Here is a 46,463-nt window from a genome sequence, read left to right as displayed (position 1 = left end):
TCGAAAAGGCACTTTCATGTCCCTCAAGGAAATCCTTCCCGGCCGTCTCGGCTTCGGTACCGCCCCGCTCGGCAACATGTTCCGCGCGATCCCCGACGACGAGGCCACTGCCACCGTCGAGGCCGCCTGGGACCAGGGCGTCCGCTACTACGACACCGCCCCCTTCTACGGCGCCGGCCTCTCCGAGGAGCGCCTCGGCAAGGTCATCTCCACCAAGCCCCGCGACGCCTACGTCCTGTCCACCAAGGTCGGCCGCGTCATCCTCGACGAACTGGAGGAAGGCGCCCGCGACCTCGGCGAGAAGGGCGGGATCTTCGAGCACGGCAACCCGAACAAGATCGTGCACGAGTGGACCGCCGAGGCCACCGAGCGCTCCATCGAGGACAGCCTCAGGCGCCTCGGTGTCGACCGGCTCGACATCGTCTGGGTCCACGACATCGCCCAGGACTTCCACGGCGATGCATGGCTGCAGAAGTTCGAGGAGGCCCGCACCGGCGCCTTCCGCGTTCTGTCCCGCCTCCGGGACGAGGGCGTCATCAAGGCCTGGGGTCTCGGCGTCAACCGCACCGAACCCATCGAGCTGACCCTCGCCCTCGACGAGCCGCAGCCCGACGGCTTCCTCCTCGCCGGCCGCTACACCCTCCTCGACCACGACCACGCCCTCCAGCGCCTGCTGCCCATGGCCCAGGAGCAGAACGTCGACATGGTCGTCGGCGGACCCTACAGCTCCGGCATCCTCGCCGGCGGCACCCACTTCGAGTACCAGCAGGCGCCGCCGGAGATCATCGACCGGGTCGGCAAGCTCAAGGCGCTCGCCGAGAAGCACGGCGTGAGCATCAAGGCCGCCGCCCTGCAGTTCTCCCTCGCCCATCCGGCCGCCGCCGCGGTCATCCCCGGCGCCACCCGGCCGAGCCGCATCGCGGAGGACGTCGCCGCGCTGAACGAGGACATCCCGGCCGCGTTCTGGACCGAGCTCCGTGCAAGCGGCCTGGTCAGCGCTGCCGCCCCGCTCCCGAACGGCGCCTGACCTCCCACTTCCCCACCCCCCACACAGCACGACCTTCAGGAGAAGGATCATGGCTTCCACCTCCGTCAGCCGCATAGTCCCGGCCCCGCCGCAGCAGGTCTGGAACCTCATCGGCGGATTCGACGCCCTGCCCGACTGGCTCCCCTACATCCCCGAGAGCACCGCCCTCGAAGGCGGCCGCGTCCGCCGGCTGACCAATCCCGACGGCGACACGATCATCGAGCGGCTGGTCGACTTCAACGAAGCCGAACGCCACTACAGCTACGCCATCCTCCAGGCTCCGTTCCCCGTCAACGGCTACGTCTCCACCCTCCGGGTCCACAGCGTCCCGGGCCGCGACGACGTCGCCGAGGTCCAGTGGTCCGGACGCTTCAACCCCGACAACGCCACCGAGGACGAGGTCGTCGACCTCTTCACCGGCATCTACCGCGACGGCCTCGACGCCCTCCACAAGGCCCTCTCCGCCTGACACCACGGCCGTCGCTCCACAGAACCGCCAGTCCGGGCACGCATCGCGTGTGCCCGGACTGGCGGTTCGCGGTGACGCGGCTCGGCGGCGGCCCTGCGGCGGCCCGGGCGGGAAAATAATTGCATTAGCCCTATATGACCTCTAGCAGGTATTTTGCTCGATGCCGTATCCTGGGTGCAGTCACTCAGAAGGAGACACGGACCCCATGACCGCCACGGACCCCGCGCTCACGGCTCTCGCCAGTGGATGGGGCGCCCTCTCCCTCTTGCACAGCCGGATCGAGACGCACATCGAGCGCGCCCTGCAGTCCCGGCACGACCTGAGCGTCCGCGAGTACTCACTGCTCGACGTGCTCAGCCGCCAGCACGAGGGCGAAGGCGGCCACCTGCAGATGAAGCAGGTGGCCGACGCGGTCGTGCTCAGCCAGAGTGCCACCACCCGTCTCGTCACCCGCCTGGAGGACCGCGGCCTGCTGTCCCGGTACCTGTGCCCGACCGACCGCCGCGGCATCTACACCGACGTCACCGAAGCCGGCCTGAAACTCCTCGAAGAGGCCCGCCCGACCAACGACGCCGCTCTCCGTGAGGCGCTCGACGAAGCCGCGAAGAACCCGGAGCTGGCTTCCCTGGTCGCGGCAGTGGAAGCGGTGGACGCTCCGGCGCCCCGCCCGTAGCAACGAGTCGCCCGGCGGAAGCGGCCGACGAAGCTGCAGCTGACGGCCGGCGGGTGTACGCCGGGCTTCCGGGCAGGAGGGTGTGGTTCAGACACCCAGGCGCAGCAGCGTCTCCCGGAAGGAGACGGCGTTCTCGGCGGGCCGGTTGTGGGGGAGCTTCGACAGGACGGCGGCCATGCCGCAGGTGTTCGTCACGCCGGAGAACACCAGGCCGGCGCCGATGGCTCCGGACAGCCAGTGCGCCGGCTGCCAGGCCAGGCCCGCGAGGAAGCCCGCAAGGACCAGGGAGCCGGCGGCGAGGCGGACCTGGCGGTCCATCGGCCAGGTGGTACGGGCCCCGGCCGGACGGTCGACGTCGTATCCGGCGGCGGTCCAGGCGCTGGTGCCGCCGCCCAGGGTGGCTGCCTCGATGCCCCTGCCGGCCAGCTGGACGCAGCTTTTGGCCGAGCGGGCCCCGGAGGCGCACACCATCAGCAGCGGTGCGCGGGTCGCGGCGGCCTTCAGCGCATCGGCGGCCTCGCCCAGGCGGTCCAGGGGGATGTTGTGGGCACCGGGCAGGTGGCCGGTGGCGTACTCGCCGGGCGTGCGTACGTCGACGACGATGAACTCGCCGAGACGGGCGGCAGCCTGGTCCGGGGTCAGGACGGTGGGGGTGGTCACGGAACAATGCCTTTCGATGGATGGTCCCCCTCCACGGTAGGATACCCGTAGGGGTATATGGAGGAGGGCGTGTGGAACTCGACATGAGCGCCGAGGAACTGAAGTCGGCGCTGAACCGGCTGCGGCGGGCGCAGGGCCAGCTCGCCGGAGTGATCAAGATGATCGAGGAGGGCCGGGACTGCGAGGACGTGATCACGCAGCTGGCCGCCGTCTCCCGCGCCCTGGACAGGGCGGGTTTCTCGATCATCGCGACCGGCCTGCAGCAGTGCATGACCAGCGAGGACCCGCAGGTGCGGGACTCGACGCAGATGCGGGCCCGGCTGGAGAAGCTCTTCCTGTCGCTGGCCTGAACCGCCTACGGGGCCCGCCCTGACCCGCTCCAGGGATGCGGGAGCGGGTGCCCGCGGCAGCGTCCGCGGGCGTTTCACAGCAGCGCGCCGATCGCCATGGCCGCGGCGACGGCCAGCAGCAGGCCGCCGAAGAGGCGTTGCAACGTGGCTGGTTGGATCTTCGCGCTCATCCTCTTGCCGTCCCAGGCACCCAGGACCGCGGTCGCGATGAACGGCAGCAGCAAGGTCATGTCCACGGTGGTGGCGGTGGCCGCCCGGGCGATCAGGGCGACCAGCGCGTTGGCGATGATGACCAGCAGGCTGGTGCCCACGGCCGCGCTCATCGGCACCGCGAGCACGGCCACCAGGGCAGGGACGGCGAGGAATCCGCCACCGACCCCGAGCAGCCCGGTCACCGCCCCCAGCCCCGCCCCGGCCGCCGCAGCACGCGGCGCCGACACCGTGGTGTTCTCCGGCGGCGTGCGGCGGCGCAGCATGCGCAGGCCCGCCAGTGCGGCGAGCACCGCGAAGGCCATGGTCAGCCCGGTGGCGGGGAGGTGCGCCGACAGGACGCCCGCCGCGGCGGCGGGCAGGAGCCCGGCCGCGGCGAACAGCAGCCCGGCGCGCCAGCGCACCGCACCGGCGCGCGCGTGCGCCAGCAGCGCGGTGGCCGAGGTGACGATCACGATGATCAGGCCGGCGGTGGTCGCCTCGGCCGGCGAGAAGCCGAGCAGGTAGATCAGGGCGGGAACGGTGATGATGCTGCCGCCCGCACCCAGCGAACCCAGGGCCAGGCCGACCAGCGCCCCGGCCAGCAGGGCAAGGACGAACGCGGTCATATGACGGCGCCCGCCACCCCGAGCGGGGCCTCGGCGGGCAGTCCCTGCGCAGCCCGGCTGCGCATGGCGCCGGTGGGCTCGGCCGAGGCCACGCCCCGGTCGGCCGGCGGGCGTGCGGCGTGCTGAGCGCGGTTGCCCGTGCGCTCGAACAGCACGGCCGTATCGGTCTGGAGCATGTGGTGGGCCAGTACAGGGGGGATGCGGCCGGGGCCGCCTGGAGACAAGGGCATGACGTGTGTTTCCTCAAGGTGCTCCTGGTCTGCCGGACTGATGGCTGCCCGGCCGGCCAGGTCGTGCGGGTCAGTGCTGGCCGGGCGTCACGAGCGTGAGGCCGGCGTGGGCGGCGGCCGCGTAGCCGTCGTCGACGGCCACCACGTCACGGCCTGCGGCCTTGAGGACGGAGGCGGCGATCGCAGCGCGCATGCCACCCGCGCAGTGCACCCACACCGTCCCGGCGGGCACCTCGTGCACCCGCGCGTGGACCTGGTGGACGGGGATGTGCACGCTTCCCTCGATCCAGCCGCCGGCACGCTCGCCGGCGCGGCGTACGTCCATCACCACCGGGTCCTGACCCTGCTCGCGGACCGCGGCCAGATCGGCGAACGTCGCCCGGCGGAACGAGGCCGGCGGCGCCTGCTCGCTGGTCCAGTCGGCCGGGGAGCCGACGGCGGCCGCGGCCGGGCGGTCGATGCCGACCCGGGCGAGTTCGCGCTGGGCGCGGGCGATGTCCTCGGCGCTCTCCGCCAGCAGGGTCACCGGCTTGCCCCACGGGATCATCCACGCCAGATAGGTCGCGAGCTGCCCCTCGACCTCGAAATTGAAGGAGCCGGCCACGTGCCCCTCGGCGAACGCGACCCGGTTGCGCAGGTCGACGACCCACTCGCCCGCCGCCAGACGGTCCGCGATCTCTGCGGCGTCGGCGCGCCGCGGCGCGGTCAGGTCCACCGGCGCCGGGCCCGCGGCATTGGCCGGGCCCATGTGCGCGTAGTAGGCCGGCACATCGTCCAGCCCGGCCAGCAGTTCCCTGACGAACGTCTCCACGTCCTGGGCCAGCACCGGATTGGCCGCCTTCTCCGCCCCGATGGTGCTGCGCTCGCCGTCGGCCTGCGCGGAGGAGCAGAAACTGCCGAACCCGTGCGTGGGCATCACCGCCACTTCGTCGTCCAGCTCCGCAGCGAGCCGGTGCGCGGAGGCGTGCTGGGCCCGGGCCAGGTCCTCGGTCAGCCGCGGCTCCACCAGGTCCGGCCGCCCCACGCTGCCGATCAGCAGCGACCCGCCCGTGAACGCGGCCACCGCACGCCCGTCCTCCTCCAGCACGTAGGCGGTGTGGTGCGGCGTGTGCCCCGGGGTGGACACGGCCCGGAGCGTCAGCCCCTCGTCGATGTCCTCGACGTCCCCGTCCGCCACGGGAACCCGCTCGTACGCCACGGAGGCTCCGGCGGGCACCAGGTAGCGGGCGCCGGTGAGCCGGGCCAGCTCAAGACCGCCGGTGACGTAGTCGTTGTGCACGTGCGTCTCGACGACCGCCGCGATCCGCACCCCACGCCGAGCCGCCGCAGCGATCACCTGATCGATGTCCCGCGGTGGGTCCACCGCGACCGCCGCCCGGCCACCACCGGCCAGATAGCTGCGGTTGCCCAGACCTTCGACTTCCAGGATGTCGGCAAAGAACACAGCACTCGCTCCCTCGTCGGACTTTTACCCCCCGGGGTATCTGGGAGCCACCGTAACAGAAATACCTGGGGGGGTATCCAGGAGGACGTGTGACGCCCTTCTAGACTCCGTACGGTCGTGCGCGCGCTCGGCGCGCAGCGGGAAGGTGGCTTGCGGATGATCGGCTCAACAGGACCAGGCACCGGTGCCGGGCGTCGCCCGGGGCTGCTGGGCCGGGAGGCGGAGTGCGAGCAGTTCGAACGGCTGCTGGCGGCGGTCCGGGCCGGTGAGAGCCGGTCGTTGGTGGTCCGTGGGGAGGCGGGAGTGGGCAAGTCCGCGCTGCTGGAGCACTTGACGAAGGCCGCTTCCGACTGCCGTGTGGTGGGCGCCGCGGGAGTGCAGTCGGAGATGGAACTGGCGTTCGCGGCGGTGCACCAGCTGTGCGTACCGTTACTGAACCGGCTGAACGATCTGCCCGCACCACAGCGCGACGCGCTCGGCACGGCGTTCGGCATGCATGCCGGCTCGGCGCCGGACCACTTTCTCGTCGGCCTGGGCGTGCTGAGCCTGCTGGCGGCGGCCGCCGAGGATCGTCCGCTGGTGTGCGTGATCGACGACGCCCAATGGCTGGACCGCGCCTCCGCGCAGGTGCTTGCCTTCGTCGCGCGCCGCCTGTTCGCCGAGTCCGTGGCCTGCGTGTTCGCCGTCCGTGATCTCGGTGAGCAGGACGAGCTGGCGGGCCTGCCGGTGATGGACGTCGCGGGTCTGCGCGACGACGACGCGCGGGCGCTGCTGGGCACGGTGGTCCTGGGCCGACTCGACGAACAGCTTCGCGACCAGATCCTCGGCGAGGCTCGTGGAAACCCCTTGGCGTTGCTGGAACTGCCGCGCGAACTGCCCTCTCTCAAGCTCGCGGGCGGATTCGTCGCGCCGGCCGCGCGCACGCTCTCGGGCCGTATCGAGAAGACCTTCCAGCGACGGCTCGAGCGCCTGCCCGCACCCACCCGACGGCTCTTGCTGCTGGCGGCCGCCGAGCCGCTCGGCGACCCGGTGCTGCTGTGGCGTGCGGCCGATGTGCTCGGGGACGGCGTCGGCATCGCGGCGGCGGACGCGGCCGAAGACATGATCGACGTCGGTGACCGGGTGCGTTTCCGGCATCCGCTGGTGCGTTCGGCGGTCTATCGGGCCGCGTCGCCGGAGCAGCGCAGGAAGGTCCACCTCGCTCTGGCGGAGGCGACCGACACAGGCACCGATCCGGACCGGCACGCCTGGCACCGCGCCCACGGCACCGCGCAGCCGGACGAGCCGACCGCCGCCGAACTCGAACGCTCGGCCGAGCGTGCCCAGGCTCGCGGCGGCCTGGCCGCCGCGGCCGCCTTCCTGGAGCGGGCGGCGGCGCTCACCCCCGATCCCGGCCGACGGGCGGAGCGCGCACTGGCCGCGTCCCGGATGACTCACCAGGCCGGATCGCCCGACACCGCGCTGAAGCTGCTGTCCATCGCCGCGGCCGGCCCACTCGATGATCATAGACACGGTGAGCTGGAGGTACTGCGCGCCCAGATCGCGTTCACCGTGGGCCGGGGCAGCGAAGGCGCCGGCCTGCTGCTCAAGGCGGCCCGCCGGCTGGAGTCCTCCGATGTGCCACTGGCGCGCGAGACCTACCTGGAAGCGATCAACGCGGCGATTCTCGCCGGGTCGCTGGCACCCGGGGGCGGCCAGCTCGAAGCAGCCCTGGCCGCCCGGGCCGTATCGCCCCTGCCGCATGCGAGCCGTGCGGCCGACCTGCTTCTCGACGGCACGGTGCTGCGCATCACCGAAGGACAGGCCGCCTGTGTGAGTACGTTGAAGGCGGCGATGGACGCCTTCAGGGCCCCGGATCTCAGCAATGACGAGGGGCTGCCCTGGCTGTGGCTGGCGAGCATCACCGCCGTGGGCCTGTGGGACTACGAGACCTGGTCGCTGCTGTCGGCCCGGCACCTGAGGATCGCCCGGGAGACCGGCCGGATCACCAACCTCCCCCTGGCACTGAGTTCGCGTATCGCCGACCGCGTTCTGGGCGGTGAGCTGGCCGAGGCCGCCGCGCTCGGCGAGGAACTGACGGCGATCTCGGAGGCGATCGGCATCAGCGCCCCGACCTATGGGGGCCTGGTCCTGGCCGCCTGGCAGGGCCGCGAGGACGACTACGCCGAACTGGCCGGGCGCGCCGCCGCCGACGCCGCCCGCCACGGCGAGGGTATTTCGCCGGTGATCAGCTCCCTGGCGGCCACTCTGCTGGCCATCGGCCACGGCCGGTACGAGCAGGCCCTGACGGCGGCACTCGAATGCAGACGGGGCGCCGGCCCCGCCGAGCTCGGCACACAGACCTGGGTGCTCACCGAAATCGTCGAAGCCGGCCTGCGGAGCGACAACCACAAGGCCGCGGCCGAAGCCTTCGAACAGCTCTCCGAGGTGACGACCCCGAGCGGCACGGACTGGGCGCTGGGCATCGAGGCCCGCGCCCGTGCCCTCCTGAGCCGGGGCACGACGGCGGAAGGCTGCTACCGGGAAGCGATCGACCGGCTCGGCCGCACCAGCGTCCGCGGGGAACTCGCCCGCGCCCATCTTCTGTACGGCGAATGGCTGCGCCGCGAGCGGCGCCGGACCCAGGCGCGCGCACAGTTGCGCACCGCCCATGAGATGTTCAGGGTCATGGGGATGGAGGCGTTCGCCGACCGGGCGGCGCGCGAACTGCGGGCGACCGGCGAGACCGCCCGCAGACGGACCGTCGAGACCGTGGGCCGGCTCACGCCGCAGGAAACGCAGATCGCGACGCTGGCCCGCGACGGACTGACGAACAAGGAGATCGCCGGCCGGCTGTACCTGAGCACCCGCACCGTCGAGTACCACCTGCACAAGGTCTTCGCCAAGCTGGGAATCACCTCACGGAACCAGCTGGGACGGGTTCTGTGACTGGGGACATCACGGATGCGAGTGCGCCCGGGCCACAGGACGCTGTGACGCATGCCGACCGCACTCGCGTCCTCCCCCTGTCCGGACCTGCCGATCATTGCCGTGGCCGCAGACCTCCCGGTACGGCCGGACCGTATGCACCCGGGCCGCCACCTGGGTCTCTTCGGCCGCCCCCGTATCACTCCTCGCGATGGTGACCGGGCACGCCGCCTCGCCGGAGCACTGACCGCCACCGCCACGAGCGGTTCGGGGGTACGCCAGAGGGCGTGCGTCGGGCAGGGCGCCCGGTGACGCCGGTGAGCGTTCCGGGGCGCGGTTGGGAGTGCGGGCAGCTCGATGATCTGGTCGGCGCCGTGCGCGGGGGTGCGAGCCGGGCGCTGGTACTGCGGGGCGAGCCGGGGGCGGGCAAGACGACGCTGCTCGACTACTTGGTTGGGCGCGCCCGGGGCTTTCGTGTCGTCCGGGTCACCGGTGTTCAGTCCGAGATGGAGTTGGTGTTCGCGGGTCTGCACCAGTTGTGCAGGCCCATGATGCACGGGATCGCCGGCCTTCCGGCCGTTCAACGTGACGCGGTGAAGGGAGCATTGGGGCTGGGGTCCGAGCGGGCACCTGACGGCACTCTTGTCGCTCTGGGTGTCCTCGGCCTGTTCTCCGAAGTCGCCCGGGACCAGCCGTTGCTGTGCGTCGTGGATGACGCGCAGTGGCTCGACCGGGCGTCCATGCAGGTGCTGGCGTTCACCGCGCGACGCCTGCTCGCCGAATCGGTGGCTGTCGTCTTCGCGACCCGAGTGACGGGCGATGGGCTGCCCGGCACCTCCGAGCCTGCCGGACTGCCCGAGCTGCCGGTCGAAGGACTGCCGGATCACGATGCGCAGGTGCTGCTGCGTTCCGTGCTCCCCGGGCCCTGGGACACACGGGTGCTCGATCGTATCGTCGCCGAGGCCCGGGGCAATCCGCTGGCGTTGCTGGAACTGGCGAAGACCTCGACTCCGCTGGAACTGGCCGGCGGCTACGGCCTGCCGAGCGTGCGACCGGTCACGGACCGGATCAAGGCAACGTATGTGGCGAGGGTCGCGGGACTTCCACCACAGACGCGGCGGCTCCTGCTGGCGGCGGCAGCGGATCCGACCGGCGCGCCGGCTCTGCTGTGGCTGGTGGCGGAGCAGCTCGGGATCGGCATCGACGCCTCTGCCCCCGCCGTGGCGGCAGGCCTGCTCACGATCGACGATCGAGTCCGGTTCTTCCATCCGATGGTGCGGTCGGCGGTCTACTGGGCGGCGTCCGACGAAGAACGGCGCAGCACGCACCGTGCGCTCGCGAGAGCGACGGATGCGGCGGTGGATCCCGACCGCCGTGCCTGGCACGCGGCGCACGGTGCATCCAGCCCCAATGAGGTCGTCGCAGCCGAACTCGAACGTTCGGCCGAACGAGCCCGGAGGCGCGGCGGATGTGCCGCGGCAGCGGCTTTCATGGCACGGGCCGTGGAACTGACACCACAATCGGCCCACCGTCAGATGCGCGCGCTGGCCGCAGCACGAGCGGCACACGAAGCGGGACATCCCGAAACCACCTCGAAGCTGCTGTCCATCGCCGAAGCGGGGCCCCTCGACGAGCGCCTGCGCGGTGAGATCGATCTGATGCGCGCCCGGATCGCGTTCGCCAGGAACCGGGGCAGAGAGGCTCCCGTTCTGCTGCTCCGGGCCGCCGACCGGCTCGCTCGGCACGACGTGGCACTCGCCCGGGACACGTATCTGGAAGTCATCGACGCGACGATCTTCGCCGGCCCCCACGCCTACGGCCGCGAGCAATGTGAAGCGGCCAGGGCAGCACGCTGCACACCGACCCCGCCCACCCCCCGTCCGACCGATCTCCTGCTCGACGGGATGGCGCTGCGCATCACCGAAGGCCATGCTGCCGCCGTGCCCGGTCTGCGCCTGGCCCTGCGCGCCTTCCACGAGCCGAGCCACTGCCCGGAGGAAGGACTTCGCCGGCTGTGGCTGATCTGTCTGACCGCTGTTGGGCTGTGGGACCAGGAAACGCTGTCCCACCTGGCGGCACGGTACCTTCACTTCGTCAGGGAGGCCGGTCGGATCGCAACGCTTCCCTGGGCACTGACCATGCGCTGCGTGGTCCACGTACTCGACGGGGAATTGGCAGAGGCAGCCTCGCTGGCGGCGGAGGTGCAGACGGTCTCCGACGCGGTCGGAACGGCGGCTCCGCTCTACGCCGCGCTCTTCGTCGCTGCCTGGCGAGGCCACGAAGCCGAATGCGTGGATCTGAGCAAGCGCGCCGACGAGGGGGCCGCCCGTCGGGGCGAGGGACTCGGGCCCGTGGTCGGCGGGTGGGCGAGGGCCATGCTGTACAACAGCCTCGGCCGGTACGAGGAGGCCGCCGAGGCGGCGAGCACAGCCGGCAGGGAGTACCACCAACCGGAAATGGGCGTCCCCACCTGGTCTCTCGTCGAGTACATCGAGGCCACCGCCCGGGGCGGCGCACCCGGGCGTGCTCTTGACGCCCTGGAACGCCTCACCGAGGTGACTGGGCCGAGCGGCTCGGACTGGGCCTTGGGCATCGAGGCCCGCTGCCGTGCTCTCCTCGACGAAGGGGCAGAGGCCGAAAGCCAGTACCTGAAGGCGATCGACTGGCTCGGCCGTACCGGAATCCGCGGAGAGCTGGCCCGCGCCCACCTCCTCTACGGTGAGTGGCTGCGCCGCAAGCGACGCCGCCAGGCTGCCCGCGAACACCTGACCACCGCACATGAACTCTTCGTCCGCATGAGCATGGAGGGCTTCTCCCAGCGAGCCGCCCGCGAACTCGCCGCCACCGGTGAGAACGTTCGAAAACACGCGGACCAGACCGGGAACGAACTCACGGCCCAGGAGGCCCAGGTTGTCAGACTCGTTCGCGAAGGCCTGACCAACGCGGAAATCGCATCCCGGCTCTTCATCAGCCCGCGCACGGTCGAGTGGCATGTCAGCAAGGTCTTCGTGAAGCTCGGCGTCACTTCGCGCAAGCAGCTTCGCGCAAGGACCGGCCGCGGGACGGGGTGAGAGAGCGGATGCGGATGAAGTCGGTGATGCATACGGAGACTCCAGCAGTGGACGACGCGTCGGTGGCGCGGCGCTCAAGCGGATCGGCGTGCGGTTGCGACCTCCGCCGGCTGAGGAGCGAACGGGGCAGCGGTCACCGTGTCCCGATGGATGGGGGTACGCGTGCCCGTCAGTGGCCGGCCGGTGCCGCCGTACCGAGCGGCGACGAACTCCGCCGCGATCGACAGCGCGGTCTCTTCGGGCGTCCGCGCCCCCAGATCCAGACCGATCGGCGAGCGCAGCCGGTCCAGCTTGCGCTGCGGCACACCGGCCTCGCGCAGCCGTGTGACACGGTCCTCGTGAGTGCGGCGGGACCCCATCGCTCCGACGTAGGCGACCGGGAGCGTCAGCGCGTGTGCGAGCAGGGGTACGTCGAACTTGGCATCGTGCGTGAGCACGCACAGCACCGTTCGCTCGTCGACCTGGGTCGTCTCCAAGTAGCGGTGCGGCCAGTCAGTGATCACTTCGTCCGCCTCCGGGAAACGGGCCCTGGTGGCGAACACCGGCCGCGCGTCACACACGGTGACGTGGTAGCCGAGGAACCTGCCCAGCCGTACCAGCGCCGACGCGAAGTCGATCGCGCCGAAGACGATCAGGCGCGGTGGCGGGGCACTGGACTCGACCAGCAGGGTGATCGGCTCACCGCAGTAGGCTCCGTCTCCGTCTCCCCCCACCACGAGCATGCCGGTACGCCCCGCTTCGAGCATGGCCCGCACTTCCGCGGCCGCGATGCGGGTGAGCCGCACCTGGCTGCCCAGCGCCCCCTCGTACGTTCCGTCGGGTCGGACGACCAACGGCCGGCCCATCAGTTCGGCGGGGCCGCCGACGGTTCGGGCCAGCGCGATCGTCTCGCCCGAGCACACGGCGGACAGGGCGGAAGCGAGCACGTCCCGCGCCGGCTCGCCGCCACGCACCGGCGTGACCAGGACGTTGATGGTTCCGCCACAGGTCAGGCCTGCGGCGAATGCGGTCTCATCGCTGTATCCGAAGCGTTCCAGGACGCTGCGGCCGTCTTCCAGCGCCTGTCGGCAGAGCTCGTACACCGCCCCTTCGACACAGCCCCCGGAGACCGAGCCGACGGCCGTTCCCTCGTCGTTCACGGCCAGGGCCGCTCCGGGTTCGCGGGGTGCGCTGCCGCTGACCGAGACGATCGTGGCCACCGCGAAGTCGTGCCCTTGCCGGACCCAGCGGTCGAGGTCTCCGGCGATGTCCAACATCTGTTTCTCCTGTGGGCCGTCGGCGAAGCTGATCGGCACGTCGCCCTCCCCGCCGCGTGCTGCACCGGCGAGAAGGCGACGGCCAAGAGTTGCCCGGAGGGTCGCCGTTGCTCAGAGCATGAGCTGGTCGATGGTGAAGGGCAGGGAGCGGATGCGGCGTCCGGTGGCGTGGAAGACGGCGTTGCCGATGGCCGCGGCCATTCCGACGAGCCCGATCTCGCCGACTCCCTTGGTGCCGACGGCGGTGGCCCGGTCAGGGCCTCCGAGGAAGAGCACCTCCATGTCGGGCACGTCCGCGTTGACCGGCATCAGGTAGTCGCCGAAGGTGGCGTTGGCAATGCGCCCGGTGCCGGCGTCGGTGGCGGTCTCCTCGAACATCGCCTGGCTGATCCCGCCGACGGTGCCGCCGATGATCTGGCTGGCGGCCGTCTTCTCGTTGAGGATCCGCCCGCCGTCGATCGCCGAGACCACCCGGGCCACCCGCAACAGGCCCAGCTCAGGGTCGATGCGCACCTCGACGAACTTCGCTCCGAAGGCACCCGCGGGGGCCATCCCCAAGTCCTCGGACCGAGGGGGCGTGCTCCTGCCGTCCGCGCTCAGTTCCTCCAGGCCGTGGCGGGCCAGGATGTCCGCGTAGGACTCCCCCTGTGCCGGGTCGTCGACGCGGTGGATACGCCCGTCGCCGACCGTCACGTCGTCGAGCAGGCATCCGCGCAGCGGTGACCCGGCGTCGCCCGCCACCACGTCGAGGAACTCCTGCACCAGGCGACGGCAGGCGGTGTGCACGGCGTTGCCGAGGGCGCCGGTGAGTCCGGAGCCGCCGGCCTGCGGCGAGTAGGGCATGTCGGAGTCGCCGAGGTCGAAGCGCACCTGGCTGACGTCGAGGCCGAGCAGCTCGGCCGCGAGCTGGGTCATGACCGTGTAGGTACCGGTACCGATGTCGGTGGCGGCACTGCGCACATGCGCCGAGCCGTCGCGGCGCACGGAGGCGCGTGCCTGGCAGGGGACCTGGTAGAAGGGGTAGGAGACGCCGGCCAGTCCGTAGCCGATGAGCAGGCGACCGTCCCGCATCGAACCGGGTTCGGGGTTGCGCCGTGACCAGCCGAACCGCTCGGCGCCCTCGGTGTAGCACTCCCTCAGGGCCTTGCTGGACCAGGGAAGACCCGACAGCGGGTGCTCCTCCGCGTAGTTGCGCAGGCGGAATTCGAGGGGGTCCATGCCGACGGCGTGGGCCACGTCGTCGATGGCGCACTCCAGTGCGAAGTTGCCCTGGCCCTCGGCGGGCGCGCGCATGGAGCCCGGGCAGGGGATGTTCAGCCGCGCCTGCCGGTCCCGCGTCAGCACGTTGGGGCAGGCGTAAGCGACGGCCGAGCCGAACGACACCGGTTCGTAGTCGTCGTCCTCCATGGCCACCGACGAGATGCCGTGGTGCTCGATGGCCACGAGGTCGCCGGCGCGGGTGGCACCGATCTTGATCTGCTGGACGCTGTTGGGCCGGTGTCCCACCGAGGTGAACATCTCGGGCCGGGTGAGAACGAGCTTGACCGGGCGCTTGACCTGCCGGGCCGCCAGCACGGTGAGGATGACGTGGGACCACACCCTCAGACCGGCTCCGAAGCCGCCTCCGACGAACGGAGCCAGCACCCTGACGCCGCTCTCGGGCACCTTGAAGATGGCGGCCAGCGAGGTACGCACGTTGTGCGGCCACTGGGTGGAGTCGTGCACCGTGAGCGCGTCACCGTGCCACGCGGCGAGGGTGGCCATCAGGCCGAGCGGGTTGTTGGTGTTGTCGGGGGTGGTGTAGGTGTCCTCGACGATGACGTCCGCCTGGCCGAAGCCGGCGTCGATGTCGCCCCGGTCGGTGTCCAGCCCCCACGGGTTCTCGACGATCTGCGCGCGGGGGTCGTCGATGCCGAGCACGGCCTTCTCCGTCTCGTACTCGACACGGACCAGCCGTGCCGCGTGCCTGGCCTGCTCGGCGCTCTCGGCCACGACGACGGCGATGTGCTGTCCGTAGTGGAGGATCCGGTCGTCCTGCAGCGGGGCCGGAGGCGATCCGCCCAGGAGCGTCATCGGGCCCCGCTCCAGCTGGGGCGCGGTCAGATGCGTGATGACGGTCAGTACGCCCGGTGCCGCCTGCGCCTGGGACAGGTCGAAGCCGCGGATGCGTCCGGCGGCGACGGTGCTTCCCACCAGGGCGGCGTGGGCCATGCCGGGAATGGAGAAGTCGTTGGGGTAGTGAGCCGCGCCGGTCACTTTCAGCGGGGCGTCGACGCGGTCGATGCCCGCACCGACGGTCCTGCCGGTTTCGAGGGTCGTCATGACTGCGCTCCTGCAACGGTCTCAAGGGTGCGTACGAGGGTGCGCTTGGCCAGTTCCACCTTGAACGCCGTCCCCGGCAGGGGCCGGGCGCCTTGGAGGGCGGCCTCTGCCGCCGAGCGGAACGCCTCCGTATCCGCCCGGGAACCGCGCAGCACGTCCTCGGCGTCCCAGGCGCGCCAGGGCAGCGTGCCCACGCCGCCCAGCGCGACGCGTGCTTCTTGGATGAGGCCGTCCTCGGTCACGAGCGCCACGCCGGCCGAGACCAGGGCGAACTCGTAGGAGACGCGGTCACGGACCTTGATGTAGTGCGACCGCGCCGCTGCCGGCAGCAGGGGGATCTCGACCGCCGTGATCAGCTCGCCGTGCTCCAGGACGTTCTCGACGTTCGGTGTGTCGTCGGGCGGCAGGTAGAACTGCGTCAGCGGGATCGAGCGCCGGCCGTTCCCTCCCTGGGTGTGCACGACGGCGTCGAGGGCCGCGAACGGGACCGCGACGTCCGAGGCGTGCAGGGCGATGCAGTGGTCGCTGGTGCCCAGGATGGCGTGCATGCGGTGGATGCCGGTGATGGCGGCGCAACCGGATCCGGGGTTGCGCTTGTTGCAGGCCGGGACGGTGGGGTCGCGGAAGTAGCGGCACCGCGCTCGCTGGAGCAGGTTGCCGCCGATGGTGGCCATGTTCCGCAGCTGGGTCGACGCCCCCAGCAGCAGGGCCTCCCGTACGAACGGCAGGCGCTCGCGGACCACGGGATCCGCCGCGAGTTCCTCCATCGTCGTCAGCGCGCCCACTGTGATCGCCGTGTCGGTGTGGGTGATCCCCTTGAGCGGCAGACGCGTGATGTCGACGAGCCGCTCGGGGCTGAGCACGCCGTCCTTCATGAGGTCCAGCTGGGTCGTGCCCCCGGCGAGGAACGACGTGTGCGGGTCGGCGGTGACCACGGCCACCGCCTGGTCGGCGTCGTCGGCGAGGGTGTACTCGAAGGGGTGCATGATCAGCCCTCCCCGGCGACTTCGCGGATCGCCGCGCGGATGTTCGGATAGGCGCCGCAGCGGCAGATGTTGCCGCTCATGAACTCGCGGATGTCCTCGTCGGTCTCCGCTCGCCTCTCCTTGATCAAGCAGACGGCCGACATGATCTGGCCCGGTGTGCAGTAGCCGCACTGGAAGGCGTCGTGCTTCGCGAAGGCCGCCTGCATGGGGTGGAGCTCGCCGTCGGCGGACAGCCCCTCGATCGTGGTGATCTCCCGTCCCTGGTACTGGGCGGCCAGGCCCAGACACGACACCACTCGTTTGCCGTCGACCATGACCGTGCAGGCACCGCACGCACCCTGGTCGCACCCCTTCTTCGCGCCGGTGAGGCCCAGATGGTCCCGCAGCGCGTCGAGAAGGGTGACGCGCGCGTCGACCCGGAGGGAATAGGAGGTGCCGTTCACGTTGAGCGTGATGTCGACTCGCGGCGGCTCGGGGGGCGACTGGCCGGACAGGCGTGTCTCAGTCTCTGCGTGCTTCATGGCGCCTCGATTCTGAGTCCAGGAGACATCGTCCACGACGAGAAGAAGGCTTGGTTCTGGGACCGGCCGGGCTCTGAGCCGCCGTGCGCTGCTCGCGCCGTGCCGTTGCGGGCCGTGTGATCACAGTGCTCCGCAAGCAGGTGAAGGCGGCTGCCGGGGTCTCTTCCGTCGGCTGTGAGCATCGACGACAACCTTCGCTGGGAGCCAGTCGGACCCTGTGTCGTGGGGCGTGCACGACTATTCCCCAAGGTGAACCCGGTCGCACCCGGGGGAAACACTGGTGGAGTCCCTGGGGCACGTGAGCAGGCCGCGCCCAACGAACTGGCCACTTAGGAGAGCGAGACCAGACGGCTCGCCCGCAAGGGCACTCACCCCTAGCACTTACTAAATATTAGTGCCTTACCTGTCTTTTGCTCAGTGAGGCAGCGTGCCGGAGTGTGGACGCATGACCGACTACGGACGCCCCCTCTCCTTCGGACTGAGCCTGGATCCTGCGGCCGGGTCACTGGACCGAACCCGGCGCCTCGCGCGCCTGGCCGAGGCCCACGGCCTGGAACATCTCGCCGTCCAGGACCACCCCTACCAGCCCGGACATCTCGACAGCTGGACGCTGATCAGCCATCTGGCTGCCGCCACAGAGCGCATCTCGTTCTTCACCGACGTGGCGGACCTGCAGCTTCGTCCGCCCACGATGCTCGCCAAGGCCGCGGCATCGCTGAGCGTGCTCACCGACGGCCGGATTCATCTCGGTGTCGGAGGCGGTGCCTTCCCGGAGGCCATCGCCTCGATGGGCGGCCTGCCGCGGCGCGGCGAGCAGATGGTCGCCTTCACCGAGGAGTCCCTCGGAATCATGCGCCGGGCTCTGGCCGGAGGAACGGTACGGCTGCAGAGCCCTCATCACTCGGTGACCGGATACCGCGCCGGTCCCGTACCGCCCAAGCCCGTGGAACTCTGGCTCGGCGCCCAGAAGCGCAAAATGCTGACGGTGACGGGCCGGTCGGCCGACGGGTGGATCTCCCCGCTGAACATCTACGTCCCACCGCACGAGGTGCCTTCCCGCCAGGAGATCATCGACGCGGCGGCCACGGCCGCGGGACGCACCCCGGAGTCGATCCGCCGCATCTACAACGTGATCGGGGTCATCGGGTCCGCCCAGGGGGGCCAGGGCCTCGTCGGTGACGTGCGGCGCTGGGTGGACGCCCTGACCGAGTGGAGTGTGCTCCTCGGCTTCGACACCTTCGTGTTCTGGCCCGTCACGGACCCCGAGAACCAGCTCGCCCTGTTCGCCTCCGAAGTCGTCCCGGCTGTCCGGGAGGCCGTCGATGCCGCAAGGAACGGACGATGACCACGAGCCTCGGTGCAGCACCGGCCGCCCTCGCGGGCAAGATCGTCACGCCGGGCGATCGCCGCTACGCCCTGCTGCGCTCCACGTACACCACCACCGGCCGCCCGGCGGCAGTCGTCCTCGCCGAGTCCGCCGACGACGTCGTCGCGGCGCTGCGACTGGCCCGCGAGCAGCACCTCCCGCTCGCGGTCCGCAGCGGCGGACACGGCCTGTCCGGCAGTGCCACCAACAACGGCGGGCTCGTCATCGACCTGTCCGCGATGCGCCGTGTCGACGTCCTCGACCGTGCTGCGCGCCTGGTCCGGGTGGAGGCGGGCGCCCGCTGGGCCCAAGTGGCCCGGGCGCTCGCCCCGCACGGGCTGGCCATCAGCTCCGGTGACCACGGCAACGTGGGAGTCGGCGGCCTCGCCACGGCCGGCGGCATCGGCTGGCTCGTGCGGCACTACGGGCTCACCGTCGACCACGTCCGCGCGGTCGAGGTGGTCCTGCCGGACGGCACCCAGGTCCGCGCCGACCCGGCCACCGAACCCGATCTGCTGTGGGTGATGCGCGGCGCGGGGGCCGGCGCCGGCATCGCGGTGGCCTTCGAGATCGAGGCTGTCGAACTCTCCGACGTCGGCTTCGCACAGCTCGTCGCGCGCGTGGATCCGGCGGGCGAGACCCTGCGGCGCTGGGAGGCGGTCGTGGCCGAGGCACCACGCGAACTGTCGACGGCAGTCATGCTGTCGTCCAACGGTGCGGAGCCGCTCGCCTTCATCACCGCGGTCGTGGCCTCGGGCAACCCGTCCACCATCCAACGAGCCGTCCAGCCGCTCCTCGGCATCGGCGACGTGACCCTCCAGCAGGCCCACATCCTCTCCTACCCGGACCTGGTCTCCCCCGCCCACCTGCATCCCAACGTCGGACAGATGCCATCGCAGACGACGAACGGACTCATCACGGAAATGACCCCCGACGTCGCCCGTGCCCTGGTAGCAGCCTCGACCGGCTCCGCACCGGCCCTGGTCCAGATGCGCTCCCTCGGCGGCGCGGCGAACGACCCGGACCCGGCAGCCACCGCCTACGCCCATCGCCACCAGCAGACGCTGATCGTCGCCTCGACCTTCCCGCCGCACGGCCGACAGGCTCTCTCGGCCGCTTGGGAGGCCGTGGCTCCGTACACGGACGGGGCGTACGTGAACTTCGAGAGCAGACCCGACGAGTCCACCTTCGCGCGCGCCTACCCCGGACCCACCGGGGCCCGGGTCAGCGAGTTGTGGAAGCACTACGACCCCGACGGCCTCCTGCGCCATCCAGCAGGAGGCTGACCGGCTCCGGTCCGTCTGTCCGACAGGCCCGCTGCCGAAGCCGGCCACGGGCAGACGGCGAGCAGGCGGCTGCTCGGCTCCCCGTCCGAGACCGCGGGCCCCATGGCCACTTTTGGTATGGTGCTAACCTTTTACAAGTGACTACTCTCCAGTCCATACCGCTCGAGCGTCGCTCCATCCAAGACGACACCTGCCCGTCCTTCGAAGAGACCCTCGAACTGGTGGGACGCCGCTGGACGGGGTCGATCCTGACGGCCGCCCATCAGGGCGCGACACGGTTCGGCGAGTTCCGGGCCTCCATCGACGGCATCTCCGACCGGCTGCTCTCCCAGCGCCTGAAGGAACTCGAGACCGCCGGTCTCCTGGAGCGCAGCGTCATTCCCAGCACTCCCGTGCAGATCCGGTACCGGCTGTCCCCGGACGGTCTGGCCCTCGTGGAAGCGCTGCAGCCTCTGGCGCAGTGGACCCTGCGCCGCTCGGCACGAAGGAACGTGCAGCAGGATTCGCCGGCACGCACGCCGTGAGCCGGTGACGGTTCAGACGGTCGTCCGATCGGCCGGCCGGTCGGGGCGGCGGTAGCGGGTCAGCGCCCGGCGGCCGAGGATCACGGCGCCCAGGCCCAGCGGGATGGCCACGATGGCGCCGACGAGCCCGTTGCCGGTGCCGGGACCGCCGCTGGAGGTGGCCACGTGCAGCACCGCGAGGACCGTGCCGGCCATCCCCGCCGCGATGGCCGCCATCCCGCCGGTGCGCGCTTTGGCGATGCCTGTCCGGCGGCCGACGCGGGCCAGGGCCGACCAGCCGATGGCCAGCCCGAGCACCCCCACCCCGAGGGCGAGGTTGGCCCCGGTCCGCCCGTCGCCGATGATTCCGCCCTCGGCGGCCGCCATCAACGCTGCTGAAGCACTCATACCGCTCTCCTCCTTCTCCGTCGCCGATTTCGGGGTTCGATGTGCCTCCAGAGCATGCGCGCCGGTCCCCCCGCCGGTCGTCCAGCAGATGCGGGCACTTCCCGCTGCCGCCGCTGCGGCATCCGGATACTCCGGATGCCGCAGACCGCGCGTTGGTACCGCAGACGCGGTAGCCGGCCGCTCGTCCTCGAGCCGGATCCGCCCACGACCGCATCCCGCTACGGTGCACCCATGATCAAAGGACGGTTCGCTGTCCCGGCCGGAGTCACCGACTGGGTGATCGCCGTCGGCGTGGCGGCGCTGCTGCTGGGCACCGGGCTGTCCGGGCCCCATCCGGCCGGGGGCCGCGAACTGCTCGGCGCCACGCTGCTGGCGGCCGGCGGACTGGCACTGGCCGCCGGCCGCCGGGCACCGCTCGTGGTCCTGGCCGTCACCGGGCTGTTCGCAGCGGGCCATCAGGCGGCCGGATTCGAGGTGCTCGCCGTCTCCTACCTGGTCGCGGTCTACGGCGCGGTACGCGCCGGGCACCGCACCGTCGCGGTGGCGGCGTCCGTGGGCCTGCTGGTCGTGCTCCACCTCACCGCCCTGGTCTCCCAGGACGGACCCGCGCGCGAGGTCGTGGGGCAGGCCCGCAACACCCTGGAGATCGCCTGGCTGATCGCCGCGTTCGCCGCCGGGGAGGCGGTGCGGCAGGCCGAACGGCGGGCGGACGAGGCCGAGCGCACCCGCGAGGAGACCGCGCGGCACCGGGCCGACGAGGAGCGGCTGCGCATCGCGCGGGAGCTGCACGATTCACTGACCCACCAGATCTCGGTCATCAAGGTGCAGTCCGAGGTCGCCGTCCACGTGGCCCGGCGGCGGGGCGAGCAGGTGCCGGAGGCCCTGCTGGCGATCCAGGAGGCCGGCCGGGAGGCGAGCCGGGAGCTGCGCGCGACCCTGGAGGCGCTGCGCGACGACGACACCTCCCCGCCGCACGGACTCGACCACATCCCGGACCTGGTGGAACGGTTCCGGACGACCGGCCTCAGGACGACGCTGACGATCGAAGGACCTCCGCACGCCGTGCCGGCGGCAGTGGGCCGCACCGCCTACCGGATCGTTCAGGAATCGCTCACCAACGTCGCCCGGCACGCCGCCGCGACCACCGTCTCCGTCCTCATCGGCTACCGGCCGGACGCCCTCGCCATCCGCGTCGACGACGACGGAACGGCCACCCCGTACCCCTCGCCGACGCCCGGCCTCGGGCTGCTCGGCATGCGCGAACGCGTCACCGCCCTGGGTGGCCGGCTGAGCACCGAGCCGCGCAGCGCGGGAGGCTTCACCGTCCAGGCCGAACTCCCCACGAACGGAGCGTCGTGATCCGTGTCCTGCTGGTCGACGACCAGCCGCTCATCCGCAGCGGATTCCGCGCGCTGCTCGACCTCGAAGACGACATCGAGGTGGTGGCCGAGGCCGCCGACGGACAAGAGGGCCTGGCGCTGGTCAAGGAGCAGCTGCCCGACGTCGCGCTCATCGACATCCAGATGCCCGTCATGGACGGCATCGAGGCGACCCGGCGCATCGCCGCGGACCCGGCCCTGGCCTGCGTCCACGTCGTCATCCTGACCAACTACGGCATGGACGAGTACGTCCTGGACGCGCTGCGCGCCGGCGCCGCCGGCTTCCTGGTCAAGGACATCGTGCCGGAGGACCTCCTGCACGGCGTACGCGTCGCCGCCCGCGGCGACGCCCTGCTCGCGCCCGCGATCACCCGAAGGCTCATGGACCGGTACCTCACCCAGCCGCCTCCCACCCGCGCCGACCGCGGGCTGGAGGAGCTGACCGGCCGCGAACGCCAGGCGGTCGCCCTGGCCGCGCAGGGCTTGTCCAACGACGAGATCGCCGGCCGCCTGGTCATCAGCCCGTCGACCGCCAAGACCCACATCAATCGGGCCATGGCCAAGCTCAACGCCCGCGACCGCGCCCAACTCGTGGTTCTCGCCTACGAATCCGGCCTGGTGACCCCGCGCAACTCCTGACCCCACGCCGTTGACCGGCCGGGGCGCTACGGCTCCTCGCCGCCCGGGACCTCGCCGGCCTCCCGGCCTCTCCGACTTGTGCAGCGTGACCCCGCCCTGCCGGGCGGGGAGTCACGCGCCGGGACCGGACCGGTTACTCGAGATCGAGGACGGCCTTGCCGTGGAGGCGCCGGCCGAGCAGGGCCTCTACTGCCTCGGAATGGCGAGACCAGGGGCCGCGCCAGCTGATGCCCGGATCGAGGCGGCCTGCCGCGATCTCTCCGGCCAGCCAGGTCAGATCGGCGGAGAAGTCGGTGGTGGGGTCGCCGAAGAGAAAGAAGGTGCGGATCGACCGGTCGTGCCGCCCTCCGGTGCCCACCAGGTCATCGGGTGACAGCACCACGTCGGCCTCGGAGGAACGGCCCACGCTGTAGAGGACGCCGCCGGCCGACAGGGCGGCGAAGGCGTCGACGAGGTACTGTCCGCCGACGTTGTCGAGAACGGCGGACACGGGCTGCCGTACGGCGGCCGGCTCGGGGTGGACCTCGTGGGCGCCCAGGGCCCGCAGTCCGTCCGCCTGGGCGGGGTTCCGGCTGATGGCAACGACGTGCGCACCCGAGCGGGCGGCGAGCTGGACGGCGTAGCGGCCGACGCCGCCGGAAGCACCCGTGACCATCACGCGGCGACCGAGCAGCGATCCCATCCGGCGCAGCACGTGCAGGGCGCTCAGTCCGGCGACGGGGATGGTGCTCAGTGCGCCGGGGTCGGCGTCCTTCGGTGCGGTGCCGAGCCGGGCGGCGGGTACGGCTCGCAGCTCGGCCCAGCCGGTCTCGCCGAGGGTGACGACCCTCTCTCCCTCCGCCGGGCCCGAGCCGTCGGCGGCCGCCTGGACGACCACGCCGGCCGCGTCCCAGCCGAGCACGGTGCCGTCGGGCATCTGCGGACGGGTGGCTTCATGGACCTCACCGAAGTTCAGCGACACCGCCTCGACGCGCACGAGCGCCTCGTGGGCGGCGGGCCGCGGTGCGGGGACGTCCGTCAGTGACAGGTGTCCGGGTGAGGTGTGGTCGACGACGAGTGCGCGCACAGGAAGATCCCTTTCACGAAGTGCCACAGTGTGGCATTTGCTCTAGTAGAGCATATGCGCGGTCTCGGCGTGTGCTTGGTAAAGTGCTCGCGATGACCACCTCCGATCAGCCCGCCACCCTGCGCGAACGGAAGAAGCTGCGCACTCGCCAGGCATTGGCCGACACCGCTGTCACGCTCTTCGGCGAGCGCGGATTCGACAGCACTCCGCTGGACGCGCTGCTGGAGCAGGTGGAGGTGTCCCGGCGGACCTTCTTCCGCAACTTCCGCTCCAAGGAGGACGTGGCACTCACCGCCGTCAAGCAGCTCTGGGACGTCTACCTGGAAGTCCTGGACGGCACCAAGAAGTCCGGGCCACTGATCGATGTCTTCCTCGACGCCATGCTGACCACCCTGGAGCGCATGGACGAGGACTGGTACCGGCGCTTCCCGCTCACGCTGCGGCTGATCGCCGACTCGCCCGCACTCGACGGGTACACGCTGCGGCACTGCGCCGAAGTCCAGGCCGAGATCGCTCGCAGACTCGACGGACAGAACCGTCTCGAGCTGCGGCTCCTCATCGAGTTCTTCGTGGCAACCTGGCGCTGCGCCCTGGACGAATGGCTGCCCGACTGCGTACCGGGCGAACTGCCCGCACTCTTGCGCCGGTCCTGCTCATCCATGAACTCCGCCCTCAGCCTGTCCTTCCCGGCCTGAGGTGGACCTCACGCTCGCGGCCGCGCACGGACTCGGCAACGGCGCGATGCACGACGCGGCTCGAAGAACGGAAGCACGGCGATCACCTGGCCATGCCGGCCGTCCGACCCCCTCACGAGCGACGCCGAAGGCGCCCTTGACGGGCTGGCGCGGCCCGCCGGCACCCGGCCCGATCCGCGAGATCCCGCGACGCGGATGAACGGGCTTCACCTGGCGTTCGACCGAGCTGGCTGATCGTTTCTGCGGTGACGCCGGTCGTCCACTGGGGTGGAGCCCCGAGTGTTGCCCCCGGGGTATGGCGCCTCACCCGCTATGCCTGTCTTCCACCGACAAGAGGAGGCACTCCCCGATGTCCGCACCGTCGACGATCGATCACCACGCCACCGGCTACAGCCTGAGCCACGCCTACTGGATGGCCCAGGCCGCCGACCTGGCATACAAGGACCAGGACACCATCGAGCGCAGTGCCAGGAAGTGGGGGTTCGACGAGGTGCGTCACCATCACACCCGGTTCACGCCGCCCTTCCCGCTGGAGGACACCCAGGCGTACACGATCGCCAGCGACCACATGATCATCACGGCCTTCCGCGGAACGGAGCCGAACCAGATCCTGGACTGGCTCTCCGACGCCACGACACCGCCATGGCCGGGGCCCGCCGAGACCGGCTTCATCCACTACGGCTTCGGCGAGGCCCTCGACTCCATCTTCCCCTCGGTCCGGGACGCCCTGACCCAACTCCGCCGCAACGGCCAGACTGTGTGGTTCACCGGCCACAGCCTCGGCGGTGCGCTCGCGATGCTGGCCGGCTGCCGGATGTATCTGGAGGAACCACGCCTCCAGGCGGACGGAATCTACACCTTCGGGCAGCCCCGCACCTGCGATCCGGACCTGGCCGACGCCTGCAACACCCACCTGAAGAACCGCGTGCACCGATTCGTCAACAACAACGACATCGTCCCCCAACTCCCGCCCCCGCCCTACACCCACGTCGAGACCCTGCGCTACATCGACTCCACCGGCAAGATCCGGTCGGCCATGCCGCTCCTCGGCGCCCTGACCGACCGAGCCCGCGGCCTGACCGCCGACATGCTCGCGCCCGGCAGTGACGGAGTGCGGGACCACCTCCTCAAGCAGTACATCGCCGCTCTGGAGAAGAACCTGGCCTCCCGATAGCGGGTCGCCCGTCCAGTGGCGACCCGCCGAACCAGACATCTGGGCTAGGGATGCATGACGATCTTTCCCACGTGGTCCCTGCGGGCCAGTTCTTCCTGTGCCTGAGCGGCCTGCTCCAGCGGGAACGTCGCGGCGACGACGGGCTGGACCTCGGCCAGACGAGCGAGGTCCATGAGGAGCCCGAAGTGTGCGGGCGTGTGCATCGCGGAGCCGATCACCTGCGCGTTGTGCAGGTAGAGGCGGCGCACGTCGAAGGTCACGGGGTACCCGCCGAGTGCGCCGGCGATGACCCAGCGGCCACCTTCGCGCAGCAGCGGCAGTCCCTCACTCACCAGGTCTCCGGCGATGACGTCGAGTGCGACGTCGATGCCCTCGGGGGCGGCGGTTCGGATCTGCCCGGCGACGTCTCGCGCGCGGTCGATGACCGCGTGCGCCCCCGCCTCGCGCACTGAATCCAGCTTGGATCCGCTGCTGATGGCGAGCACGCGCGCACCGCGCGCACGGGCGATCTGCACGGCAGCGAGGCCGACACCGCCGGAGGCTCCCGAGACCAGGACGGTCTCCCCCTCCCGCAGCCGGCCCCGCTCGATCATGCCCAGCGCCGTGCCGTAGGCGGTCGGCAGCGCCGCGAGCTGATCGTCCGTGAGCGGGGATTCCGTCACGTCATGGACGCGCTTCGCCGGCGCAGTGACGTACTCGGCATAGCCGCCGTCGCGTTCGCTCCCCATCAGGCCCACCGGGTTCGCGTCCGGTCCTTCGGCGTCGTAGATCGCCGGGTCGACGACCACCCGGCGGCCGATGAGGCTCTCGTCCACGCCGGCACCGACTGTCACGACCCGGCCGGCCACGTCGGCGCCCTGGATGCGCGGGAAGTCGATCGGGCCTCGCCAGCCCGACAGTGCCTCCGGGTCTTCCGAACGGCCGTAGGCGCCTTCCCGGGTCCAGAGGTCGGTGTTGTTCAGCGCGACCGCGCTGACCCGGACCAGCACCTCTCCCGCCCGCGGGGCGGGCACGGCCACCTCCGTCAGCTCAAGGACCTCCGGCCCTCCGTGCGCTGTGATCCGCACCGCGCGCATGGTCTCGGGCACACCCATCGCTCGAACCTCCTCCCGGGTACACTGATCTGTGAACTTCTGACCAAGGTACACCGATCGGTAAAGGCACGTCCAATGCAGGAAGCCCGGCGCATGACACCGGCCGGCCGCCGGATCGTGGCGGCTGCCGAGGAGCTGTTCTACAACCGCGGAATCACGGCGGTCGGCGTCGACCTGATCGCTGAGCGCTCAGGGGTGACCAAGCGGACCCTTTACAACCAGTTCGGTTCGAAAGACCATCTCGTGGCGACCTACCTCGCGGAACGTGACCGTCGCTGGCGGTCACTCGTCCGCGCCGCCGTCGAGGACTGTGACGACCCTGTCGAGGCCGTGACCGCGCCCTTCGACGCACTGCGGACCTGGAGCCGGACCAACACCCGAGGATGCGCTTTCATCAACGCGCTGGCCGAACTCCCGGACCCCTCGCACCCCGCACACCGCATCGCCGCGGAACAGAAGCTCTGGCTGCAGAGCCTGTTCAAGGAACTCGCCACCGCGGCGGGCTGCTCGGCACCCGACGCCCTCGCCGTCCAGCTCCTCGTACTGCACGAGGGAGCTCTCGCCACGCAGCCGCTCCCGCTCGACACCCTGTCGGACAGCACCGACCTGGCGCGGGCCATCGTCCGAGCCGGCGCACCGCCTCACTGGTGAACGGCGGAACACACGCAACGCCTCTTCCGCAACGCCGCACTGTCGCGGCCACGCGGGGGCCGGTGCAGCCTGTGGCACGGCCCGGTGAGGGTCCTACAGGCTTGTGAAGACCTGGGGTGACAAGTTTTTGATCATGGTGTTGGTCCAGCGCATCTGCCGCAGTGTCTGTGGGTGGCAGGAGGAGGCGAGGGTGAGGAGCCGGGTGTCCTTCGAAGCCTGCGCGGTCTGGGCGAGCATTTCCCAGTGCAGCGAGTTGTGCGTTGCGGCCAGGTGCACTTCCCGCAGGTCGCGCAGGAGCAGCAGGCCGGGTTCGGGGCGGTGGCCCATCACGTCGGACGCCTTCTTCCTGAGCGTTGCCAGCAGGCCGTCGGAGGAGTCGTCGGGTGGGCCGCCGAGGTCCAGGTCGTAGTGGGCCGCTGCGTCGGCCAGGCGCTGGACGTGTTCTCGGGACCATGCGGCGACGTCGGTGGCGACATGGTGGATCTCGTGTTCGGTGCGGTGGCGCTCCGACAGGCTCATGAGCTCACCGATGAGGTTGCGTTCACCGTGATGGAGGATGCGCAGGGCGATTTTGATGCCGTTCACCGGTGGTTTCCCTCCCGGCCCCAGGCGGTGCCCGGGGTTTGTGACACGTGTGCCGTCCGCCCGCCGGTGGTGGCGGCCGGCACATCGTGGGTGGCCGCGGGAGCGGAGGCGGTGGTGGTGGGTGCCGGGGACGGCTTTCCGTCGCCGCGTTCGACGAGGGTGAGCGCGGCCGCCGCGGTTTTGAACAGCGGCTGCTTGGAGGCCGGGTCCCAGTCGGTGATCGTGGTCTCGTTGGCCGCCCGGCCCGGTGTGGCGGCGTCCGGGCCGAAGCCGGCGGGGGTGTCCCAGTAGCCGTAGTGGAACGGCACGAAGATCACCCCTGGCCGGAGATCGGTGACGCGTAGCCGCCCTTGCAGGGCGCCACGAGGAGTGCTCACTTTCACGAGGTCGCCTTCCGCCAGATCGAGTCGTGCCGCGTCACTGGCCGAGATCTCCACCCATACATCGGGCGCCGCCGCGTTCAACTGGGGTGCGCGGCCGGTCTTGGTGCGGGTGTGGAAGTGGTAGAGGGTGCGTCCGGTCGTCAGCTGGAAGGGGTACTCCCGGCTCGTCGCCTCATGCGGCGGCAGGAAGCCGGCGGCCTTGAGCATGGCCTTGCCGTCGGGGTTGAGGGAGCGGTACTCCACTGCGCTGTCGGCCGCTCCGGTCACGAGGTCCTTGCCGTAGTCCTGGCACGCGTCGGGGTGCGCCCAGCTGATGCCGTCGGTGTAGAGGCGCTCGGTGCCCTCGGGGGCCTGCTCGTTGACCGGCCATTGGATGCCGCCGGCGCCGCGCAGCATCGCGTACGTCAGTCCTGTGTAGTCGCACGGGCGGCCTGCGCTGCACCGTTTCCATGCCTCGAACGCCGATTCCGGATCGTGCCAGGTGATCAGCGGCCCGCCGTCCTTGTCACGGAAGTCCATGCGCGCTGCGTAGTCCAGGAAGATGTCGAGATCCGGTCTGGCTTCGCCCGGCGGCTCGACCGCCTTGTCCGTCAGATGCACCGTGCGGTCGGCGTTGGTGAACGTGCCGGTCTTCTCGCCCCAGGTCGCGGCGGGCAGCACCACGTCTGCGAGCTGTGCCGTCTCGGTCAGGAACAGGTCCTGGACCACCGTGAACAGCCGCTTCTGCGACAGCACCGAGCGGATGCGAGCGAGTTCGGGCAGGGACACCGCGGGGTTGGTGCCGCTGATCCACAGCATGCGGATCGAGCCCTGCTCGGCGTAGCGGAACATCTGCATCGCGTGGGTGGGCGGCGCATAGTGCGGGATGGTGGCGGCTTCGACGTTCCAGACTCTGGCCAGATCGGCCACGTGCGCGTCGTTCTGCCAGTTGCGGAAGCCCGGCAGATCCCCGTTGGCCCCGCATTCGCGGGTGTTCTGGGCGGTGGGCTGCCCGTTCATCTGCAGCACGCCGGCACCCGGCTTGCCCAGCATGCCCCGGATCAGATGAAGGTTGTTGACCTGGACGGCGGCTGCCGTGGCCTGGTGGGACTGATAGACACCCTGCAGGACCGTGGAGAGCAGCCGGTCAGCGGTGCCCAGTAGGTCGGCGGCCTCGGCGATCCGGGCGGCCGGGACGTCACAGATGTCCGCCGCCCACTCCGGTGTGCAGTCCTCGACCCGGGCAGCGAGCTCCTCGAAGCCGACCGTGTGCGCCTGGATGTACGCCCGGTCGATGCGGCCGTGACGGATCGTCTCGTGCAGCAGGGCGTTGAGCAGCGCCACGTTCGTGCCGACGCGTGGGGCGAGGTGCACGGTCGCTGCCCGGGCCACCTGGGTGGGCCTGGGGTCGACGCAGAGCAGGCGGGGCGGATCGGTGCCTTCCAGCCGGTCGAGGATGCGCATCCACTGCACCGGCTGCGTCTCCGCGAGGTTGTGGCCGAAGAGCGCGATGACGTCGGCGTGGTCGATGTCGTCGTAGCTGCCGGGCTGTCCGTCGCAGCCGAAGGTCTCCTTGAGCGCCTCGGCGGCGGTGGAGGTGCACAGTCGGGTGTTGCCGTCGAGGTGGTTCGTCCCGAGGCCGGCCCGGGCCAGGACCGCGAGGGTGTAGTACTCCTCGAGGAACAGTTGTCCGGTCGTGTAGAAGCCGATGGAGCCCGGGCCCCGTTCGCTGAGCAGTTCGCGCGAGCGGGACACGACGCGGTGCATCGCGGTCTCCCAGTCGGTCTCCACCAGCCGCCCGTCCTCACGGACCAGGGGACGGGTCAGCCTGTCGGATGAAGCGTTGGCCTGCCAGCCGAACAGGTCCTTGGGACCGAGCCTGCCGCGGTTGACCCGGTCGATCTCGCGTCCACGGACACCGACCATCCGGCCGTCGATGACCGCGATGTCCATGGCATCCCCGTCGGAATGCAAGATCGAAGCTGCCTGCACCCATTCCTGCACCATGTCGGGCCGAACGCCGTCCGTGAGGTAGGTGTCCACCCGCGCCGGCCACGGCTCATGACGGCCGTGCGGCACACGGCTGCCCCAGGGATCACCGATCCGGTCAACAGAAGACTCCACCGCCACCTCCGACCTTCAACCCGCGGACCGGTCATCGGTACCCTCCCCTTCCCGGTCCCTAACACGATCGGGACCGGAGGCCGATGTGTGCGGCACCAAAGGGTGAAGCCGGTCGCGCAGGCCGGCGACGGCTCGGCCGACGGCGGCGACGATGACGAAACGGGCCGACCAGGAGCCGGACGGCAGCGGCCCGTTCCGTCTTGTCGGTACGTACTGCTACAGCAGGTTGTAGATCTGGAAGCCGTGGCCGATCTTGACCGGCTTCTCGTACACGGCTTGGGCACTGCCCGTTCCCGAGTACCGGTACAGGTCACCGTCCGGCCTGCGCGCGATCAGGTCCGGCGTGCCGTCGGCGTCGAGGTCGCCGACCGAGAGCAGCCTGTCGTACACGTTCCAGCCGCCTCCGATCCTCGTACGGGACTCGAAGGGAGCCTTGTAGTCGCCGGTGCCCTTGTACAGCCACAGGACGCCGGACTTGTCCCGGGCCACGATGTCGGCCTTGCCGTCACCGGTCAGGTCACCCTGGCCGGCGAGCTGGGTGTACTGGCCCCAGCCTCCGCCGATACGCATGCGCGAGGTGAGCGTGCCGTCCGGGTAGGCGAGGTACCCCCACAGAACCCCGGCCTCGTCGAGGCCGATGAGGTCGGCCTCCTTGGCGCCGCCGAGGTTCCCGGGTGAGAGAATCGTGGGGTAGATGTTCCAGCCCTTGCCGACCTGCTTGCTGTGGTACACGAGGTCGTCGTCGATCCAGCTGTAGTCCAGGATCCCGTTCTTGTGGACGCTCCAAGTGCCGTCGCTCCACCCGTCCTTGTCGTTGTCGACATCGATCGAGTCGGCGAAGCCGTCGAAGCTGACCGCCACGTGCTCCCGGGGCTCGAAGCCGCCCTCGCGGTCCGTGAAGTACAGGTACAGCTCGCTGGTCTGCTTGTGAACGCCCTTCATCGCGAAGCTGGGCGTTTCCACCTCAGCGGCCGCGAGGGCGTTCGGCCCCGGGCTCTGGGCGTCCAGGGCCTGCTGCTCGGCCCCGGCCGCGGCACGCATCCGGTCGACCCCGGCCGGGTCGCCGGCGGCGAAGGCGGTACCGGCGGTGGCGGCCATCGCGGCCGTGACGGCAGTGGCGGCGAGCGCTCCCCGCAGCGCCCATCGACGTTGGTGGACGATCATGTGGATTCCCCCCTGCATTTCCTCAACGGCACATGTCTTTCGCCACGCTGGGCGCAAGTTTCTCACGGGTGTCAGAACTCATCAGAAGCAGCCAGCACGTCGAGTCCTCCGTGCGGGCACATAGGATCAACGGCATGGCACTGCGACCTGTTCAGGTGAACATCAAGGCTCTTGATGCCTCGGCGGTCGGCCGGTTCTGGGCGGAGGCGCTCGGCTGGAGTGCTTACAGCCCCGGCGTGACCACCTACGTCGGACCCGCCGGCGGTCTCGTCTGGCCGGACCCCGTCGTGGTCGGTGTCGACGTCGTTCCCGTCCCGGAACCCAAGACGACGGCGAAGAACCGCGTGCACCTCGATCTCGCCACCACCTCCGCTGCCCATGCCGCGGAGTTGGTCGCGCGTCTCCAGGCTCTCGGTGCGACGCCCGCCGACGTGGGCCAGGGCAAGGTGCCGTGGACGGTCCTCGCCGACCCCGAGGGCAACGAGTTCTGCGTGCTGGAACCTCGGGAGATCCACCGGGACACCGGGCCGATCGCCCGGGTGGTGGTCGACTGCGCGGATCCGCGGGCCATGGCCCGGTTCTGGGGAGAGGCGCTGGACTGGAGCGTGCACGAGATGACTGACGACCATGCGGTGTTGCGCTCGGCCGAGGGCGTCGGCCCGTATCTCGAGTTCCTCCGCACGCCCGGCGTGAAGACGGTGCCGGACCGCGTCCACCTCGACCTGCTGCCGTACCCCGGTGACGACGAGGCAGCGGAGGTGGCCCGCCTGCGGGCCCTCGGCGCCACCGACCTCGACCTCGGCCAGGGCGACGTCCCGTGGACGTGCCTGGCCGACCCGGAGGGCCACGAGTTCTGCGTCCTCGCCCCGTCCTGACCAGCCTGGATGCCCGCTTCAGTTTGTGTTCAGGTCGGTGTGCAGCAGGTGGTGGTCCGAGTACGGGGTCGGATGCACACGGTGCTCGAGCGGGACGACGCCTCGCAGGAAAACGTAGTCGAACTTGCTCTGCCAGTCGGTGGTCGGCTCGCAGTTGCCGATGAGCGCCGGACGGCATTGCGGATCTGTGTCCGCGGCCAGTGCCCACATGCGCGCGAGTTCGGGGGCATCCGGTACGGCGTTGAAGTCGCCGAGAACGATCGCGCGATCGTGCCGGGCGACCTCTGCGGCGAGTACGCCGACCTGGTCTGCTCGGACCGCCTCTTGACGTCGTTGGGCAAGGTGGGTGTTGAAGACCCGGACGGGCTGGCCACCGACAGTGGTGGTGACTGCCATGTACCCACGGTCTTCGGATCCCCCGTTGGGGTACTCCACATCGACGGGGTCGGTCATCGGTGCGGCCGAGAGTACCGCCTGGCCGAAGGATCCCGGATTCCACGGCACTCCCCCACAGCGGCCCCGATCCTGGAGAACCATTCCGTACTCGACGTGGTAGACCAGCCCGTAAAGGCTCTTCAGATAGTCCCGGATCCTCTCGACGTCACGCACGCACGCTTCTTGCAGGCCGATGACCTGGGGCGCATACGTGGCGATCTCCGCTGCCCGCTCAACGTTGCTTTCCTTGCAGGGGTTGCAGATGTTCCACGTCATGACCCGGTTCGGAACGACATCACTGGCGGCGTCGACGGGCAGTGCCCTGACGAAGAGAGCACCGCTTGGCGCACTGGGGCCGACGAGCACCAAGCAGGCCACGACCAAGGTGCCTGCCAGCCAACGCGTGCCCCTACCGAGCACCATCGCCTCCCCGAAGTGAACACCGACGGTATCTGACGTCTTTCGTACACGAGGTTATGGCACAGCGTGTCACCAACACATGCGATGTGGCGGATCTCGTTCCGATCTGCTGATCTCCTGTCGCGAGGCGTTGACCGCCCGCCTGTGTCGGGTTCGTGGTGAAACCGCAGGCTGCCTGTGAACATTCTGGTCCCCTTCCGTGCCCTTCTCCGCAGAGTTGCTGCAAAGCAGCGAAGTCGAGGCGCGACGATATGGTCCGTCGATGTGTGATTTGCGACCCCACATCCACCACCGGAGGGTTTCGAAAGCTCAGGCACCGGGGCGAGTTGCCTGCACCTGGCCGGCTTTATGATCGTCAACGGACTACTGTCTCCGCGGCCGTCTTCCTGCCGCCGTCGCTGCTTGGCGACCGCGAACACAACTGGCCGAGCGGGCCGCGCGACGGTGACACACATGAAGAAAGGTGAACTCCATGGCCTTCGGGCTGCTCCGACGTCGGCGTCCCCGCGGCACCTCCGGTGCCGGACCGACCTTCTCGGTCCCCCTGCCGCCGGATGCCGGTGCGTTCGGCTTCGAGGTCGTCGATCCCCTGGGGCAGCCCATGGCCGGAGCCGAGGTCACGGTGACCGCACTGGACAGCCACCGGGTTGCGACGCGAGGCACCACGGACCCCCACGGCTACTTCATGGCCACGCTGCCACCGGGGTCCTACAGCGTGATGACCGTGGCCGAGGGCCTGTCGCCCGCCCGCGAGAACTTGGACATCACCGCCGGGGTCGCTCTGCCCCCGGTGCGCGTCACTCTCGAGCCCGCCCGCCAGTTGGAACTGCCGACAGCCGGGACCTGGCTGTTCGACCCTCCACACACCGCGATCCGGTTCATTGCCAAGCACGTGGGCATGGCGCATGTGCACGGCCGGTTCACCCGGTTCCAGGGCGGCATCCGTGTCGCGCCGAACATGGCCGACTCGCACGTCTCGGTGCGCATCGACGCCTCCAGCATCACCACGGGCAACAACACCCGTGACAACCACCTGCGTTCCGCCGACTTCCTGGACGTCGAACGCTACCCGTACATCGACTTCACCAGCACCCGGTTCGCCCACCGCGGCGGCTCCAAGTGGACCCTGCACGGCACGCTCACCATGCACGGCACCAGCCGCTCCGTCGGCCTCGACACGACCTACCTCGGGACGGTCAACGGAGGGTACGACCAGGAGCTGCGCTGCGCGGCACTCGCGAAGGCGGAACTCCACCGGGAGGACTACACCCTCAACTGGCGCTCCATGCTGGCCCGCGGCATCGCGGTCGTCGGTCCGACCGTCCAACTGGAGTTGGACGTGCAGGCGATGTACCGCACCCACGACACGCCCACGCCCCCGGAGTAGGCGCTTGCAGGTGGCGCCTGGCGTGATTTCGGCCCGCCAGGCGCCTTCCGGTCTTTGTGGGGGGGGTTCGAGGGGTGCTGAGCAGACCCCTTTCGGCGGAGCCCTCGACATCATGTTGATCTTGTGCAGCTTTGCAGTCGACCGCATGGAACCCGGACGAGGCCACCCATCTCGCCGGGCCGTGCCGGGCGACGCCGTGATAGCACGGAGCGATCAGATGGGAAAGGGCTCACGATCATGGGTATCTTCAGCCGTCGCCAGGCCTCCGACTTCGAGTCGACCCCGGCTGCCGACAACGGCATCTCCGTCGCGGACGCGGCGCCCCGGGGTGCCGCGCTCGACCCGGCGCTTCGGGCACTGACCGGGCGATGGACCATCGACCGCCCGCACAGCCGCATCGGATTCTCCGTGCGGCACGCGATGGTCACGACGGTGCGGGGAGCCTTCGCCGACTACGACAGCACGTTGTACTTCGACGGAGCCCGGCCCTCCGAGTCACGGGCCGACCTCGTCATCCGGGTCGCCAGCGTCGACACGGGCGTGGAACAACGCGACGCGCATCTCATCGGCCCCGACTTCTTCGACGTGCGCCGCTACCCGGAGATGGTGTTCCGCAGCACCTCCACCGTCCACGAGGGCGGCGAGAGCTTCCGCATGTCCGGGGACCTGACCATCCGCGACGTCACCCGGCCCGTCGACCTGCAACTCGACTACCTCGGCTCGGTATTGGACCCGTTCGGCTTCGAGCGAGCCGGCTTCGACGGCACCACCACCATCGACCGCACGGAGTGGGGCCTGGTCTACAACCAGCGTTTGAAGGCGGGCGGCACCATGGTGAGCGAGAAGGTCCGGCTGCAGTTCGACATCTCCGCGGTCCGGTCGACGTCATAGGTGGCGCGTGGCTGCCCTCGCGCGGCCGGTCTGCCACGTTGCCGCCGGGTCGCCCGGACGATCAGGTCCGGCCGGCCGGTGGCTGCTCATGTTCGCGACGGCCGTGCCGACGCGGCGCTGCTGTACGCACCGTTCCATGATCTGTCCGGGCTGGTTCACGAGACGCCGGCCGTGGAGGACGCGTGGCGATCCTGCCACGCCGGAGGGGGCGCGTGCCCACAAGCGACGTGGGGTGAAGCCCTTCGGTCCGACCGGCGCCGCGGGGCTGTGCCGTGTATGACCCTCTCCGCTGACGCTCTTCCCCTTGTTGGCCGGCTCCTCCGGCTGCCCTGAGCAGCGCCGGCCTGCTGCAACAGGCAGGAGGCGGGGTGGCCTGGCGGTTGCGAAGGTGCCCAGCGGCACCTGCAACCTCGCCGGGGGCCGCGCGTCTGTCATGCCGAAGCGATGTGCGGCGACGGCCCGCCTCGGGAAGGCAAGGAAGAACAGTGAGAAGTGATACCCGTGCGACCCTGGTCGCCCTGCTGTGCTGCGGTGTGCTGGCGGCATGCACCTCCGCGCCCGATGCAGCCCGTGCGCCGGACTCCGCCCGTACGTCGGCGACGGCCAAGCCGTCGACCGGTGGGTCCTCGGCGCAGGACCGAGCCGCACCGCGCACCACCCGGCCCACGCCCCGGCCGCCCGCCTCCTACACCCCCAGCTGGCCCCACGACACGGTCCGCAACAGCGCCGGCTACGCCGTCAACGACTGCGTACCCAGCGCTCTGCGGGACGAGGTCACGTCACTGACCACCAGTGACGGCGTGCATTTGTCCGCCCTTGAGCTCGGTGATGGTCCCGATGGGGTGCTGCTCGCCCACGAGCAGGGCTACAGCATCTGTTCCTTCCTCGGCATCGGGAAGGAACTCGCCGCCCGTGGGTACCACGTGATGATCCCGGAGTACCGCAATCACGGCGCCTCGGAAGAGGTGCCCGACAACGAGCACCTCGCCCGGGACGCCCGTGCCGCCCTCGCCGAGCTCGAGCGCCTGGGCGCCGAGCGCGTCTTCCTCGGAGGGGCCTCCTGTGGCGGTACGACCGCGGCGATCGCCGGCGCCGAGGGCCGCTTGCCGGTGGTGGGACTGCTCATCATGTCCTCCCCCGCCCGTTGCGGCGGCGACGGCGTGGCCGCGGTGAAGACCATCGACGCTCCCTCCTTGTTCGTCGTATCGCCCGGCGACATGAACGGCGCCGTGGAGAAGCAGGTCCGCGAGCTGTACGCGGCCTCCGCCTCGAAGGACAAGGAGCTCGTCATCGACCCGAGCGGTTTCCACGGGACCGACATGATCCGTCGGAGTCCCCAGGGGGCCGCACTGCACGACCGGGCGATCCGCCTCGTCGAGTCCGCCTACGCACGCCGTGGCTGACGCGGGGGATCCCGAACCGCCCGGCGGAAGCCGTCCCGAGCCGACGACCATGGCCTGGGACGCCCGCGCGGGGGCTGCTGCGGGTGCGGGGTGACCGGGCCGGCTCGTCTCGCTGCTCAGTATCCGATGGCCTCTCGGAGGAGCAGCACGGTACCGCGGCCCGGGCGCGGTTCTGCGTTGAGGATGAGCAGGCGGTTGACGGCGCTGGGCACCCCGTACACCGCCTGGGCGCGGGCGTTCTCCAGTGGCAGGGCGTGCTCCTCGATGCGGCGCAGGGCTGTGCTCAGGTCGGGGACCACCTTCTGCGCGCCGACGATCCAGACCGCGTGGGCGGCGCCGCCCGCGTTGGCAGGGAGTTGGCTGCCACTGCCCGAGGCCAGAACGAGCGAGCCGGTCTCGGTGACCGCGGCGACGCTGTTGACGACGTAGTCGGGGCCGGCGACCAGCCTTCGGATCTCGTCGGCGCCGGTGGCACGGTCGATGGCCAGGATGCGCGGCTTGATGGCGTCGTACTGGCCGCCGGAGTTGATGTCCTCGTCGATGCCGGACAGCCGGAGGGTCTCGCTGGCTCCCGTGAGTACGCCGGCGCCCTCGGGGATCAGGTCCTTGATGCGGGCGCGCGCTTCTGCGGCGTCGTCGAGGATCTCGGCGGCGAAGCCGTTGGCACGCAGCGCGGCGGCCACCCGCTCCAGTTGTCCGGCCGTTGCCGGTTCGGTGAAGGACGCGGCCGGAGCCGGGGTGGCCGTGGCGTCTGCGGGGTTGGTCCCGGAGCCCTGCGCCGCGCGGGGCGCCGTACCCGCCAGCGGGGAGGTGTCGAGGTACCTGACCTCGTACACCCGCTCGGCGAACTTCCAGCCTTCCTCGGTGCGCTGGTAGCGGTCGTGGTAGACGGCGTAGTTCAGACCCTGGCGTCCGTCGAGGGTGCGTGCGAGTTCCTGGATGTAGGCGCGGCCGGTCGCGGTGTCGCCGTCGAGCTGGATCGTGCCGGGGTGTGTGTTCTGTACGAAGAAGTCCCACTGGCTCTGCAGCCGCTCGCCCCCGGCGACGATCTCCTCGCGGCCGATCTGCTCGACGGGAATGTTGGGCATGCGCAGGGCACCGTCCGGTGTGAACAGCGACGCCAGGCGGCGTCGGTCGCGCATCATCGCGGCATCGGTGAACTCGCCGCGCAGTGCCTCGATCTCGACGCGGTCCGCGATGGCCTGGAAGTCGTTCATCAAAGTCCCCTCTTCTTCTTGTTGTCGCCTTCTTCTTGTTGTCGCCCTCACCGGTTCGACATCCTTACGACAACGCAGCGCATCGGAATGTGAGGCGGCGTGCCACAGCTATCGACCAGTCGTCCCTAGACGATGCGGTTCGTCTTGTCGATGACCTACTGCCGCCCCTCCACATCCGCGCCGACGTAGCACCGTCGCCGATATCGCGGCAGGGCCGGGATCAGGCACGAATGCGTGAGATGCCCTTTTCAGGCGGACGGGCATGGGCACTCTCCGGGTATGAGCAGCACCAGTCCGCCCAGGACGCGGTCGCGGCGCCTGTCCCCGGCGCCGGAGAACGTCGCGACGGCCCGGCGGTTCGTACGGTCGGCACTGGTCGGTGTCACGCCGGACGTGGTGGACACCGCCGAGCTGCTGGCCGGCGAGCTGGTGACCAATGCGGTGATCCATGCGCGCACCGAGACGGAGGTGTCGGCCTGGGCCGTCGGAGGCCGGGTGCATGTGCGGGTCAGCGATCACCGACAGGACCGGGGCCTGGTGCCGCACGACCGCCATCCCTACGCCTGCACCGGCAGGGGCCTGACTCTGGTGGACGAGCTGGCCACCAGCCACGGCGTCCACAGCAGCGCCGACCGCAAGACGGTGTGGTTCGAACTGTGGCCCGAGACCCCCGCACCCCCGACGTCCGCGTGGGAGACCATGGCGCCGTCGGGTCCGACCGTGACCGTGGCGCTGAACGACGTGCCGTACACCCTGTACTGGGCGGCGCAACAGCACTGGGAGGGGCTGTTGCGCGAGCTTCTTCTCGCCGCATCCACCGCCGACCGGACCGGTGAGTGGCCGGAGGACCTCGTCGTCGCTCAGGACACGAGCAGCATGATCTGCGCGTGCATGACGGCAGCGGTGGAGCAGGAGACCCCCGACAGCTCGACGCTGTCCCTGCTGGTGGCGTTCGCCGCGGATGCCGCTGCAAGTGTGCTGACGTTGCGCCGCGTCCTCGACGAGGCCGAAGCGGCGGCTCAGCAGGGAAGCCTGCTCACCCTCCCGGCCCTTCCGCAGATCCGGGCCTTCCGTCACTGGCTGCTCGATCAGATCGCCGCCCAGCTGTCCGGGGCACGTCCCACCGCGTGGACGCAGGTGACCGGTGCGCCGAGCGCCACTCCCACGGAACTGGCGCCCTGGGACGCGAGCGAGGTGGAGGCCGCCGATGTGCCGACCGTCGCGGCGGACGACGGCAACCGGATCATCGCGGTGAACAACGCTGCCGCGAGCCTGCTCGGCTGGCACGCGCATGATCTCCTCGGGCAGCGACTGACGGTGCTGATGCCCGAGCATCTCCGCAAACGCCATGTCGCGGCGTTCACGTCGCTGCTGCTCACCGGCGAGTCCCGCATCCTGGGCCGCTCCATACCTGTTCCCGCACTGCACCGTGACGGCCGGGTGATCCCGGTCCGCCTGGCCGTCCAGACGCAGGAGGCGGTCGACGGGCGGACCGTGTTCGTGGCCCAGCTGAGCACGACGACGGCTCTGCCCGCCCCGCCACGAGCTCCGCAGGACAGCCTGCACGCGACGCGGCCGGCGCCGGGCCCGGTGCAACTCCCGACCACCACCAAGAAGGCCAGGGCGGTGACCCTCGAACAGGCGGCGCCGGAGTGGCTGTCACTGTTCGCCGACACCGGCAGAGCGCTGACCAGCACCCTCAACATGGACGAGAGGCTGTGGCGGGTATGTCACGTCCTCACCCGGAAACTGGCCGACTGGTGCGCTGCGGACCTTCTCGACGAGCGCGGGCAGGTGGAGCGGGTCTGCATCGTTCACCGTGATCCCCAGGTGCCGATCTCCGGGGCACACCTCGGCAGGCTGCCTCCCGTGTCCGAGACCACGCGGGGGTCCCTGCCCCGTGTGCTGCGCGGAGCGGGTCCCCTGCTGGTCACCGACATGCCTTCGCGCAGCCAGGCTCAGAGCCCGCTGGACGCCCGGCAACTGGAGCTGGTGGAGCAGCTGGGGGGACGCAGCGCCGTCGTCGCTCCGCTGCGGGCCCAACGGGAGGTCTTCGGGGCTCTGACCATGGTCCGCGTCCGGGACGAACAGCCTTTCACCAAGGAGGACATCCTCCTGATCGCTGAACTGGTCCGCGGCATCGCCCTCGGAGTGGACAACGCCCGTCTGCACCAGCACACCCACTCCAATGCCGAACAGCTCCAGCGTGCCCTGCTGCCCGGGCTCCCCCGATCCGAGCATTGGGAGCTGACCGCCCGCTACGTCCCCTCCAGCACCACCGCCGAGGTCGGGGGGGACTGGTACGACGCCTTCGTCCTGCCCGGCGGCGACACCGTGCTGATCATCGGTGACGTGTCGGGCCATGACCTTCAGGCCGCCGTCGCCATGAGCGCGTTGCGCAACATGCTGCGAGGCATCGCCGTCGACCGCCAAGAACCACCCGGAGAGGTACTGCGCCGCCTCGACCTGGCGAGCCAGACCCTCTCCCCGCAGTCCACCGCCACCTGCGTCTACGCCCTGGTCAAGAGCGACGGCGGCCCACGGGAACTGCACCATTCCTCCGCCGGCCACCTGCCGCCCCTGCTGACCACCCACGAGGGCGAGACCCGTTACCTGGACCGGGGCAGAGGCCTTCTGATCGGCATGGACCCCGACCTGCCCCGCCCCTCCGCCCGCGACCCGCTGCCACCCCGTTCCACCCTGCTGCTCTTCACCGACGGCCTGATCGAACGCCGCGGAGAATCCCTCGACGACGCCCTGGCCCGACTCCGCCGGCACACCGCCGACCACGCACGAGACCCCCTCGACGTGTTCTGCGACGAACTGATCATCAAGTTCGGAGCCGACGCCTCCGACGACATCGCCCTGCTCGCCCTCCGTCCCACCCCTCCGCCATCGGGCAGCATCGGCGGGCTACCTCGGGGCGGCCCCCGTGAAACCGGAACCTGAACTCTCGGCCGGGCTGCCGGAAGCTGGTGCGGGAAGGGGTGACGCGGTCCCCGGACTCGGTGACGCCGTCGGGCTGGGGCCGCCGGTCGGGGAAACGGAAGGGCCGGCCGGGACCACCGCAGGTTCCCGCGGCCGTTCGTCCGCGCCGTGCGCAAGGAAGACGGCCGCGGCCACCGCGGCCGCCAGCCCGACGGCCACCGGCACGGCCAGGCGCAGCCTCCGCCGCCGCGGCACGTCGGCCGACGACGGCGGTCGCGCCGGACGCAGATCCCCGGCACCGACGGTGTCCGCGCGAGCGGCGAGCGCCTCACGCACCACGTCCCCCAGCCGGTCCGGGCGGCCGTGGGGGCGGGTCTGCCCGTTCATCGAGTTGCCTCCAACTTCCTGCCCAGGGCGGCCAGGGCGCGGCTGGCCGTGGACTTCACCGCGCCACGCGACAGTCCCAGCGTCTCAGCGATCTGCGCTTCCGACAGATGAGACCAGTACCGCAGCACCAGCACCTCGCGCTGGCGTCGGGTGAGCGACCGCAGCGCCGCCAGCACCTCGCGGTGTTCTTCCTTCAGCAGCACGTCCTCGTCAGCCGGCGGAACGGTGACGGGCCGCTCCGGAACGTGGGCGCGGGCCGTCCGGCGCCTGCGCAGGACCGAGCGCGCGCCGTTCACCACACTGGTCCGCAGATACGCCTCCGGGTCGGACAGGCCGACGAGTGTTCCGCCATGACGGCGGAACATGGCCGTGAACGCGTCCTGGACGACGTCCTCGGCGGTGGGAAGGTCGTCCACGAGGAGCAGGGCCAGACGCACGTAGTACAGCCTGCGGTGGTGGTACAGATCGTTGATATCGGGCGTGACGTCACCGTTGCGTCCGCCAGGCACGGCCCGGGTCGGTCCGAGCGTGAGGACGCGGTCTCCGGTGTGCCGCCGCCCTTCGGACAGCCTCAGCAGCAGCCGCGTCCAGTGCTGGCGAAGCCCGCCGGTGTCCGTACGGGTACCGGCGAATGGAGCGGTCGACCAGGCGGACACGTTCATCGCCGCCGTGCCCTCTCCCCGGCCGAGGCCCCGGTGCCGGACGGCTGCCGGACGGCTCTCCTGACGGTGGTGACGTCGGGCTCGATCATGCGGTACCTCACAACGTGTCGGCGTGCGGAGGGGCCTGCCTGCCCCGCTCCCTGAGACGTTCACCTCCGGTCGGCGTTGCGGGTACCGGGAAGAATGCGGCGTCGCTCACACGGAACGCCGCACGGTGTGCCCCGTATTGGCGGGAGGCGAGAACCCGGCCACGCCGGATCCCACGGGCCGTGCAACCCCGGACCTCGTCGGGCGTCTGTCGGAATGTAGCCATCGTCCGGGCCCGGCGGCTGCCTGCCGGCGCCACCGTGCACCACTCTTGGAGACCACCCTGTGAAGCACGACGACACATCTGCGCCCGCTCGTCGCCTGCTGCGAGCCTGCGCACTCGCCGCGTCCACAGCGGCCCTCTTCCTGCCTCAGGCCCTGGCGGGAAGCCCCGCGGCCGCCGCGGCCGCCGACGCCGCGGCCCAGGGTCCGCGGGGCGTCGCCACCGTCACCTACAACCTGGGTGACCAGGCCTACCGGCTTCCGGAAACCGGGGAACCGGTCGAGATCGCCGCGACCGTGCACTACCCGAAGGATCTCGGCACCACGCCGCGGCCGCTCGTCGTCCTGCTGCACGGCTGGCACGAGACCTGCGCGGACCGGGCGGCAGCGGTGGCCCGCGACGCCGCCGAACGGGCCGAGGACTGGGACGCGTACGCGGCCGCCAGCCAGAAGCTGTTCAGCTGGCCCTGCGCACCCGGCACACGCCCCATCGCCAACGAGCGCGGCTACGACTACCTCGGCGAGAAACTGGCCGGCCACGGCTTCATCGTCGTGTCCGTCCGCGCCAACGGCATCAATGCCTCGTCGGTGTGGGGCGACGGGAACGCATCCGCACGGGCCGGCCTGATCAACGAGCACCTCGCTCTGTGGCGGCAGCTCGGCACCTCAGGCCGTGGCGGTCTCGTCGGCGCGTTCCGCGACACGGTCACGGGCAAGCCGAAACGCGTCGACTTCCGTCACCACGTCGACCTGAACAGGGTCGGCACCATGGGCCACTCACGCGGCGGCGCAGGCGTGACGTGGCAGGCAGCCGATCGCCACGAGGCCCAGTGGCCCGCCGGCGTCAGGGTCAGGGCGGTCATGGCGCTGGCCCCCGCCTACAACGTGATGACCGAGGACATGACCGCGTACGAGATCACGAAGACGCCCGTGGCCGTGATCCGCGGGACCTGCGACGGTCAGGTGGGCCGTGAGGCCTTTTCCTTCGCCGCCGACGCGACCGCCGAAAGCTCTGCCGGATACCACCAGTTCGAGATACCCGGTGCGAATCACAACTACTTCAACACGCAGTGGTCGCCGGAGAGCGGACAGGTCGCCGCCGGCGACGACGCCGGCCACGACGACGACCACCCCGGCCAGTGCACCGAGCCCGGTGGCTCGACCTATGAGACGCAACTGACCGAGGCCGGCCAACGCCGGGTCGGCGCGGCCTACATCGACGCGTTCTTCCGGCGATACCTCACCGACGACCTCCGGACGCAGGACAACCTCGCGTCCCGTTGAACCGAGGGCTGGTGGACCGGGCAGCCCGATGACGAACCCGGGTCACGCCGTGGAGCCGGGGGCGGAGGCCCGCTCGGCGGTGTTCCGCTGGGCGATGGACTCCGCCACCTGTTCGATGGCGGTGCGCAGGAGGGCACCGTAGGCGTCCTGGGGCAGGCTGGGGGCACACTCTTTGGCCGCGTTGATGTGCTCGGCGGCAGCGTCGAAGGACCCGAGCCGGCGGTAGTTGTCGGCCAGGTTCAGGTGCAGTGACGGGTAGAACCCTGCGATGTGGAGGCCGGCGTGATGTTCCTGAACGCGCTGCTCGGTCACGGCGTCGGCAGCATCCAGGGCCCGAACGTCCCAGGCCAGGGCCTGAGCGGGGTCCTGGTAGAGGTCGGCCAGGTGGTGCGCGAGGGTGCAGCGGTGCAGGGGATCACCGCTGACACCGATCGTGGACCACAGGCCCAGGAGTGTGCGGCGGGCGGAGGCGGTGTCGCCGGTTCGCCCTTCGGCGACGGCTCGGCCGATGGCGTCCATGGTCGGGTCGGCGCCGGCAGGGGTGGTGGTCATGGGAGTCGTCCTCGTCGTTTCACTCAGGCCGAGTGGTCGGGCTTGATGGGCATGGCAAAGGTGGTGAGATCGCCGCGGTCGGCGGAGCGGATCGTGACGGGCTGGTCGGCTGCCCGCAGGTCGAGCATCATGTCGGGGCCGATGGCGGTGCTGACGGCGGGATAGAGCGTGGTCAGCTCGAAGGAGATCTGAAGCTCCTGCCCCGTCACGGTGGCCGGGAGCGGGACCTCGGGGTGATGGGCACCGGCCGTCAGGACGCTCATACCGTGGTGGGTCACGCGCAGTGTGATCCGCTCACCCGAGTGTTCTTCCAGAGCGCGCAGGAGTGCATCCTTCGAGACCATCACCCGGGCGGTGGCCTCGGGCAGCGACGCGAGCATCATCCGGTGATCGGGGAACTCTTCCGACAGCAACCGGCAGTGCTGGTCTTCACGGTCGGCCATGCGCAGCCAGACCCCGTGCGGCATCGCTTCCACGCGCACCTGGGCGCTGCGGCGGATCTCGGTGGCCGCGGCCCGCAGGTCGTCACCATTGACCGTGGCGGCCCACGTCGTGGCCGCTGGTCCGACAGGTACCAGGGTTCGAGTCGAGAGCCGGTAACGGTCGGTTGCGGTGAGCGCGACCGCTTCGGGGGCCGCCTCGACACGCAGTCCGCCGAGTACCGGCATCCCCGGTTCACGGGCGGTCGCGGTCAGGACCTGCTCGATCGCCGCGGCCAGCACGGGGCCCTTCAGCGTGGCGATCGGCCGGCTCGGCACGTCGGCGAGCGACGACTTGATCAGAGCGGCTTTCTGCTGCACCGTCACCGCGTCCTCGACGACCTCCGTGACGTGCTCGTCGATCAGCCGGACCGCTTCACCGGGCTCGGCGTCGAGGACCGCCTCGACTGCCGTGAGGGGCATGGCAATCTCACGGAGCCGACGCAGCGCGGACGCGCGCGCCACCTGCTCGGCGCTGTAGTAGCGGTAGCCCGTGACCGGGTCGACCTCGGCAGGGGGCAGCAGCCCGGAGTCGGCGTAGAACCGCAACGCACTGGAGGTCAGACCACTGCGTTGGGCGAAGACCCCGATCGGCATCAGCTCAAAGTTCGGCACCCGCACATCATCGAGCTTCAACCAACTTGAAGGTCAACCACGCCGGAGCGCTCGCCCACTTCACGAACGATGCGCGTCAGAGGGGGTTGATGCGGGCCTTGAGCAGGCAGAACTCATTGCCTTCGGGGTCGGCCAGGACATGCCACTGCTCGTCCCCCGTCTGGCCGATGTCGGCCGGGCGCGCACCGAGCTTCAGAAGGCGTTCGAGCTCGGCGTCCTGGTCGCGGTCGGTGGGGTTGACGTCGATGTGCAGCCGGGACTTCCCCTTCTCCGGCTCGTCCCTGCGACTGAGGAAGATCGTCGGCTGGGGACCGCCGAACCCTTCGCGCGGCCCGATCTCCACCGAGCCGTCGTCCTCGCGGCCGAGCACGACGAAGTCCAGGACCTCGCACCAGAACCGCGCCAGCACCTCGGGATCGCGGCAACCGAGCACGAGCTCACCGATGCGACACGCCATGACGAAACCTGCTCTCAGCCTGGGACCGAACTGCCGGGAGGCCACACGCTGACCTCATGGGCTCCCAGCAGTGACACAATCCCGCGACCGTACCGGACGAGACGATCACAGGCGAAGGGATTTCCGGGCAGGGCCGGGCAGGGCCGGGCAGGGCCGGCCCGGTCCGGCCCTGCCCGGGTTTTCTCAGTGCGCCTTCTGCTCGGCGTAGAAGGCGTCGATCTCCGCCACGACGCGGTCGGGCCGCTCCTCCAGGAGCCAGTGTCCGGCTCCGTCCACATCGGTGCCCGTCGCTGACGGGGCGGCGTCCCGTACCGGGGGCAGCATCATGCCGGTGAGCCCGTCCTGGGTGAGCAGCCGGACCGGGACGGTGAGCGGAACCTGCTGGAGGCGCTTGTTCTCCTCCTCGTCCTGCGACCACGTGCGGTAGAGCTCGAACCCGGCGTGCAGCACTTGGGGGCGGGAGAACACCCTGGTGTACTCGGCGAGCGCCCGCGGCGGGACCGGGTTGGGCAGGTCGGCACCCGGTGGCGGGGAGCCGGAAATCTGGCTGTGGCGGAAGAAGTAGTCGAGGAACGTCCCGACACGGCCCTCGACCAGACGCTCCGCCAGCGGATCCTGCACGTTGAACGAGAAGTGCCAGGAGAGCGGGCGGACATCGGTCTCGAAGGAAAGGTTCCTGCCGACGAGCGGGAAGTCCATCAGGAACAACCCGGCCACCTGCTGACGATGCCGGGCGGCCAGCGCGTAGGCGACACCGACCCCGAAATCGTGGGCGACGACCCGCACGTCCCGCTGCGCGCCGATCCGGACGAGGAGGTCGTGGACGTAACCCGCGAGCACCGACTTGGTGTACGCGGCGGGGCGCCCGGTGGAGTCCCCCATCCCCGGCAGGTCGATCGCGATGACCGTCCGCCCGGGCAGGAGTCGGGGCA

Annotated in this window: 41 protein-coding genes (1 of these 41 cut by a window edge); 20 read left to right on the top strand and 21 right to left on the bottom strand. The window is 70.5% G+C overall.

Annotation, left to right across the window (positions count from 1 at the left end):
- Window positions 1–16 precede the first annotated feature (16 nt).
- The 3 genes from H0H10_RS37195 (at window position 17) to H0H10_RS37185 (ending at window position 2,169) form a co-directional block, all read left to right on the top strand.
- Window positions 17–1,027 (top strand): aldo/keto reductase, encoded by a 1,011-nt coding sequence (locus tag H0H10_RS37195; protein WP_188183217.1) that lies wholly within the window; start codon window positions 17–19, stop codon window positions 1,025–1,027.
- Window positions 1,028–1,076: 49 nt separating this feature from the next.
- The gene (locus tag H0H10_RS37190) at window positions 1,077–1,496 is read left to right on the top strand and encodes an SRPBCC family protein (RefSeq protein WP_188185614.1); all 420 of its coding nucleotides are present in this window, start codon (window positions 1,077–1,079) and stop codon (window positions 1,494–1,496) included.
- A gap of 205 nt (window positions 1,497–1,701) precedes the next feature.
- The gene (locus tag H0H10_RS37185; RefSeq protein WP_188185613.1) at window positions 1,702–2,169 is read left to right on the top strand and encodes a MarR family winged helix-turn-helix transcriptional regulator; all 468 of its coding nucleotides are present in this window, start codon (window positions 1,702–1,704) and stop codon (window positions 2,167–2,169) included.
- Between the two features lie 87 nt (window positions 2,170–2,256).
- On the opposite strand, the gene H0H10_RS37180 is transcribed toward H0H10_RS37185, so the two are convergent.
- A complete protein-coding gene (locus H0H10_RS37180) occupies window positions 2,257–2,829 on the bottom strand; it encodes a rhodanese-like domain-containing protein (RefSeq protein WP_188185612.1) in 573 nt (190 codons plus the stop codon).
- Between the two features lie 71 nt (window positions 2,830–2,900).
- On the opposite strand from H0H10_RS37180, the gene H0H10_RS37175 reads away from it, so the two are divergent.
- Entirely contained in the window at window positions 2,901–3,179 is a 279-nt protein-coding gene (locus tag H0H10_RS37175) for a metal-sensitive transcriptional regulator (protein WP_188185611.1), read from the top strand.
- Window positions 3,180–3,253: 74 nt separating this feature from the next.
- Here H0H10_RS37175 and H0H10_RS37170 read toward each other — a convergent pair whose 3' ends face one another.
- The 3 genes from H0H10_RS37170 to H0H10_RS37160 all read right to left on the bottom strand — a co-directional run bounded on the left by H0H10_RS37170 (window position 3,254) and on the right by H0H10_RS37160 (window position 5,671).
- Window positions 3,254–3,997: a sulfite exporter TauE/SafE family protein gene (locus H0H10_RS37170; RefSeq protein WP_188185610.1), complete on the bottom strand. Its 744-nt coding sequence runs from the start codon at window positions 3,995–3,997 to the stop codon at window positions 3,254–3,256.
- Window positions 3,994–4,227, bottom strand: coding sequence for a hypothetical protein (locus tag H0H10_RS37165; RefSeq protein ID WP_188185609.1), 234 nt, complete (start codon window positions 4,225–4,227; stop codon window positions 3,994–3,996). The genes H0H10_RS37170 and H0H10_RS37165 overlap by 4 nt, the downstream gene beginning before the upstream one ends.
- A gap of 70 nt (window positions 4,228–4,297) precedes the next feature.
- Complete coding sequence (locus H0H10_RS37160; RefSeq protein WP_188185608.1) at window positions 4,298–5,671, bottom strand: MBL fold metallo-hydrolase; 1,374 nt, start codon at window positions 5,669–5,671, stop codon at window positions 4,298–4,300.
- 156 nt (window positions 5,672–5,827) lie between these two features.
- Between H0H10_RS37160 and H0H10_RS37155 the strand changes: the two genes are divergently transcribed.
- Together H0H10_RS37155 and H0H10_RS40850 are read left to right on the top strand one after the other, a co-directional pair.
- Complete coding sequence (locus H0H10_RS37155; RefSeq protein ID WP_188185607.1) at window positions 5,828–8,599, top strand: helix-turn-helix transcriptional regulator; 2,772 nt, start codon at window positions 5,828–5,830, stop codon at window positions 8,597–8,599.
- 296 nt (window positions 8,600–8,895) lie between these two features.
- Window positions 8,896–11,649, top strand: coding sequence for a helix-turn-helix transcriptional regulator (locus tag H0H10_RS40850; protein ID WP_188185606.1), 2,754 nt, complete (start codon window positions 8,896–8,898; stop codon window positions 11,647–11,649).
- Window positions 11,650–11,723: 74 nt separating this feature from the next.
- Here the strand turns inward: H0H10_RS40850 and H0H10_RS37145 are convergent, their stop codons facing one another.
- From H0H10_RS37145 to H0H10_RS37130, 4 genes are all read right to left on the bottom strand, one after another.
- Window positions 11,724–12,905, bottom strand: coding sequence for an XdhC family protein (locus H0H10_RS37145; RefSeq protein ID WP_188185605.1), 1,182 nt, complete (start codon window positions 12,903–12,905; stop codon window positions 11,724–11,726).
- A gap of 111 nt (window positions 12,906–13,016) precedes the next feature.
- On the bottom strand, window positions 13,017–15,227 hold the full coding sequence (locus H0H10_RS37140) for a xanthine dehydrogenase family protein molybdopterin-binding subunit (RefSeq protein WP_188185604.1): 2,211 nt from the start codon (window positions 15,225–15,227) through the stop codon (window positions 13,017–13,019).
- Window positions 15,224–16,213 carry an FAD binding domain-containing protein gene (locus tag H0H10_RS37135; RefSeq protein ID WP_188185603.1) on the bottom strand — a complete coding sequence of 330 codons (990 nt, stop codon included), beginning with the start codon at window positions 16,211–16,213 and terminating at the stop codon, window positions 15,224–15,226. The genes H0H10_RS37140 and H0H10_RS37135 overlap by 4 nt, the downstream gene beginning before the upstream one ends.
- Before the next feature lie 2 nt (window positions 16,214–16,215).
- A complete protein-coding gene (locus H0H10_RS37130) occupies window positions 16,216–16,734 on the bottom strand; it encodes a (2Fe-2S)-binding protein (RefSeq protein ID WP_188185602.1) in 519 nt (172 codons plus the stop codon).
- 445 nt (window positions 16,735–17,179) lie between these two features.
- Here H0H10_RS37130 and H0H10_RS37125 point away from each other — a divergent pair, with 445 nt between their 5' ends.
- From H0H10_RS37125 to H0H10_RS37115, 3 genes are all read left to right on the top strand, one after another.
- Complete coding sequence (locus H0H10_RS37125) at window positions 17,180–18,079, top strand: LLM class flavin-dependent oxidoreductase (protein WP_188185601.1); 900 nt, start codon at window positions 17,180–17,182, stop codon at window positions 18,077–18,079.
- A complete protein-coding gene (locus H0H10_RS37120) occupies window positions 18,076–19,386 on the top strand; it encodes an FAD-binding oxidoreductase (protein WP_188185600.1) in 1,311 nt (436 codons plus the stop codon). Before H0H10_RS37125 ends, H0H10_RS37120 begins: the two co-directional genes overlap by 4 nt.
- 137 nt (window positions 19,387–19,523) lie before the next feature.
- Window positions 19,524–19,910: a winged helix-turn-helix transcriptional regulator gene (locus H0H10_RS37115; RefSeq protein ID WP_309141988.1), complete on the top strand. Its 387-nt coding sequence runs from the start codon at window positions 19,524–19,526 to the stop codon at window positions 19,908–19,910.
- 12 nt (window positions 19,911–19,922) lie between these two features.
- Here the strand turns inward: H0H10_RS37115 and H0H10_RS37110 are convergent, their stop codons facing one another.
- On the bottom strand, window positions 19,923–20,297 hold the full coding sequence (locus H0H10_RS37110) for a DUF6223 family protein (protein ID WP_188185599.1): 375 nt from the start codon (window positions 20,295–20,297) through the stop codon (window positions 19,923–19,925).
- Between the two features lie 231 nt (window positions 20,298–20,528).
- On the opposite strand from H0H10_RS37110, the gene H0H10_RS37105 reads away from it, so the two are divergent.
- Window positions 20,529–21,656: a sensor histidine kinase gene (locus H0H10_RS37105; RefSeq protein ID WP_188185598.1), complete on the top strand. Its 1,128-nt coding sequence runs from the start codon at window positions 20,529–20,531 to the stop codon at window positions 21,654–21,656.
- Window positions 21,653–22,315, top strand: a complete 663-nt coding sequence (locus H0H10_RS37100; protein WP_188185597.1) for a response regulator — start codon at window positions 21,653–21,655, stop codon at window positions 22,313–22,315. Before H0H10_RS37105 ends, H0H10_RS37100 begins: the two co-directional genes overlap by 4 nt.
- Before the next feature lie 133 nt (window positions 22,316–22,448).
- On the opposite strand, the gene H0H10_RS37095 is transcribed toward H0H10_RS37100, so the two are convergent.
- Window positions 22,449–23,381, bottom strand: a complete 933-nt coding sequence (locus H0H10_RS37095; protein ID WP_188185596.1) for a zinc-binding dehydrogenase — start codon at window positions 23,379–23,381, stop codon at window positions 22,449–22,451.
- 92 nt (window positions 23,382–23,473) lie between these two features.
- Here H0H10_RS37095 and H0H10_RS37090 point away from each other — a divergent pair, with 92 nt between their 5' ends.
- Both H0H10_RS37090 and H0H10_RS37085 read left to right on the top strand, forming a co-directional pair.
- A complete protein-coding gene (locus tag H0H10_RS37090) occupies window positions 23,474–24,076 on the top strand; it encodes a TetR/AcrR family transcriptional regulator (protein WP_188185595.1) in 603 nt (200 codons plus the stop codon).
- 349 nt (window positions 24,077–24,425) lie between these two features.
- Window positions 24,426–25,250, top strand: a complete 825-nt coding sequence (locus H0H10_RS37085) for a lipase family protein (RefSeq protein WP_188185594.1) — start codon at window positions 24,426–24,428, stop codon at window positions 25,248–25,250.
- A 44-nt stretch (window positions 25,251–25,294) separates the two neighbouring features.
- On the opposite strand, the gene H0H10_RS37080 is transcribed toward H0H10_RS37085, so the two are convergent.
- Window positions 25,295–26,344, bottom strand: coding sequence for a zinc-binding dehydrogenase (locus H0H10_RS37080; protein ID WP_188185593.1), 1,050 nt, complete (start codon window positions 26,342–26,344; stop codon window positions 25,295–25,297).
- 93 nt (window positions 26,345–26,437) lie between these two features.
- On the opposite strand from H0H10_RS37080, the gene H0H10_RS37075 reads away from it, so the two are divergent.
- The gene (locus H0H10_RS37075; RefSeq protein WP_223180969.1) at window positions 26,438–26,995 is read left to right on the top strand and encodes a TetR/AcrR family transcriptional regulator; all 558 of its coding nucleotides are present in this window, start codon (window positions 26,438–26,440) and stop codon (window positions 26,993–26,995) included.
- Window positions 26,996–27,088: 93 nt separating this feature from the next.
- On the opposite strand, the gene H0H10_RS37070 is transcribed toward H0H10_RS37075, so the two are convergent.
- From H0H10_RS37070 to H0H10_RS37060, 3 genes are all read right to left on the bottom strand, one after another.
- On the bottom strand, window positions 27,089–27,580 hold the full coding sequence (locus tag H0H10_RS37070) for a hypothetical protein (protein WP_188185591.1): 492 nt from the start codon (window positions 27,578–27,580) through the stop codon (window positions 27,089–27,091).
- Window positions 27,577–30,066, bottom strand: coding sequence for a molybdopterin oxidoreductase family protein (locus H0H10_RS37065; RefSeq protein ID WP_188185590.1), 2,490 nt, complete (start codon window positions 30,064–30,066; stop codon window positions 27,577–27,579). The genes H0H10_RS37070 and H0H10_RS37065 overlap by 4 nt, the downstream gene beginning before the upstream one ends.
- Window positions 30,067–30,282: 216 nt before the next feature.
- A complete protein-coding gene (locus tag H0H10_RS37060) occupies window positions 30,283–31,230 on the bottom strand; it encodes an FG-GAP repeat domain-containing protein (RefSeq protein WP_188185589.1) in 948 nt (315 codons plus the stop codon).
- 134 nt (window positions 31,231–31,364) lie between these two features.
- On the opposite strand from H0H10_RS37060, the gene H0H10_RS37055 reads away from it, so the two are divergent.
- Window positions 31,365–32,105, top strand: coding sequence for a VOC family protein (locus H0H10_RS37055; protein WP_188185588.1), 741 nt, complete (start codon window positions 31,365–31,367; stop codon window positions 32,103–32,105).
- 18 nt (window positions 32,106–32,123) lie between these two features.
- Here H0H10_RS37055 and H0H10_RS37050 read toward each other — a convergent pair whose 3' ends face one another.
- Window positions 32,124–32,963 carry an endonuclease/exonuclease/phosphatase family protein gene (locus H0H10_RS37050; protein ID WP_188185587.1) on the bottom strand — a complete coding sequence of 280 codons (840 nt, stop codon included), beginning with the start codon at window positions 32,961–32,963 and terminating at the stop codon, window positions 32,124–32,126.
- Between the two features lie 469 nt (window positions 32,964–33,432).
- Between H0H10_RS37050 and H0H10_RS37045 the strand changes: the two genes are divergently transcribed.
- The 3 genes from H0H10_RS37045 (at window position 33,433) to H0H10_RS37035 (ending at window position 36,641) form a co-directional block, all read left to right on the top strand.
- Complete coding sequence (locus H0H10_RS37045) at window positions 33,433–34,347, top strand: YceI family protein (RefSeq protein ID WP_188185586.1); 915 nt, start codon at window positions 33,433–33,435, stop codon at window positions 34,345–34,347.
- Window positions 34,348–34,584: 237 nt separating this feature from the next.
- Window positions 34,585–35,238, top strand: a complete 654-nt coding sequence (locus H0H10_RS37040; RefSeq protein WP_188185585.1) for a YceI family protein — start codon at window positions 34,585–34,587, stop codon at window positions 35,236–35,238.
- 485 nt (window positions 35,239–35,723) lie between these two features.
- On the top strand, window positions 35,724–36,641 hold the full coding sequence (locus H0H10_RS37035) for an alpha/beta hydrolase (RefSeq protein WP_188185584.1): 918 nt from the start codon (window positions 35,724–35,726) through the stop codon (window positions 36,639–36,641).
- Between the two features lie 116 nt (window positions 36,642–36,757).
- Here the strand turns inward: H0H10_RS37035 and H0H10_RS37030 are convergent, their stop codons facing one another.
- Window positions 36,758–37,858, bottom strand: a complete 1,101-nt coding sequence (locus H0H10_RS37030) for an LUD domain-containing protein (RefSeq protein ID WP_188185583.1) — start codon at window positions 37,856–37,858, stop codon at window positions 36,758–36,760.
- A 279-nt stretch (window positions 37,859–38,137) separates the two neighbouring features.
- On the opposite strand from H0H10_RS37030, the gene H0H10_RS37025 reads away from it, so the two are divergent.
- On the top strand, window positions 38,138–40,807 hold the full coding sequence (locus H0H10_RS37025) for a SpoIIE family protein phosphatase (protein WP_188185582.1): 2,670 nt from the start codon (window positions 38,138–38,140) through the stop codon (window positions 40,805–40,807).
- A gap of 362 nt (window positions 40,808–41,169) precedes the next feature.
- Here the strand turns inward: H0H10_RS37025 and H0H10_RS37020 are convergent, their stop codons facing one another.
- Window positions 41,170–41,835: an RNA polymerase sigma factor gene (locus tag H0H10_RS37020; protein ID WP_188185581.1), complete on the bottom strand. Its 666-nt coding sequence runs from the start codon at window positions 41,833–41,835 to the stop codon at window positions 41,170–41,172.
- Between the two features lie 372 nt (window positions 41,836–42,207).
- Here H0H10_RS37020 and H0H10_RS37015 point away from each other — a divergent pair, with 372 nt between their 5' ends.
- Window positions 42,208–43,428, top strand: coding sequence for an alpha/beta hydrolase (locus H0H10_RS37015; RefSeq protein ID WP_188185580.1), 1,221 nt, complete (start codon window positions 42,208–42,210; stop codon window positions 43,426–43,428).
- Window positions 43,429–43,470: 42 nt separating this feature from the next.
- On the opposite strand, the gene H0H10_RS37010 is transcribed toward H0H10_RS37015, so the two are convergent.
- The 4 genes from H0H10_RS37010 to H0H10_RS36995 form a co-directional block, all read right to left on the bottom strand.
- Entirely contained in the window at window positions 43,471–43,980 is a 510-nt protein-coding gene (locus H0H10_RS37010; RefSeq protein ID WP_188185579.1) for a hypothetical protein, read from the bottom strand.
- Window positions 43,981–44,003: 23 nt separating this feature from the next.
- A complete protein-coding gene (locus tag H0H10_RS37005) occupies window positions 44,004–45,074 on the bottom strand; it encodes a DNA polymerase III subunit beta family protein (protein ID WP_188185636.1) in 1,071 nt (356 codons plus the stop codon).
- A 76-nt stretch (window positions 45,075–45,150) separates the two neighbouring features.
- Window positions 45,151–45,531, bottom strand: a complete 381-nt coding sequence (locus tag H0H10_RS37000) for a VOC family protein (RefSeq protein ID WP_188185578.1) — start codon at window positions 45,529–45,531, stop codon at window positions 45,151–45,153.
- Window positions 45,532–45,714: 183 nt separating this feature from the next.
- Window positions 45,715–46,463, bottom strand: partial view of an alpha/beta fold hydrolase gene (locus tag H0H10_RS36995; protein WP_188185577.1) — the 3' portion only. The gene runs 334 nt beyond the window's last position; the window shows 749 of its 1,083 coding nt (coding positions 335–1,083); its start codon lies off the right edge, out of view; its stop codon occupies window positions 45,715–45,717.

Source organism: Streptomyces griseicoloratus, assembly GCF_014534645.1.
Taxonomy (GTDB): Bacteria; Actinomycetota; Actinomycetes; order Streptomycetales; family Streptomycetaceae; genus Streptomyces; species Streptomyces griseicoloratus.
Note: the sequence above shows the minus strand (reverse complement) of the source record. Positions and strands in the feature narration are given on the sequence as shown.

Bases quoted from the DNA above. Each gene is read 5' to 3' on its own strand.
- H0H10_RS37195 (WP_188183217.1), top strand. From the start codon at position 17: ATGTCCCTCAAGGAAATCCTTCCCGGCCGTCTCGGCTTCGGTACCGCC.
- H0H10_RS37190 (WP_188185614.1), top strand. From the start codon at position 1,077: ATGGCTTCCACCTCCGTCAGCCGCATAGTCCCGGCCCCGCCGCAGCAG.
- H0H10_RS37185 (WP_188185613.1), top strand. From the start codon at position 1,702: ATGACCGCCACGGACCCCGCGCTCACGGCTCTCGCCAGTGGATGGGGC.
- H0H10_RS37170 (WP_188185610.1), bottom strand. From the start codon at position 3,997: ATGACCGCGTTCGTCCTTGCCCTGCTGGCCGGGGCGCTGGTCGGCCTG.
- H0H10_RS37165 (WP_188185609.1), bottom strand. From the start codon at position 4,227: ATGCCCTTGTCTCCAGGCGGCCCCGGCCGCATCCCCCCTGTACTGGCC.
- H0H10_RS37155 (WP_188185607.1), top strand. From the start codon at position 5,828: ATGATCGGCTCAACAGGACCAGGCACCGGTGCCGGGCGTCGCCCGGGG.
- H0H10_RS37145 (WP_188185605.1), bottom strand. From the start codon at position 12,905: ATGTTGGACATCGCCGGAGACCTCGACCGCTGGGTCCGGCAAGGGCAC.
- H0H10_RS37140 (WP_188185604.1), bottom strand. From the start codon at position 15,227: ATGACGACCCTCGAAACCGGCAGGACCGTCGGTGCGGGCATCGACCGC.
- H0H10_RS37135 (WP_188185603.1), bottom strand. From the start codon at position 16,213: ATGCACCCCTTCGAGTACACCCTCGCCGACGACGCCGACCAGGCGGTG.
- H0H10_RS37130 (WP_188185602.1), bottom strand. From the start codon at position 16,734: ATGAAGCACGCAGAGACTGAGACACGCCTGTCCGGCCAGTCGCCCCCC.
- H0H10_RS37125 (WP_188185601.1), top strand. From the start codon at position 17,180: ATGACCGACTACGGACGCCCCCTCTCCTTCGGACTGAGCCTGGATCCT.
- H0H10_RS37120 (WP_188185600.1), top strand. From the start codon at position 18,076: ATGACCACGAGCCTCGGTGCAGCACCGGCCGCCCTCGCGGGCAAGATC.
- H0H10_RS37110 (WP_188185599.1), bottom strand. From the start codon at position 20,297: ATGAGTGCTTCAGCAGCGTTGATGGCGGCCGCCGAGGGCGGAATCATC.
- H0H10_RS37105 (WP_188185598.1), top strand. From the start codon at position 20,529: ATGATCAAAGGACGGTTCGCTGTCCCGGCCGGAGTCACCGACTGGGTG.
- H0H10_RS37090 (WP_188185595.1), top strand. From the start codon at position 23,474: ATGACCACCTCCGATCAGCCCGCCACCCTGCGCGAACGGAAGAAGCTG.
- H0H10_RS37085 (WP_188185594.1), top strand. From the start codon at position 24,426: ATGTCCGCACCGTCGACGATCGATCACCACGCCACCGGCTACAGCCTG.
- H0H10_RS37080 (WP_188185593.1), bottom strand. From the start codon at position 26,344: ATGGGTGTGCCCGAGACCATGCGCGCGGTGCGGATCACAGCGCACGGA.
- H0H10_RS37075 (WP_223180969.1), top strand. From the start codon at position 26,438: ATGACACCGGCCGGCCGCCGGATCGTGGCGGCTGCCGAGGAGCTGTTC.
- H0H10_RS37060 (WP_188185589.1), bottom strand. From the start codon at position 31,230: ATGATCGTCCACCAACGTCGATGGGCGCTGCGGGGAGCGCTCGCCGCC.
- H0H10_RS37055 (WP_188185588.1), top strand. From the start codon at position 31,365: ATGGCACTGCGACCTGTTCAGGTGAACATCAAGGCTCTTGATGCCTCG.
- H0H10_RS37050 (WP_188185587.1), bottom strand. From the start codon at position 32,963: ATGGTGCTCGGTAGGGGCACGCGTTGGCTGGCAGGCACCTTGGTCGTG.
- H0H10_RS37045 (WP_188185586.1), top strand. From the start codon at position 33,433: ATGGCCTTCGGGCTGCTCCGACGTCGGCGTCCCCGCGGCACCTCCGGT.
- H0H10_RS37040 (WP_188185585.1), top strand. From the start codon at position 34,585: ATGGGTATCTTCAGCCGTCGCCAGGCCTCCGACTTCGAGTCGACCCCG.
- H0H10_RS37030 (WP_188185583.1), bottom strand. From the start codon at position 37,858: ATGAACGACTTCCAGGCCATCGCGGACCGCGTCGAGATCGAGGCACTG.
- H0H10_RS37025 (WP_188185582.1), top strand. From the start codon at position 38,138: ATGAGCAGCACCAGTCCGCCCAGGACGCGGTCGCGGCGCCTGTCCCCG.
- H0H10_RS37020 (WP_188185581.1), bottom strand. From the start codon at position 41,835: ATGAACGTGTCCGCCTGGTCGACCGCTCCATTCGCCGGTACCCGTACG.
- H0H10_RS37010 (WP_188185579.1), bottom strand. From the start codon at position 43,980: ATGACCACCACCCCTGCCGGCGCCGACCCGACCATGGACGCCATCGGC.
- H0H10_RS37000 (WP_188185578.1), bottom strand. From the start codon at position 45,531: ATGGCGTGTCGCATCGGTGAGCTCGTGCTCGGTTGCCGCGATCCCGAG.